Genomic DNA, 55,308 nt, shown 5'->3' on the forward strand with positions numbered 1-55,308 from the left:
AGCCTTCCGTTGTTGAAACGAGCCGTGGCTCCAGCTTTGCAAACCATTCGGCGCTTCGCTTGCCCGGGACGACATCGAGTTTTGCGTCTACCGCCGAATCGCACGTCTTGTCAGCGATCCGCGCGAAATTCCTCCGGGCCGTCGAGCAAGTCACGCTTGCGGGCGGCCTGATCGAACTGGCTGGCGGAATGATCTGCCATTGCGTTGATGGCCGTGCCGGCCAGGTTCTGCGCACGTCGCCGTTGATCGTCGTGCCTCGATCGAACATCCCGATCCACGGCTCGCCGACGACAGATCTCATCGGAGATACGTTCCTGGAGGCATCCGTTGCCTCGATAAGATCGCCGCGTCATCCTGCACGATCCTTCCAGCAGGATCGGTACGGGCTAAGTCCCCCGTGTGCCGCCTGCTTGCTGTGGCGATTGCCCTGGCGCCGAAGGTCTGGACGCCGGGAATTTGGGTTTCCGCGGAGGGGCCGCGATCAATCCATCCCGTATCGCTTGCTTGCGGGCAAGCTTGCGGGCTCGCCGCACGGCCTCGGATTTCTCTCGAGCCCTTTTTTCTGACGGCTTTTCGAACGATCTGCGGCGCTTCATCTCTCTAAAGACGCCCTCGCGCTGCAACCTCTTCTTTAGAACTCGAAGCGCCTGGTCGATGTTGTTGTCCCTGACAAGAACTTGCAACGGATCACCTCTCTCGCGCTACAACGCACATTGAATGAACACTACAATGGCCCGCTCCATCAGTGACAGAGCGGGCCGCACTACCATTCCAGTACATCCGTGGAACGGCAGCCGACCAACAACATCGCGGAAGCTTCAGCCGCGGTGCTGCAAGCACGCGTCCTCGCTTTCATCCGACGATGTCTTTGGAAAAAGGTCCCGTGGAACCGATCTACAAGGCTCAAGGCCAGTCGATCTACGAAACCTATGCACTTATCTCGGCTATGCAAGACGCAGTCGCTGATCATGAGAATTATATCCGACGGCTCAGCCACGCCGAGATCATGGCTGAACGGCGATGGCGGCTTGACCGTGAACGCGGAGCCGGTTCCCTAAAATCTTCACCGTTGCCGAGTAGCAAATTCGCTCCAACAGGCGCAGAGTACGTCGCTGCCGGATGACTATTGAGCGCCGGCACCTGAGAGCCTGGGCAGCTCCCGCCACCAAAGGGAGCCGAAGATGGCAACCCGCTACTATTTCGATATCCGCAACGGCGAGCAACTCTATGCCGACAAACAGGGCATCGAGCTACGCGACGAGGAAACTGCCGCGCACGAAGCGATGCAGTCATTGCTCAGCATAGCCAAGGAGAACCCGCCTTTGGACAAACACAGTCTATTGGCGTTTGAGGTCCGGACGGACGAAGGGCCGCTATTTCAGGTCAGTCTCAGTCTCGGCATCACAAGGTGCTAGCCGCTGCGCTACGCAGCCAGACTCAAGAATCCAGCCGGCAACTGCGCCAAGCGATGGCCACCTCAAGCACGGGCCCATCGCCGTCCCGGACCTCGATGGCAATCTGATGGAAATTGTGACCGCGAAAGGAATCCCGAATGACGTCGGCCAAGGCGCGCGCAGCCTCCTCCTGAACCGCACCGAAGCTGGACATCTCCATGCCCTCTTCGTCGATCGCCAGGCCGCCGCCATCACGAAGATCGAAATAATAGCGCGTCATCGGCATGGTAATTTGCCCCGGCTCTCGATTGTTCCTGCGAAGACCGAGGAATGTGGCCGGTGAGGACAGAGGCGCGCGAGCCGTCCGGGTGAGTCATGACCGCAAAAGCGAGAGAGTTCCTTGATTTCTGGATTGAAACAGCGTCCACGCTGCCGAGCGATATGGAACGCCGGGTGCCTCGCAGGACGTTGCCGAGTTGGCGCACCGGTGCGTCGAGATGGCGGGACAGCAAGGCCTGACGGAACAGGATCTGCGTGAGGCGGCCGGCGATATCACTGACTACATCAGGATCAGACTGAAGGCGGCGAACAGGAAGGAGGCCGATCGTCCCAAATAGTTCGGGCAACGACCAAGCTTCGCGACCTGAACGTAGCGGCCGAAGCCGCGAAACAACAGGTCCGCTTCAGCAACGTATCAGCGACGGACTCGAAGACGTGCGTGATTGCGCAGCTTAGCGCACGATGCGCTTGACCCGCTTGGTTCTCTTGGCAGCCACAGATGCCGCGCCTGCGGGTGCAGCGCCAGCCTGCGCGGCCGCCTCGGCGTCACGCGCTTCACGGAGAGCCCGCAGGCGCACCATGTTCTTGCGCACGGCGATCGCATCGCGCTCGACCTCAGCGATTGCCTGCGCACCGGCCTCGGCGGCAAGCCGCTGGCGCTGGGCCTTGGCCAGGCGCTCGGCAGAAAGTTCTTCCGGCTTCTTGGCCATGAGCGAATGAGCCCTTTGAAAAGCAGCGTGACCCGCTCAACCCATCAGAGGATCGAGCGGGCCGCGGCTGTCATCCCAGTACATCCGTGGAATGACAGATCGATTCAAGCCAGCCGAAGATCTTCGGCGCTGGTCTTGCCACGCATTTTGTCGATCTTGAGTTCGAACGACAGCTTCTGGCCCTCGGCGAGACCGCCAAGTCCGGCCCGCTCGACAGCGCTGATGTGAACGAACACGTCATTCGTGCCGTCATCGGGCTGAATGAAACCGAAGCCCTTCTGGCCGTTGAACCACTTCACAGTACCTGTAGGCATTTGTCTTCTCCAAAGCGGACGCACGTGAATTCGCGCTTGGTTCCGCATCATCCTTCAACCGACGATGTTCTTTGGAAAAGGGCCGCTTTGACCATTCAACAAGGCACAACGGCAAATCGAACGCCGCAAGCATACACACTTAATCCGCTAGGGCAAGTTCGGAAGCGCCCAAGCTGCGCAACGCGCACGCCGCGCTGGAGCGCATCAGCAAATGGCTGCTCGAGCGCCTCGGCGCCGAACGAGGCACTGGCCGGCGCAACGCCCTATCTGCGGCTGTTCGCCGCAACGGCCGGTGGCTGCATGCTCGCCGGCGAGGCGCTGGCCGCCAAGGCGAACGGCGAAGCCGAGCCGCAGCGCTATGTCGCGCTGGCGCGCTTCTTCGCCGAGAACATCGCCGTACAGGCGCCGTCGCTGGAAAAGACCGTGACCGAAAGCGCCGAGGCGGTGACCGGCGCGGACGCGGTACTGGCGGGGTACGACGCCCTCCCTGGCCATAGGCCGCGCCGCATTCACAGCCGTCGTCCTGGCGAAGGCCGCGACGACACCGAATGTGTTGCACGGTCAGTTCGTCATACATCCGCGTTCTCGCGACACGATCTGTCCGAGCTTTGCGCTTCGTTCCGCCCTCTCCTCAAGCAGAGGGCGCAGGGAAAGCGGAGGTGCCCGACTCCGCCGTCATCGACGATTCCCGACCGGGAGCGGACATCCATGGCTCCGCTGAAAGACCCGATCACGAAGCCCGTAAAAACCCGTGTTGTTGACACTGGAAAACACAGCTACAGGTTCCATGAATTGCAGGTTGAGCGGCTTGGTTTGCGTGGGACGATTTACCTTGTGGATGATGACCCTGAGTTCAGCGGCGCTGCCCAGCGTCTGCTGGAGCTGGCAGGCTATCATGTCCAATCCTTTCCGTCAGCAGAGCGGCTGCTGGCGCAGCAGCTCCACCAGAATAGGGTTGACTGCATACTGCTTGATGTTCGCCTGCCGGCAATCACTGGCCCCGACTTGCAGCAGCAGCTGATTGCGCAGAACGTCGAGCTCCCGATCATCTTTCTTTCCGGGTACGAAGACATACCGATCACGGTTCGTACCATCAAATCTGGCGCCGAGGATTTTCTGAGGAAGCCGGTCACGGCCGAAATTCTGCTTTCCACGATCGAACGTGCAATTGATAAGCACAAGACCTCCCAGCAGCGTCGAGAAGAAAAAGCGATTCACCGCACCAACGCGGCCAAGCTCACTCCGCGAGAGCGCGATGTGTTCGAACGGGTCGTTGAGGGCAAATTAAACAAGCAGATCGCAAATGAATTTGGTTCGACCGTGCGCACCATCAAGGCGCACCGTCAACGAGTGATGGAGAAAATGCAGGCCCGATCGCTTGCCGAACTCGTCTTGATGGCCGAGCAACTCAAGCCGAGCTGATTTCGATCTCATTCCGGCAGACGGCCATCCTCTTGAGGGACGAAGATGATTACAAGGCAAATCACGTCGCCTCACGAAGACGAATTTCCTCTGGTGATTCCTCTCATGCCCGCAACGCGCGAACATCGCCGCGCGGCCATGTGGGTGGTGGCCGCGCTGTTTGTCCTCGCCGCCTGTATCGCGCCGTTTGCGAGCGTACAGATCGGCAGGGTCGACGCATTTGTTCCAGTCCTGCAGACAGTGCTAAGCGCCGCCGATCTGCTGACCGCTACGCTGCTGTTCGGACAGTATTCTGTGCAACCTCGGCGCGGACTATTGGCCGTCGCCGGTGCATATCTCTTCAGCGGCGCGTTTGCCTTCTTGCAGACACTGAGCTTTCCCGGTGGTTATGGCCCAAACGGAATACTCGGCGATGGCTTCGATACACCGGCGTGGTTTTTTGTTTTCTGGCACACCACGTTTCCACTGAGCATCCTGGCATACACGCTTCTCAAGGATAAGACGGAGCGAGGCGCCGCCGCCCGGTCGACGAGAGCGAGCATCATAGCGACAATATGCGCCGTCCTCACCACCGTTGCTGCACTGACGTGGACCGTGACAGCGTGGGTGAACCACTTGCCGAGCTTCTACAGCGGGAGCGTTACCCTGCAAACGCGGTTCGGGAGCCAGATCAACATTGCGCTCTGGCTCGTGGGCGCGGCAACGTTGGCGGTCTTGTTCAGCCGCCGACGCACAATTCTGGACATGTGGCTGATGGTGACGCTTGTCGCCTGGATGCCGAACTTTCTCGTAGCGGCGGTCGCCAGCTCCGTTCGCTTCTCTGTCGGCTGGTACGCCGCGCGCGGCTTCGCGCTGGTAGCGAGCTGCATGCTGCTATGCGTCCTGCTAACGGAGCTGATGGTGCTGTACTCCCGTCTGGCCAGCGCGCTAATTCTCCAGCGGCGAGAACGGGCCAATCAGCTTATGAGCATCGACGCTGCGACGGCCGCAATCGCGCACGAAATCAGATCTCCCCTCGGCTCGATCACCTTGAACACGAGCATTGCGCTTAATCAGCTCGCCGCCGAGCCGCCCGACCTTGAGGAGATCGACGTTGTCCTGAAGGACATCGAGCGCGCCAGCCTGAGCGTTGACTCGACGATCACGAGCATCCGCAGTCTGTTCAAGAGCGCCTCCAATCGCTCCAGGATGCAGATCGAGGATGTGGTGTGCCAGGTCTTGCGTTTGATGCAACATGATCTGCAAACTAACCAGATATCCGTCTCGACCAGCTTTTCCGATCACCCTCACGCAGTCACGGGCAATCGGGCTCAATTGCAGCAAGTGGTGTTGAATATCGTGAAGAATGGCGTTGAGGCCATGGCGTCGATACCAGTTGATCAACGAAAGCTAACCGTTTCGACCCGTATCGACCAACGCTGGATCGTTCTGAACGTCCGGGATGCCGGAGTTGGCATACCTCAGCACACCAACGTCTTTGATGCGTTCTTCACGACCAAAGCCGATGGGATGGGATTGGGTCTCGCAATTTGTCGCACGATCATCGATCGGCATGGGGGAATGCTGGCGCTTGTTGCGACAGGCAGCCAAGGCACGGAATTTGAGGTCAGGCTGCCGATCGCGTAGCCTAGCGCGAACGGGGCATTTTAATACCGAGAGCCCGCTCGGCCGCAGACATGACCGTGGACTGCGGGCTCGTTTGGCAGAAATCCTTCACGGTCTTTGCAGCTTGCGCGAACTGATACAGGTCGACCACGGTGTTGTGCACGCTCGCGTTGTAATACCCGCTGAGCCACATGGTGACACCGGCAAAATCCTGGAAGTCGAGCCTGGCCAGCTCGCGGCAGGTCATCCTGCTCATGTCGACGACCAGCTTTTCTTCCGCCTTGCCGGACGCATTCGACAACAACAAAACCGTGATTGTGATCAGCAGCTTTCTCATATCACCCCCAATATTTGTTCGGCTCCGCATCCGGTCCGACGTCTGCTCGGCTGCCGTGCTCCCGAAATCCATTATCGTTGGACCGGCTCCTTGATCTAAATCAAGCGAGCGACGGCGCAGGTGCTCCAGACTGGTCGCGACCTTAGGGAGGACCGGCATGAACAGGAAAAGACTGCGCGCATTGCTTCGCGCTTCGGGGGTGGCTGCATCGATCGCCATAGCTGCAACGCCGATCGGTCACGCGCGTGCCGATGACTCCACGACGTTGCTGAAGGCGATGGCGGACTATACGGCCGCCCAGAAATCGATCACCGCGACGTACGATAGCGACATCGAGATCATCACGCCGGAACTACAGAAGATCCAGTTTTCCAGCTCCGGTCAGTTGAAAATGACCCGGCCCGACAAATTGAGGGTCAGACGAACCGGTGGCTATACCGATGTCGACCTGGTCTATGACGGCAAGACCGTCTCGCTGTACGGCAATAACGCCAAGGCCTATGTGCAGGCCGACGCACCCGGCACGGTCGAGCAACTTGTGGAGGCGATTCAGGCGAAAACGGGAGCAGCGATGCCCGGCACGGATCTGCTGCTCTCGAATTCCTTCGACGTACTTACGTCCGACGTCATTGAAGGGCATCATATCGGACAGGGCGTGATCGACGGCGTCGAGTGCGAGCATCTGGCGTTCCGCGGACATGACACGGACTGGCAGATCTGGATCCAGACCGGTCCGCAACCGATCCCCCGCAAATATGTCATCACCAGCAAGACCGTGGCTGGCGCGCCGCAATATACGTTGCGGATCAAGGACTGGAAGACCGATGCAATCGCTGCCGCGGACATCTTCTCGTTCAAGCCGCCGGAAGGCGCGACGAAGGTCGGACTCGATTCCGACGTCATGATCGAATTTGACGAAGTACCTGCGGGCACAATTGCTGGAGCCAAGAAATGACCAACCCACTTCGCAAGACGCTTCTGCTTCTCTTAACCGCCGTCACATTCTCGGGCACGCTGCTCTGGAATGGCAAGGGCCATATCGAGCAAGGGCTGGTTTCCACCGCGGAAGCACGGGTCGGACGACCGTTGACGCCGATGAGCTATGCCGGGGTCGCGCGCCGGACCACGCGGCGCGCCGTCTACGGCACCGCAGCCGCTGGAGCAGTAGCAGCCGGCACCTATGTTGCCACGCCGGGGTGCGTGCAGGTGACCAACGCCTATGGTCAGGTCGTGACCAAATGCTGATGCAGCCGCGCGCGCGAGCCCAAAACATCACCCCACTCCGAGCAAAGTGGGCCGATCCCGCGCGGTACTGGTAGCAAGTCCCGCGAGACCGGTTTGCGCTGCGATCCGAAAGAAGTCATTCACGAGAACCTGTGGGAAGATAGCATGTCCATAAAATTGTTTCTGGCTTCCGCGGCGGTCGCGATTTCAGCCGTGACACCCTGTCAGGCCCAGGTCGAGTTGAAGACCTACGCGAACGCTGACGGCTATGTTGATGTTCAGGCGCTTACATGCGCCCAGCTTGCCAACACCTTCCAGGAGGATGCCGATTATCTGACGGTTTGGTACAGCGGTTGGTATAATGGCCTCGCTAAGAAGCACTTGATGAAGGTCGATCGCGCGAAGGATCTGGAGCACCAGATCATCGTTTATTGCAAGGCGAACCAGGACAAGAAGGTCATTCAGGCCATTGACGTTGTCTTCAACGAGTATCGTGCCAAGAACGGCATCAAGATGAAAAAGTGAGAATGCCGGACGGGTGCCGATACAGGTCCAGACGTTAGCTTCCGACGGAAGCTCGCCTCCGGAGGTTATTGAACATCCGGCGCTGCTGGCCTGCGTCGTGGACGGCCCATCTCACACCGGTCCAGGAGAAGGCCCTCGCGCCGATGAGCGTCGTCTTTGCCTTTCGCGCGCCACCGGCAAGCTGCCGCGCGCAAGCAGCATTCAACCGCCCCGACTTTTCGCCTTGCGTGGAACTCGCCTGGCGCGCGTCCGAACACTTGCTTTTGCCGCTGCCGGCTCCGTCGGGCGCGTGATCGGAAACGTCTCCCGCATATGTGCTGCCAGCATTGCACAGTAGTCAGTCGCGAAACGAGGCAACGGACGCCGCTTGTCCCATGAGATGGTCAGGGGCTCCTGCAACACGCGGCGTCTGTGCGTGAGACCGACAATCCTTAATCCGTAGCGCCAGCACTGAAGCTGGGAGGGAACGATCGCGACGCCGTGCCCCGCCTCGGCGAGTGCCAGCAAGGTGTGCGGACTGCGACTCTCGAACATGATCTTCGGTTTCAGTCCCGCCATACGGCTTGCCGCATCGAAAGCACGGCGAAATCCGAACCCGCTGTCCAGCAGCAGCAACGGAAGTTCGGCAAGGTCAGCGATCTCGATTGTGCGACGGGGACCAAGCGGCATCGACGGATGGCAAGCAGCCAGTAACTGCACAGATCCAAGCGGAAGGCTGCCGAAGTGCTGCTCGTCCAGCTTGACGGCGTGCAACAAATTCTGGCCGAGATGAACTTCCCCGCGTTCGAGCATCGCCAATATCTCGCTGCCCGTCCCCTCCCTGATCCTGATCTCGACCCTGGGATATCGCTCCGCGTACCGGTGCAGAAATTCCGACAGCACGCTTTCGATGTGTTGCGGCGAGCCGGCGATCCTTAGGACCCCGGTATCTCCTTGACGAAGCAGCTGAGCCTGCTCCTTCAAGGAATTGACGCTGTTGAGCAGCAGACGGCAGCCCGCAATCAACTGCTCGCCTTCGCCGGTCAATAGAAGCCGGCGCCCGACGCGATCGAAGAGCTGCAAGCCGAGCTCCCGTTCGAGACCGATGATTTGCCTGGATAGAGCGGGTTGGGCGACACGCAACCGCAAAGCGGCCTTTGAGACCGTGCCGAGCTCGGCCACCGTCAAGAACGTGAGGGCCTGTTGAAGAGTCATACCCGCTTATACCATTCAAGCATAAGGTTCGAAAAAATATATGTATTGGACGTATTTCGAAGCCTCGTGGAGAGTCCTGCCAGGCTGCGGCTTGTGGCACCGCCACGGCATCGGAGGAAGCTCCCATGAGTTCTGGAGGCAAGATGGCTCTGGTCATGTTGAGTTGTACCGCTATCGGCGCTCTTGGCGCCGAAGCACTGCATGGCGAAGCCAGGCCGCCCGCCTATCTGATCGGGCAAATCGAGGTCACCGATCCCGATGGTTATGCCAGGGAATATCTCCCGAAGGCGAAGGAGATCATCAAGGCGCATGGCGGCAAGCTGATCGCGGCTGCCGGCGCGGCGGCAACCGGTTCGCAGGTCGTTGCCGTTGATGGAAATCCACCCAAGCGCGTCGTCATCTATATGTATCCGACCATGGAGGCGCTTTGGGCCTGGCGACACGATCCAGCCTACGTGCAGGTTCGGGCGGTCGGCGAGAAATACGCCAGGTACCACACATTTGCGGTCGAAGGCTCTGCCGCCAATTAGCCCTCATCCCGCCGTCGGTCGCGGCGACGTGCAACGTGTGCCACTAGTTTCGAAACACGAGGCAGCGCCCGCCGACTGCCTCCAATCGGGCGCACAGCTGGTTAGCTCGCTCGCGGGTCGTCTCGGCGACCGGGAGCAGATACCAGGTGGCCGAGCCTGGCCCGGCCATGCGCGATCTCAGAACGAGCGGTGCGCGATCGCCGAGCACGGATGCAAATCGTTTCTGAAGTTGCTGGTAGTCGGCGAGCACGCGCGATTGCGACGGGCCACCGGCCAATTGAAGTCCCCAGGGCCCCCACGCAGCTTGCTGCGCGATTGTCACGGACTCTCTTGGGCCCGCGGGAAGCGCCCGAACGAGCATGCCGCGCACGATGTCACCGCAGGCCATGGCCGCGTCGATGTGGACCCGATCCTCAAGCGAACCCTGCGCCCATTCCTCGGCGGACTTGCCGGTAATGATCCTGACATAGGCGCGCGTTTCGCCCGGCAGGCTTCCACGTCCCGCCAGCCAATCCTGAACGCGCCGTGGACCACCATTATAGGCGGCCGCCGCAAGGCCGAGATTGCCGAACTGCGCGCGCAGCTCGCGGAGCCAACGCGCGGATTCCTGCAAGGCAGGCAATGGCTCGAACGGGTCGACCAGACCGCGCCACCGTGCGGTACCGGGCATGAACTGGGCGATCCCCTGGGCACCGGCCGAACTGACCGAATTGGGATCGAAATTGCTTTCCTGCCAGATCAGCCGGACGAAGAAATCCGGCGGCAAGCCGTTCTCCAATGCAGCCTCTTCCAACGCCTTGCAGTATTGCTGCGGCCCATCGGGCCTTGGACGCAAAGGTATCGGCGCCGGCGACGGAACGGATGACGATTGCTGATCGGACGCCGACCGATCGGCCCCGGCGTTGGCATCCGGACGAGACGTTTCCGTTTGCGATGTTTCTGCCTGCGCCGGCTCTGCGCGCTGCGCGGCGGGCGTTACCGCTGGATTGCCGAGAGGCTGGGCGCTCGCGACGGGGACAAACAGCAGCAGGCAAGCCGAGCCGATAACCGCTCGTGGAATCGATCGATGAACCCGCCGCGGCCCGAAAATCGACTGCATAAAGCGATCATCAAATTGGATGCATTCGTCGGAATCATATCATCGGCGCCGCCCGGGCGGGCAGAAAATTTGCTGGCTAGCGGTCGGACAGGCTTCCAACGATCGATGCGCGGCGGGACAGTTCGATCCAGTTGCCATCGGGATCGAGGATCATGGAGATCCGTGCGACCTCGCCGAGCGTCACCGGCGCAAGGCCTTCCCGCACGCCCTTGGCGCGCAGCTCGTCATGCACGGCATCGATGTCGGCGACCTGCAGTGTGATGTAGCGCCAGCCGCGCGCCGGCCGGATCGGATCGACCGTGGCGGCAGCGTCTTCCTTGAGCAGCATCAGGCTGTCGCCGAGGCGAAACGCCGGACCGCCCGACCATGATTGCTCGGCGAAGCCGAGGATGTCGCCGTAGAACCTGCGATGCGCGGCGAGGTCGCGCACCGCCAGCATGACGGCGATCTGGGTGATGCCGTCATGTCCGGGCGCGACCAGGCAAACGCTGTTGCCATCGGGGTCGGCCATGCGTTGCGGTGCGTCGACGCCAGCGCGCGCAATGATCAGCTCGCGATAGCCGCTCGGCGCCGCGTCCGGCAGCCGCTCGACATGATGGTTGAGCTTGATGACCGAACCCTGCGCGTCGTGCCGGTACTGCTTCTGCCCGCGGCGGATCGGCTGCACATGATCGAAGCGCAGCCTGGCATCGTGCTGCCAGAACCGCAGCATCGGCTCGAGGTCGTTGGAGGAAAGGCCGACGTCGATCACGTTCTTTGCCAGTTGCATCTGCTCCCGCCTTCGGATGAAGTGCACCACGATGGATTAGCTATGCGAGGATCAAGTCACCAACGCAAGCACCGCGATCACTGTCGCAGGTCGGCCGGCTCGCCGCCGCGCCCGCCTGAAACAGTCAATCCAGTGAGGACCGATATGCAAGCAGGCCTCGTTCAGACCTTTCGCGCTTTTGCGTACAATAACGCCTGGGCCAATCATCGCCTGCTCACGGCCTGCGCCGGTCTCAGCCAGGCGGAGTTCGCCGCGGCGCGGACCGGGTTCTTCCCGAGCCTGCAGGCGACACTGAACCACATTCATGTCATCGACCTGTTTTATATCGACGCGCTCGAGGGCGGCTGGCTCGGGCCGAAGGCGTGGGCCAATGAAGTGCCCTATCCGTCGGTGGCGCAGCTGAAAGACGCCCAGCGCGCGATCGATCAGCGGCTGATCGTGCACTGCGATGTGCTGACGGCTGAGCGGCTCGATGATGTGGTGAAGATCAATCGCGACACGAGCGTGCAGACTGAGCGGCGCGACCGCCTCTTGATGCATCTGTTTCAGCACCAGATCCATCATCGCGGCCAGGCCCATGCGATGCTCTCGGAGACCACAGTCAAGCCGCCGCAGCTCGACGAATTCTTCGCCGCCGGTGAAGCGCCGCTCCGCGCGGCCGAGTTCAGGGATCTCGGCTGGAGCGAGGCCACCGTGTGGGGCGGCTGAAGGCGAGGTTCCGCCCGCCATCGGCGATGTGGTTCCTGATCCGGAACGAGGTCTTGAAACCCGGCGCCTTCACGCTCACCTCTGGTGAAACGTGGGGAACTCTATCAATGCCTTTCGCCAATCACCGGGGCCAGCGTATCCATTACACCGTCGAGGGATCCGGGCCGCTGATCGTGCTGCAGCACGGTCTCTTGCTCGACGCCGCGAGCTGGAAACAATGCGGCGTGGTCGACGCGCTTGCCGATCGCTTTCGTGTCGTCTGCGTCGATTCGCTCGGACATGGCCTCAGCGACAAGCCGGCCGATCCGGCGCTTTATAACCAGGCGCAGCGCGCCGGCGACATCGTTGCCGTGATCGACGATCTCGGCGACGAGCGCGCCCATGTGGTGGGACACTCGATGGGCGGCTGGGTCGCGGTCGGCGTCGCCCGATTTTTCCCGGCACGGCTGGCGTCGCTGGCGATCGGTGGCTGGGACTTTCTCACCGGACTGCCGCGCGGCAATGCCGGCCCGCTGACCTATGGCGCCTTCATCACCTTTGCCCGCCGCACCGTGCCGGAACTCGCCGAATGGGTGACGCCGGATATCGAAGGCGGCGTGCGCGCCTGCTTCAATGCGCTCGGCCAGGTCGATGGCGCAAAGGACGCGGTGCTGTCCTCGCGCGTGCCGGTGCTGCTGTGGAACGGACAGGACGACGGACCGCATGCGCCGATGCAGCGCTTCGCCGCGGAGAACGGCCTCGATGCGATGTCGGTGCCCGGCGATCACCTCGGCGCGCTGTTTCAGCACGGCGCCGCGATCGGCCGGGGCATCGGTTCGTTCGTCGGGCGAGGTTAGACCGGCATCCCTGCGAGCAGCTTGTCGAGCGTGATCGGATAGTCGCGCACGCGAACGCCGGTCGCGTTGTAGACCGCATTGGCGACTGCGGCGGCGACGCCGCAAATGCCGAGTTCGGCGACGCCCTTGGCCTTCATCGGCGACGAGATCGGGTCGGTCTCGTCGAGGAAGATCATCTCCTGATGCGGGATGTCGGCATGGACCGGCACCTCATAGGCAGCAAGGTCGTGATTGATGAACAGGCCGTGCCGCTTGTCGACGACCAGATCCTCCATCAGCGCCGCGCCGACACCCATGGTCATCGCGCCGATCACCTGGCTGCGCGCCGCCTTGGGGTTGAGGATGCGGCCGGCCGCGCAGACCGCAAGCATCCGCCGCACCCGGATTTCAGCGGTGTCGGCGTCGACGCCGACCTCGACGAAATGCGCGCCGAAGGTCGACTGCTGGTAGGTTTTCGCGAGATCGCCATACTCGATGGCATCCTCCGCCACGAGGTCGCCGCCGCCGGCGGCCTGCGCCAGCGGCACGCTGCGATTACCGGAGCGGACCACGCCGTCGGCAAACACCGCCTCCGCGGAATTGAAGCCGAGCTTCTGCGCAATGGTCTCGCGCAGCTTGGTGCAGGCGGCATAGACGCCGGCGGTGGAATTGTTGCCGCCCCACTGCCCGCCCGAGCCGCAGGACACCGGAAAGTCGGAATCGCCGAGCCGCACCGCGACCTTGTCCAGCGGCACGCCCATCATCTCGGCGGCGGTCTGCGCGATGATGGTGTAGGAGCCGGTGCCGATGTCCGTCATGTCGGTCTCGACGGTCACGATGCCCTGCTGGTCGAGACGAACGCGTGCCGCCGATTTGGCCACGAGATTGTTGCGGAAGGCCGCGGCGACGCCCATTCCGACCAGCCAGCGTCCGTCGCGGACCGCGCCGGGTTTCGGGTTGCGCTTGTCCCAGCCGAACCGCGCCGCGCCATCGCTCAAGCACTGCACCAATTGCCGTTGCGAGAAGTGCCGCTCCGGATGCTCGGGGTCGACCTGGGTGTCGTTGCTGATGCGCAGCACGACCGGGTCGATGCCGAGCTTGTCGGCGAACTCGTCGATCGCGATCTCGAGCGCCATCATGCCGGAGGCTTCTCCGGGCGCGCGCATCGCATTGCCCTCCGGCAGATCGAGCGCCGCAAGCCGCGTCGCCGTCATCCGGCTGGCGCCGGCATAAAGCAGCCGCGTCTGACTCACCGCCATCTCGGGCTCGCCGTCCTTGACGTTGCCGGACCAGCTTTCGTGGCCGATCGCGGTGATCTTGCCGTCGCGCTCGGCGCCGATGCGGATGCGCTGGATCGTCGCCGGACGGTGCGTCGTGTTGTTGAACATCAGCGGACGTTGCAGCGCGACCTTGACCGGCCGGCCGGCCGCGCGGGCGCCGAGCGCGGCGAGCAGCACCTCGGCGCGCAGGAACAGCTTGCCGCCGAAGCCGCCGCCGATATAGGGCGACACCAGGCGGACATTCTCCTTGGGGATACCAAGCGTCTTCGCCATGTCCTCAGCGCCCCAGGCGATCATCTGGTTGGAGGTCCAGACCGTGAGCTTGTCGCCGTCCCAGGCCGCGATCGAAGCATGCGGCTCCATCATCGCGTGGCCTTGATCAGGCGTCGTGTAGGTGGCATCGAGCTGCACGGGTGCACCAGCGAGGGCGGAGGCGAAATCGCCGACGGCGGTATCGGCCGGGCCGCCGAATGACGGGTGCGGCGTGATGCCCTTGTCCCGCTCCGCGGCGAGATCGAACTTGCCGTCGCCCTTGACGTAGTCGATCCGGACCAACTGCGCCGCGGCCCGCGCCTGCTCGAAGGTCCCGGCGACGACGATGGCGACGGCCTGGTGATAATGCGCGATCTCGGGCCCGCCGAGCAGCGGTGCCGCATTGCGCTCGCCCTTGCCGAGCTTGCCGGCATTGCCCGATGTGACGATGGCGAGCACACCCGGTGCAGCCTTCGCCGCCTCGAGATCGATCGAACCGATCCGCCCCTTGCCGATCGCCGAACCGACCACGTAGCCATAGGCCTGGTTGGCCGCGACGTCGTGCCGCTCATAGGCGTAAGGCGCGGTGCCGGTGGTCTTGAGCGGCCCCTCGATCCGGCTGGTCGGGTGGCCGATCACCTTGAGTTGGTCGATCGGATTGAAGGTGGCGGGATGTTCAAAACGCATGATGTCAGGCCCTCATCTTAAGCCTTGGATCTCAAGCCCTGGCCTCGCGCAGCACCGCCGCCAGCGTTCGCTCGGCGAGCGGCAGCTTGTACGCATTGTCCTTGGTCGGCTTCGCATCGGCGAACAGGCGCGCGGTGACGGCCTTGGCGCCGTCGGGCAATTTCGCCTCCGCCGCCTCGACGCGCCACGGCTTGTGCGCCACGCCGCCGAGCGCAACGCGGCCGGTGCCGTCGCGCTGCACGATCGCGGCAACCGAGACCAGTGCGAAGGCATAAGAGGCGCGGTCGCGCACCTTGCGATAGGCCTGCGCGCCGCCGACCGGTTTCGGCAGCACCACCGCGGTGATCAGTTCGCCCGGCTCCAGGCTGGTTTCGATCTCCGGGCTGTCGCCGGGCAGACGATGCAGCTCGGCGATCGGAATGCTGCGCGTGGTGCCGTCGGGCCGCACGGTCTCGACGACGGCGTCGAGCGCGCGCATCGCCACGGCCATGTCGCTCGGATGGGTCGCGATGCAGGCGTCGCTCACACCGACCACCGCATGCTGGCGGCTGAAGCCGCCGATCGCGGCGCAGCCGCTGCCGGGCTTGCGCTTGTTGCAGGGCAGATTGGTGTCGTAAAAATAGGGACAGCGCGTCCGCTGCAGCAGATTGCCCGCGGTCGTCGCCTTGTTGCGCAACTGGCCGGAAGCGCCGGCGAGCAGCGCGCGCGACAGCACGCCATAGTCGCGCCGCACGCGGATATCGGCGGCGAGATCGGTGTTGCGCACCAGCGCGCCGATCCGCAAGCCGCCGTCCGCAGTCTCCTCGATGCGGTCGAGCGCCAGGTCGTTGACGTCGATCAGGTGCGCCGGCGTCTCGATCTCGAGCTTCATCAGGTCGAGCAGATTGGTGCCGCCGGCGATGAATTTGGCGTTCGCGGTGCCGGCGGCGGCTGCGGCCGCCGCGCCCGGCGAGGCGGCGCGCTCATAGCTGAATGATCTCATGCGCTCCTCCCGGCGACCTCGCTGATCGCCTCGGCGATGTTGGAATAGGCGCCGCAGCGGCAGATGTTGCCGCTCATGCGCTCACGGAGCTCGGCATTGGTCAGTCGCAGCGGCGCATTCAGATCCGCCGTGACATGGCTCGGGATGCCGGCCTTGACCTCGGCAAGCACGGCGACAGCCGAGCAGATCTGGCCCGGCGTGCAATAGCCGCATTGATAGCCGTCATGCTCGATGAATGCCGCCTGCAGCGGATGCAGCCCGTCCGGCGTGCCGAGCCCCTCGATCGTCGTGATCTCGTCGCCCTGATGCATCACGGCGAGCGTCAGGCAGGAATTGATCCGCCGGCCGTCGACGATCACCGTGCAGGCGCCGCATTGGCCGTGGTCGCAGCCCTTCTTGGTGCCGGTCAGATGCAGGTGCTCGCGCAGGGCATCGAGCAGCGTGGTCCTGGTGTCGAGCTCGAGTTGGTGGGTTTCGCCGTTCACGTCAAAGGATACTCTCGTCATCACGGGCGCTCCGGTCGGGGCAGATTGGGCGGCCGCAGGCGGGGGCGTCGCAATCGACGACGCCGCAAGCGAGGCGGCTCCAACAATCAACAGATGGCGCCGCGATAGTTCCAAACGTCCGGAGATCTGCATGCCGCCGCTCTCCTCAAGTCAGCCGGACACGGAACCACGACAACGACGTGTCGGGGTCTGCTCGGCCTGTCAGCAAAGGGGGAATGCCGCGAACAGCGGAATGTTTCTCGCGGGGAAGTTAAACTCGTCGCGAGCGTCACGGGCGCGGCAGGCAGGCAGCATCGCCGTGCGCGTCCGGCCTACGACCAACGTCCCCTGCCCGGTATCGCAAGCTCCGGTTATCTGCATTGCGCCGTTCTCATGCTCGCCCACGGGGAAAAGCGGCCCGGAACACGCTGGAGCTCTTGGGGCTTGCACCGGATCATGTAGGATGGCGGCACGACCTCCGCCGGCGACGTTGCCGGCCGACCCTGGGACCGCTCGATGACCGCGCATGTCATAGTGACCGACGAAGCCGCCACGCGCGTGATCCGGCTGCGCAGGCCCGAGAAGAAGAACGCGATTACCCAGGAGATGTTTCGCGCGATCAGCGACGCGATCGACAAGGCGCAGAACAATCCGAAGATCCGCTGCCTGATCATCACCGGCGGCTCCGGCGTGTTTACCGCGGGCAACGACATCGAGGACCTGCTCGCGCAGGGCACCTCGACCGGCGAGACCCCGCCGGCCTCCGACCTCGTCAAGTTCCTGTATTCGCTTGCCCACAATGTGAAGCCGATCATCGCCGCCGTCGACGGCGTCGCGATGGGCATCGGCACCACCATGCTGTTTCACTGTGACTATGTGCTCGCCAGCAAGACCGCACTGTTCTCGACGCCGTTCTCCAATTTCGGCCTGGTGCCGGAAGGCGCCTCGAGCCTGTTGATGCCGCGCATGATGGGCCACCAGCGTGCCTTCGCGATGCTGGTGATGGGCCGCACCATGTCGGCCGACGACGCCCGCGTCGCCGGCTTCGTCAATACCGTGGTGGCGCCGGGACATGCCGAGGTGGAGGCGCACAAGGTGGCGCGCGAGATCTGCGCGCTGCCGGCCGAGGCGGTGGCGATCTCGCGGCGCCTGATCCGGTTGCCGCCGGAGGACGTCACCCGCCGCATCGAGCAGGAGAACCATCTGTTCAGCGAACGGATGCGCTCCGAGGAAGCAGTCGAGGCGTTCAAGGCATTCATGGCTCGCCCGAAGGATTGAAACGAAGCGTCGCAAAATTGTAGTGGCGCGGCGCCATGATCCCGTGCTCCATGGACAGGTCATGAGACAGCCCCGCCTTTCCCCTCTCGCCGCGCTCTGCGCGTTCGGACTGGCCGCAGCAAGCCCCTGCCCGGCACAGGCCGCGGAGCCGGTGAGCCTGCGCATTCTCGCGATCAACGATTTCCACGGCTATCTGCGGCCGCCACCGGGCGGCATCCGCATCACCGACCCCGCTCACGCGACCAGGAAGATCATGGAGCCCGCCGGCGGCGCCGAGCGGATGGCCACCATCGTCAAGCAGCTGCGCGAGGGCCACAAGAACAACATCTTCGTTGCGGCCGGCGACCTGATCGGCGCAAGCCCGTTCTTGTCGGCGATGTTTCACGACGAGCCGACCATCGAGTCGCTCTCGCTGATGGGGCTTGCGATCTCCTCGGTCGGCAATCACGAATTCGACGAGGGCAAGGACGAGCTGCTGCGGATGCAGAATGGCGGCTGCCATCCGATCGACAAATGCCAGGGGCCACACCCGTTCACAGGAGCCAAATTCCGCTATCTCGCCGCCTCCACGATCGACAAGGCGACCGGCAAGACGGTGTTTCCGCCCTACGAGATCAAGCAATTCGACGGCATTGCAGTGGCCTTCATCGGGCTGACGCTGAAGAACACCCCGAACCTGGTGTCGCCGGCCGGCGTCGCGAGCCTCGACTTTCGCGACGAGGCCGAGACCGTCAATGCGCTGGTCCCCGAGCTGAAGGCGAAGGGCGTCGAGGCGATCGTGGTGCTGATCCACGAAGGCGGCTTTCCGACCGGCGACTATAATGAATGTCCAGGGATCTCCGGGCCGATCGTCGACATCGTCAAGAAGTTCGATCGCGCGGTCGACGTCGTGGTCTCCGGCCACACCCACCAGGCCTATGTCTGCGAGATCGACGGACGGCTCGTCACCTCAGGCGACAAATACGGCACCCTGGTCACCGCGATCGATCTTCAGCTCGATCCGAACAGCCATGACGTGATCAGCGCCAGCGCCGCCAACACCATCGTGCGGATCGCCGGCACGGCCAAGGATCCCGAGCAGAGCGCGCTGCTGGAATCCTACGACCGGCTGGCCGCGCCGATCGCGAGCCGCGCGGCAGGCTCGGTCACCGAAACGCTGTCGCGTACGCCTGCCGAAACTGGCGAGAGCCCGCTCGGCGACATCGTCGCCGATGCACAGCTGCTTGCAACCAGCGCCGAGCCGAATGGCGGCGCGGTGATCGCCTTCACCAATCCCGGCGGCGTGCGCACCGACATCGTCAAGCGCGAGGACGGCGCGGTGACCTATGCCGATATCTTCGCAAGCCAGCCGTTCCGCAACCAGCTCGTGACGATGACGCTGACCGGCAAGCAGCTCAAGGACGCGCTGGAGCAGCAATGGGCCGATCCGAAGCGGCCGCGCGCCCTCCAGGTCTCGAAGGGGTTCTCCTATGCGTGGGATGCGAGCAAGCCCGATGGCGCGCGCATCATCGCCGCACGGATGTCGCTGGACGGCAAGCCGATCGACCCGGCCGCGAGCTACCGCGTCACCGTGAACAATTATCTCGCCGAGGGCGGCGACGGCTTCACCGTGTTCAAGCAAGGAACCGCGCAGCAGTTCGGCATCTACGACGTCGATGCGCTCTATGCCTACTTCAAGGCCAACAGCCCGGTAGGCCCGACGGCAGGCAAGCGGATCGAGCGGATCAATTGAGCGAGGTCCAGGGGTGACGTACGCAGCCCCTCACCTCATTGCGAACGGAGCGAACCAATCCATTGTCTCCGAGCATGCGGCATGGATTGCTTCGCTCCGCTCGCGGTGACGCGGAAAACGCCCAGGCTTTGGAAGGACGGGAACAGGGATGATGTCGGCCCTTTCCGGAACGCCGCTAACGGCCTAGATTAGGGCCTACTCTTGCATGATCTTGGTCGGAAAACCGCTGCGCACTTTTCCGGATCATGCGTCCTCGCACGCGCATCGATTGCGCCGGGAATTTGCATGACACTGCTTCTGACGCATTCCGCCTGTCTCGACCACCTGACCCCTCCCGGACATCCCGAACGCCCCGACCGGCTGCGGGCGGTCGCCGAGGTGCTCGGCGAGGATCGTTTCAAGGCGCTGGTGCGCGATTCCGCGCCGGAAGGCGACCTCGACACCGTGCTGCTCTGTCACGGCGAGCACTATGTCAGCGAACTCCGCCACATCGCGCCGACCTCGGGCATGATCTATATCGACGGCGACACCTCGATGTCGCCAGGCACCTGGGAAGCGGTGATGCGCGGCGTCGGCGGCGCGGTGGCCGCCACCGATGCGGTGATGGAGGGCAAGCATCAAAACGCGTTCGTCGCGGTGCGCCCGCCCGGGCACCACGCCGAGAAATCGACGCCGATGGGCTTCTGCTTCTTCGACAATGCCGCGATCGCCGCCCGCCACGCGCAGCGCAAATACGGCATCAAGCGCGCCGCGATCATCGATTTCGACGTCCATCACGGCAACGGTACGCAGGATATCTTCTGGGCCGACCCGACCGTGATGTATTGCTCGACGCACCAGATGCCGCTGTTCCCCGGCACTGGGGCCGCCGGCGAGCGTGGCGAGCACGACACTGTCGTCAACGCGCCGCTGGCGCCCGGCGACGGCGGCGCCAAGTTCCGCTCCGCTTTCGAGAATCTGATCCTGCCGCAGCTGGAGAAGTTCTCCCCCGAACTCGTCGTCATCTCGGCGGGCTTCGACGCGCATCACCGCGATCCCTTGGCCTCGATCAACCTGACGGGCGAGGATTTCGGCTGGGTCACGCGCAAGCTGATGGATCTCGCCGACAAGAGCGCCGGCGGCCGCGTCGTCTCCGTCCTGGAAGGCGGCTACGACCTGCAGGGCCTGAAAGAGTCGGTGGCATCTCACGTCACCGCATTGATGGACGGGTAAATCCCCGCCACAATACGTCCGCAAAAATTCGATTGATTCTGCGCCGGGGCGAGCATGGCCTGCGACAGGTCATGTTTGGACGACAAGATCAGGTTGCGATCTGATCCACGCAATCGGGAACGCAAGAATGGCCGAGAATACCCAAGCCGACGTGAAGAAGCTCTCCTTTGAACGCGCGATCGAGGAACTCGAATCGATCGTCAAGCGGCTCGAGGACGGCAAGGTCCCGCTTGAGGAATCGGTCGCGATCTACGAGCGCGGCGAGGCGCTGAAGCGGCGCTGCGAGGAATTGCTGCGCCAGGCCGAAGCCCGCGTCGACAAGATCACCACCGACGCCTCGGGCCAGCCGACCGGCACCGAACCACTCGACGTGCAGTAGCGCCACCGACCACCTCGATCGTGCGGCGCGATGTCCGCCACGGCGGGCAATTGTTGCTGTGCATTTCCAGCCACCCGTAAACCCCCGGGGCTACCCGCGGGGGTCGGGTACGGCTGCGAATCAGGCCGAGCCGCCCCGGCCGGCTGCCGTCAAATTAGGCGAATTGGAACCCGGCTCCCACCCAGGCATTGAAAAGATTAGGTTTTTTAGCGCGCCGCATAGGAACCCTGCGCCCCCTATCGGGTTGGCTTTGGCTGCGGCTTTGGTGTAATGCTTCCAGTTCTATGGGCATTTGAGAGTGGCGGGCAGCCCGACTTTTCGGGCGGCATGCATCTCAAATGGTTCGACAAAACTGAACCGGGACGGGTGAAGCGCGACCAAGGTGATGCATATCACGTGGTCCAATCCGGAGTGAATCTAGGCTTACAACCAGGCACCGGCCTGCCGGGGCGGCACCGAGTGTCTGGCATTCGCTGCGCGGTGTGCGCGCCATCCCATCTCGCGTCGGGCGGTTCGTTCCGACAGGCAAAAATTGGAAATTCGCTGTGACCACATTTAGTAAGACGCCGCTTCTTGACACTATTCACACGCCGGATGACCTGCGCAAGCTGAAGGTCGAGCAGGTGCAGCAGGTTGCCGACGAGTTGCGCCAGGAAACCATCGACGCGGTGTCGGTGACCGGCGGCCATTTCGGCGCCGGCCTCGGCGTGGTCGAACTGACCACCGCCATCCACTACATCTTCGACACCCCGCGCGACCGCCTGATCTGGGACGTCGGCCACCAGGCCTACCCGCACAAGATCCTGACCGGACGCCGCGACCGCATCCGCACGCTACGCACCGGCGGCGGCCTCTCCGGCTTCACCAAGCGCACCGAAAGCGACTACGATCCGTTCGGCGCCGCGCACTCCTCGACCTCGATCTCGGCCGGCCTCGGCATGGCCGTGGCGCGCGATCTCTCCGGCGGCAAGAACAACGTTATCGCCGTGATCGGTGACGGCGCGATGTCGGCGGGCATGGCCTATGAGGCGATGAACAACGCCGGCGCGATGAACTCGCGCCTGATCGTGATCCTCAACGACAATGACATGTCGATCGCGCCGCCGGTCGGCGCGATGAGCGCCTATCTGTCGCGTCTCTACTCCGGCAAGACCTACCGCTCGCTGCGCGAGGCCGCCAAGCAGATCAACAAGCGGCTGCCGAAGATCCTCGCCAACCGCGCCAACCGCGTCGAGGAATATTCCCGCGGCTTCATGATGGACGGCGGCACGCTGTTCGAGGAGCTCGGCTTCTACTATGTCGGCCCGATCGACGGTCACAATCTCGATCATCTGCTGCCGGTGCTGAAGAACGTCCGCGACATGGAGACCGGCCCGATCCTGGTTCACGTCGTGACCCAGAAGGGCAAGGGCTACGGCCCGGCCGAAGCCTCCGCCGACAAGTACCACGCCGTGGTCAAGTTCGACGTCGCGACCGGCACCCAGGCCAAGGCCAAGCCGAATGCGCCAGCCTACCAGAACGTGTTCGGCCAGAGCCTCGTCAAGGAAGCCGAGAAGGACGACAAGATCGTCGCCATCACCGCGGCGATGCCGTCGGGCACCGGAGTCGATATTTTCAACAAGGCGTTCCCGGACCGCACCTTCGACGTCGGCATTGCCGAACAGCACGCGGTGACCTTCGCCGCCGGCCTCGCCACCGAAGGCTACAAGCCGTTCTGCGCGATCTACTCGACCTTCCTGCAGCGCGGCTATGACCAGGTGGTCCATGACGTCGCGATCCAGAGCCTTCCGGTCCGCTTCGCGATCGACCGTGCCGGCCTGGTCGGCGCCGACGGCGCGACGCACGCGGGTTCGTTCGACAATGCGTATCTCGGCTGTCTGCCGAACATGGTGATCATGGCCGCCGCCGACGAGGCGGAACTGGTCCACATGGTGGCGACGCAGGTTGCGATCAACGATCGTCCAAGCGCGCTGCGCTATCCGCGCGGCGAAGGCCGCGGCATCGAGATGCCGGAAGTCGGCGTTGCCCTGGAAGTCGGCAAGGGCCGCATCATCCGCGAGGGCAAGAAGGTCGCGCTGCTGTCGTTCGGCACCCGTCTCGCCGAGTGCGAGAAGGCGGCCGACGAGCTCGCGGCGCACGGCCTCTCCGCCACGATCGCCGACGCGCGCTTCATGAAGCCGCTCGACGAAGAAATGATCATGAAGCTCGCCCGCGACCATGAGATCCTGATCACGATCGAGGAAGGCTCGATCGGCGGCTTCGGCTCGCATGTCATGCAGTTCCTGTCGGACAACGCCATGCTCGACAGCGGCATGCTCAAGTTCCGCTCGATGATCCTGCCCGACGTGTTCCTCGACCACGACACGCCGGCGGCGATGTATGCCCGCGCCGGTCTCGACGCCAAGAGCATCGTTGCCAAGGTGTTCGAAACCCTCGGCAAGGACTACAAGGCCGAGACCGTCAAGCTCGCCTGATCGCTGCGGGCGGCGCTCACTGGAGCATTTTCGGTTCTGATTGAATCAATCAGAACCGAAGCTCCAGGTTCTCGCTCGAAAACGCACCAGCCCCGGCAAGTCCATGAAGATCTATCTGGCAGGTCCTGACGTGTTCCTGCCGGATGCCGTGGAGATCGGCCGCCGCAAGGCGGAGGTTTGCGCCTATCACGGGCTGACCGGGCTGTATCCGCTCGATAACAGCATCGATCCCACCGCCGCCGGCGCCTCGCTCACCATCTTCAAGAGCAACGAGGCGATGATGGAGTCTGCCGACGCCATCATCGCCAACTTGACGCCGTTTCGCGGCCCCAGTGCCGACGCAGGCACGGTTTACGAACTCGGCTACATGGCGGGACGCGACAAACTGTGTCTCGCCTATTCCAACGATCCCACGTCCTACGCCAATCGCGTGGCGCGGCTCAGTCAGGTCGTGCCGGCATCCGACGGACGCCTGATCGATGCGGAGGGGCTGACGGTGGAAGAGTTTGGATTACCGGATAATCTGATGATGATGCACGCGCTCGACCTGCACGGCAGCCCGCTGGTGACCCCGCGCGAGCCGTCGGCCGACCTCTGGCACGACCTCACCTCCTTCGAGGCGTGCGTGCGGCTCGCTGCCGCGCAGCGCCGGCAGGCGGCGAAGTGACCAGAGCGGGCGACAACGACAACGACGCATCCGCCGGCAAGCGCATCGACGTGCTGCTGGTGGAACGCGGCCTGTTCGAAAGCCGGGCGCGGGCGCGCGCCGCCATCGACGCCGGCCTCGTCACCGCCGACGGCAAGCAGATCGCGAAGGCGTCCGAGATCGTCGCACCGGGCGCGGCACTCTCGGCGGAGCCGGCGCATCCCTATGTCTCGCGCGGCGGCGTCAAGCTCGCCGGCGCGCTCGAGCACTATCCGATCGACGTCGAGGGCCATGTCTGCCTCGATGTCGGCGCCTCGACCGGCGGCTTCACCGAAGTGCTGCTCGCCAACGGCGCTAGCCTCGTGTTCGCCGTCGATGTCGGCCACGGCCAGCTGCATCCCTCGCTGCAGGGGCATCCGAAGATCGTCTCCATGGAGGCAACCGACATCAGGAGTTTCGAGGGCAAGCGCCTGCCGGCGCGGCCCGACATCGTGGTGATCGACGTCAGCTTCATCTCGCTGAAGCTCGTGCTGCCGGTCGCGCTGTCGCTGGCGGCAGCCCCGATGCATCTTTTGGCACTGATCAAGCCGCAATTCGAGGCGGCGCGCAAACACTCCAAGCGCGGCGTCATCCGCAATGCGATGGTGCACCAGGAGATCTGCGACGACATCGCCGCCTTTGCCGCCTCGCAGGGCTGCACCGACATTCAGGTGTTCCCGTCCTCGATCTCGGGCGGCGACGGCAATATCGAATTCTTCCTCGGCGCGCGCCGTGGCTGAGCTTCTTACCATCGACCATGTCGGTCACCGCGGCGACGGCGTCGCGATCGAGGGATCGCAATCGATCTTTGTGCCCTATGCGCTGGCCGGCGAAATGGTCGAGGTCGACGACGTCCCGGGCAACCATCCCGACCGGCGGCGGCTGCTGCGGGTCGTGCAGGAAAGCCCCGAGCGCATCGTACCGTTCTGTCCGCATTTCGGGGTCTGCGGCGGCTGCGCGATCCAGCACTGGAACGATGCGCCCTACCACGCCTGGAAGCGCAACATCGTGGTCGAGACGCTGGCGCAGGCGAAGATTGCGGCGGAAGTCGCTGCGCTGATCGATGCCCATGGCGCGGGCCGTCGCCGCATCACGTTGCACGGCCGCATGGGCAGCCATGAGGTCCTCAAGGTCGGCTACGCCGCGGCAGGTTCGCACGACATCATCCCGGTCGATCGCTGCCCGATCCTCGATCCTGCGCTCGACGGCGCGCTCGAGGCGGCCTGGGCCACAGCCGAGCCGCTGATCGCGACCGGCAAGCCGCTGGACATCCAGGTGACCGCAACCGTCAACGGCCTCGACATCGACGTGCGCGGCTCCGGCGCGCTGCCAACCAGCCTGATCACCACTTTGTCGCGCGTCGCGGAGAAGCACCGGCTGGCGCGGCTGACACGCCACGGCGAGCTGGTGCTGCAGCGTGCCTCTCCCGAGATTGCGATCGGAAAGGCGAAGGTCGTGCTGCCGCCCGGCTCGTTCCTGCAGGCGACCGTCCAGGGCGAGGAGGCACTGGCCGCGCTGGTTCGCGCGCATTGCGGACGCGCCAAGCATATCGCCGACCTGTTTTGCGGCGTCGGTCCGTTCGCGCTGCGCCTCGCGGAGAAGGCGCGGATCGCGGCCTTCGACAGCGACACGGGTGCGATCACCGCGCTACAGAAGGCCGCGCAATCGACGCCGGGGCTGAAGCCGCTCAAGGCCGAGGCCCGCGACCTGTTCCGCCGTCCCCTGATGCCGCAGGAATTGCGCGACTATGACGCCGTCGTGTTCGATCCGCCGCGGCAGGGCGCGCAGGCGCAGGTCACCCAGCTGGCGACGAGCAAGGTGCCGGTGATCGTCGCGGTGTCCTGCAACGCCGCAACGTTTGCGCGCGACGCGAAGATCCTGATCGACGGCGGCTACAGGATCGCGGACGTCACGCCGGTCGATCAGTTCCGCCACACCCCCCATGTCGAGCTGGTGGCGCGGTTCGCGCGCTGACAGGACGCAGCGACTATCGCTGAGCGCGGGCAGTCTCGCTATAATCTGCGCTCCATGTCCGACGATCCGCTGCTCGCACGCATCATTCCCGTTCTCGCCGCCGTACCGGGCGTCGCCGCCATCGTGCTCGGCGGCTCGCGGGCGCGCGGCACGGCGCATGACACCTCCGACACCGATATCGGCCTCTATCATCGGGATGGCGCCGCGCCGGATATCGATCGGTTGCGCGAAGCTGTAACGGGTCTGGTCGACGATCCCGCTGTTGCGCATGTCACGCCGGTCGGCGAATGGGGACCGTGGATCGTCGGCGGTGCCTGGCTCACGATCGACGGCCGCAAGGTCGACCTGCTCTACCGCAGCATCGATCGGGTCTCCGCTGTCATCGATGCTTGCCGGAACGGCGAGATCAGCATGCACTATCAGCCCGGCCATCCGCACGACTTCTGCTCGGCGATCTGGATGGGCGAGGTCGCGCTGTGCCGTGCGCTGCACGATCCCGACGGCCTCGTCGCGGCGCTGAAGGCGAGGACCGTGCCCTACCCGCCGGCCTTGCGCGATGCGTTGGTGCGGCGCTTTCAATGGGAAGCCCAGTTCAGCATCGAGAATGCCGAGCTCGCCTTGCCGCGCGGCGACAGCACGCATATCGCCGGCTGCGCCTATCGCGCGCTGGCCTGCATCGCGCAGGTGCTGTTTGCGCTGAACGGGGCGTATCTGATCAACGAAAGGGGCGCGCTGGCACAGGCCGCGAATTTTCCGGTGACGGTTCGCGAACTGTCTGGACGTGTCGCGCAAATATGGCAAGAGATCGGCGCGGCCGAGCACGCCGCCGCGTTGCAGATGCTGCGCGCGATAGAGAGTGAGCTCCAGAAGATCTGTAGGGCGAGTTAGAACCGCAGGATGGGTAGAGCGCAGCGAAACCCATCATTCGCGCCGCGGATATGAATTGATGGGTTTCGCTGCGCTCTACCCATCCTGCGAGATTTCCATGATCGCTACCGGCCCCAGCGGTCCTGCCAGATCTTCTCGCCGATCAGGCAATTGACCCGCGGCTCCTTGTCGGCGGTCCGCATGATCGGGCGCTCGGGGGTGCGGCCGGCGACTTCGAGCAGCAGCTTGGTGCGGATCGCCTCCTTGAACTTCTCACGATCCTTGATCGTCACCACGAAGGAGCCCGGTCCGCCGATCACGCAGTCCTCGTAGTAATAGTCGAGATTCTCGATATCCATCGTCGAGTAGGACGGTTCCTTCACCATGATCGGCAGCCCGTTGATGACGATGCCCTTGTCAAGCGCCGCGTCGCGCGCGGGCGTGATCGGCGTGCCGTTGTTGTTGGGCCCGTCGCCGGAAATATCGATCACGCGGCGCAGGCCGCGATGCGGATTCTCCTCGAACATCGGGATCGCGAAATAGATCGCGCCGGAGATCGACGTGCGCGAGGCGCGGCGCACCGGCGTCTTCATAATTTCGGCGGCGACCGCATCGGCGGATTCAGGGCCGTCGATCACCCGCCAGGGGATGATGATCTTCTGATCGTTGGAGGCGGCCCATTCGAAATAGGTGATCGAGATCTTGCCGTTCGGACCGGCCTTCAGCGCCTGCAGGAAATCCTTGGAGACGATCGCCTGCGCATAGCCCTCGCGCTGGATCGCAAGCTCGTCCATATCCATCGAATAGGAAACGTCGACCGCGATGATCAACTCGATGTCGACGCTCGGTGTGGATTCCTTTTCAGCCAGGCGATGGCCGGGCTGGGTTCCCGGGCCGGGCGCGGCAACACCGGCCACATCGCCGCTGGCCAACATGCCCGCGACAAGCACCGCTCCGATCGAGACATACCAGCGCATTGCGGCCCTCCCGTCGTATGAGTGTCATGGTGACACGCAATTCAGGCGGCGAAAAGCGCAGATATCAGCTGTCCTTCACATTCAGGTTAGACGCCCACACTCAAGTCAGACTTCGCTTGTCTCGAATGCGGCGACGCGCGCCGTGCCGTTGCCGCAATGACGCCGTGCAAATCGAACGGTTCCAAGGCGCGCCTGAAGACGGTATTCTTACGGGGCAATCGCGAGGGAGTGCGATGCCGGATACCGTCGTCAAGCCGAAAACCAGGACCAAGACCAAGGTCGAGCGGCCGCGCCTGCACAAGGTGATCCTGGTCAACGACGACTACACGCCGCGCGAATTCGTCGTCACCGTGCTGAAGGGTGAATTCCGCATGACCGACGACCAGGCCTACAAGGTGATGCTGACGGCGCACCAGCGCGGCGTCTGCGTCGTCGCTGTGTTCACGAGGGACGTCGCCGAGACCAAGGCGACGCGCGCCACCGACGCCGGCCGCGCCAAGGGCTATCCGCTGCTGTTCACCACCGAGCCCGAGGAATAGCGCGCCAGCGCCAGATTGCCACAGGCCTTGCCGCCAATTTTAGCGATCGCGGCGACCGGTGCTTTAGGGATCACATGGCATGAACGCGGCATGTCCGTCGCGCTGCGCCAACAACTGTCCCTGCGGAAGACTCGCCCGGAGACCTCGTTCGGGCCATTTCGCCCGTTGCCCGCCCTGCCTTGGCTCGTCATGGCGGCGGCGCTGCGGATCGTCGGCTACGGCAATCTCGGCCTGATCGTGCCCGCGCTGGCGCTGGCCAACGCTTGCGTGCTGCTCGCCTTCTTCGCGACGGCACGGGACTCGATCCAGGCTTCCGGAGGTCGATCATCGCTTGGCGAATTGACGCTGGCCGAGCAGATCAGACTGTCGCTGTCGATCCTGTGGCGGATCGTGCTCGTGATGATCGTGGCGTCACTCGGCGCCGCCGCGATCGGCTTCTCGTCGTTTGCACCGTATCTCTTGTCGGGCCTCGACGGCATGGCCTTCGATCAGGTCACCCATCTCGGCCGGTTCTGGAGTGCGGCGATCGCGGCGCTGGTGCTGCTGATCATCGTCAATGCGGAAGGCAATGGCGGCCGCGTTGCGCTGGTTGCCGCCGTCAAGGACCTTGGCCGGCACGCGCTCTGGCTTGGCGCGGCGGTGCTCGTGCTGGGCACGATCAACGTTGCGCTGGGCTACGGGCAGGCGCTTGTGCGCACCGCGATCTGGCACTTCTGGCAAATCTCGATGGTGGACCAGCCGCTCAAGAACCTGATCTACGTCGTCTTCATCTTCGGCTTCGCCATGCTGCGGCTGTGGATCACATTGTCGATCCTGACCTTCGGCCTGAAGCAGTCTTACGCCCGCGGCGGCTAGCTCGCGGCAGCGACCGGCGCCTCGTCGTACAGGCCGTAGACCCGTTCGGCCTTGGCAAATCCCGCGATCGGAAACTCGCCGAGATCGCTCCAGCCGCCGTCGCTGATGCCGGCGAAGCGCTCCGAGGCCACCACGGTGCGGCCGAGACGGCCGGCGATCTTCTCCAGCCGCGCGGCAAGATTGACCGCCGGACCGATACAGGTGAAGTCGAGCCGGTTGCCGCCGCCGATATTGCCGTAGAGCACGCGCCCGAGATGCAGGGCGACGCCGAAACGGAAGCGTTCGACGGCATCGCCATTGGCGAATTGCAGCGCCTCGACGCCGGCGCGGGACGCGCGCGCGGCCTCCAGCACACGTGAGCAGACCTGCACCTCGTCGCCGAGATATTCGTCGACCGGGAACACCGCGAGCAGGCCGTCGCCCATGAATTTGAGCACTTCGCCGCCATGGTCGCGGATCGCAGTGACCTGGCAATCGAAGTAGAGGTTGAGGATCTCCACGACAGTCTCGGCGGGCAGGCGGTCCGACAGCGCGGTGAAGCCGCGCAGGTCCGACAGCCAGATCGCGGCATCCATCGTATCGGCATGGCCGCGCCGGATCTGGCCGCCCATGATGCGCTCGCCGGCACGGTTGCCGACATAGGTGTCGAGCAACAGCGACGCGGTGCGGCGCAGCGTCACGATCTCGATGTAGCGTGCCAGCGGCACGGTGATCGAGCGGATCGCATCGAGCTGCTCCTCGGTGAAGCCGCCCGGCTGCCTGGTGGTCCAGCTCGAGGCATTGACGAAGCCGTCGGTGTAAACCAGCGGCATCGCGATGTAGTCGGTGACGCCCTCGGCCTGCAGGTCCACGACAATGGGAAAGCGTTTGCTCGCGGGGTCGTCGAGGCGCGCGCGTACTTCAACGCCCTGCCTGAACACGATCGACAGCGGGCTGACGGCAAAGTCCGGGGAATCCAGGATGTTGTGATCGACGGTGCCGGTTTCGACTTCGCTACCCGGCTTCCAGAAGAAATGGCGGCCATAGATCTCCGGATGCAGCGTGCGCACGAAGACGCCGATGCGCCACAGCGGCAATCCGGCCCGCACCAGCCGCTCGCAGCATTCCGCCATCATCTGCGGCGGGGTCGGCGCCGACCGCGCGCCGCCGATCATCCACTCGATGATGTCCCGAAGCTCCGACGCGTTCATGGCATTCCCCCAGGGCGGTCTGGCGACCGCCACTATATAAGGGATCAGCGCCCGGTCTGCCCGCGGTCGCGCAGAAAATGATCGGCCAGCACGCAGGCCATCATGGCCTCGCCGACCGGGACCGCCCGGATGCCGACGCAGGGGTCGTGGCGGCCCTTCGTCAGGATGTCGGTATCCGCGCCCTTGCGGTCCACGGTGCGGCGCGTGGTCAGGATCGAGGAGGTCGGCTTGACCGCAAAGCGCACCACCACCGGCTGCCCGGTCGAGATGCCGCCGAGGACGCCGCCGGCATGGTTGGACAGGAAACGCGTTCCGTTGTTGCCGGTCCGCATCTCGTCGGCATTCTCCTCGCCCGACAATTCGGCGGCGCCGAAGCCGGCGCCGATCTCGACGCCCTTGACCGCGTTGATGCTCATCATCGCCGCCGCCAGGTCGCTGTCGAGTTTGGCGTAGATCGGCGCGCCGAGCCCGGCCGGCACGCCCTCGGCGACGACCTCGATGACGGCGCCGATCGAGGAGCCGCTCTTCCTGATGCCGTCGAGATAGCTCTCGAAGAACGCCGCCTTGTCCTTGTCGGGACAGAAGAACGGGTTGTTCGCAATCTCGTCCCAGTCCCACTTCTCGCGGTCGATCTTGTGCGGCCCCATCTGCACCAGCGCGCCGCGCACCTTCACCTCGGGCAGCACCTTGCGCGCGATCGCACCGGCCGCGACGCGGGTCGCGGTCTCGCGCGCGGAGGAGCGTCCGCCGCCGCGATAATCGCGCAGGCCGTATTTCGCTTCATAGGTGAAGTCGGCATGGCCGGGCCGGAACTTGTCCTTGATCTCGGAATAATCCTTCGAACGCTGATCGGTGTTCTCGATCAGCAGCGCGATCGGCGTGCCGGTCGTCACCTGCGCGCCGCTCTCCGGATGCGCCATCACGCCGGACAGGATCTTCACCGCATCCGGCTCCTGGCGCTGAGTGGTGAAGCGCGATTGGCCGGGGCGGCGGCGGTCGAGGTCGTGCTGGATCTCCTCCACGGTCAGGGGGATCAGCGGCGGGCAGCCGTCGACGACGCAGCCGATCGCGACCCCATGGCTCTCGCCGAAGGTCGTGACGCGGAACATATGGCCGAAAGTATTGAAGGACATGGCGTGTCGTAACGCGCGGAGGCAGCGGGGTCAAACAGCCAGGCTGTCATTCCGGGGCGCCTGAAGGGCGAACCCGGAATCTCGAGATTCCGGGTTCGATGCTCCGCATCGCCCCGGAATGACGGGATGCTTAGCTATATTGGCGCAGCCCCTGCTCACCGAACACGTAGACCGCCCCCTGCTCGATATAAAGTTCGGCGGCCGAGGCCGGCGTCTCAAGGCCGAGCGCCACCATCAGCGCCCGCGCCGTACCGCCATGGGCAACCGCGACCGTGTCTGCCGTCACCGAGCGATACCAGTCGGTCATTCGCACCTGGACGTCGACATAGCTCTCGCCTCCGGCCGGCGACACCGTCCACTTCTCGGCCAGGCGGCGGGCATACAGTGCGGGGTCCGCAGCCTGCGCCTGCGCCAGGGTCGAGCCCTCCCACGTCCCGTAGCCGATCTCGCGCAGCCGCGCGTCGAGGGTGTAGTCGCCGGGCGGCAGGCCGAGCTCGGCGCGCACCAGCTCCATGGTCGCCCGCGCCCGGATCAGCGGGCTTGCGACGAACGGCACCGTCGTCTTGTCGCGGCCGTCGCGCGCCAGGAGATCGGCGAGGATGCGCCCGGCATGCGCCGCCTGGGCGCGGCCGCGCTCATTGAGGGCGATGTCCTGCACGCCCTGGAGCCGGCCTTCGGCGTTCCACGAGGTCTCGCCGTGGCGGATGTAATAAATCGTCGGTACCGGCATTCCCGTAACGGCTGGTCCCTGCTGTGCGAGAGGTCGGCCGCCTCAAGGCTTCCACGCTTCGAATTTTTTCGGATCGGAGGTACACCAGCACTTCGGCTGGCGACAAGCCCAAATCGGCCGCAGCTTGGGCGGTATGCGCGCAGATCGGCGCAGACGGAATAGCCACGCCGCCAGGGTGTTATGTTGGACAAGGCGGCTATCGCCGAGACCATCGAAGACTGGGATGCATGACCGCGTTTCGTCAAAGTGTCGAAGCCATGATACCGGCGCTGCGTCGCTATGCGCGCGCGCTGGCGCGTGACACGGATATCGCCGACGATCTGGTGCAGGATACGCTGGTGCGGGCGCTGCGCTCGGAGCGTCTGTTTCTCGGCGGCGACGTCAGGAGCTGGCTCTACACGATCCTGACCAATCTGAACAAGAACCGCCGGCGCTCGCTGGCGCGGCGGCCGGCGTTCGTGCCGCTGCTCGACAACAATGCCGACGCCAGCGGCACCGAGGCCGAGGGACGCGACATCGAGCGCGCGCTGTCGACGCTGGTCGAGGAGCAACGCTCGGTGCTGCTGCTGGTGATGCTGGAGGGCATGAGCTACCGGCAGGTCGCCGACATCCAGGGCGTGCCGATCGGCACGGTGATGTCCCGCCTCGCCCGCGCCCGCGCCCATGTCCGGGCCTCGATCGAGGGCCAGCGCCCGGCGCTCCGGCGGGTGAAATGATAATGTGCGCGATGGCCGGCGTTATGCATGAACGATTTTCGAACAAGATTTGGCAGAGACCACTGATATGACCGACCCGAACATTCCCGTCACCGAAGACGAGCTGCACGCTTACGTCGACAATGAGCTGCCGGCCGAACGCCGCGGCGATGTCGAGGCGTGGCTTGCCGCACATCCCGACGACGCGGCGCGGGTGCAGTCATGGCGTGCGATGGCCGAGACACTGCATGCGCGCTACGACACCGTGCTGGACGAGGCGGTGCCGAAACGGCTCGAGCTCGAGCGGCTGGTGCGCCAGCCGCGCCGCTGGGTCTATGGCGCGGTAGCAGCGACGGTCATGGCCTTCGTCGCCGGTGGCGGCGCCGGCTGGATCGCGCGCGGCGCCTCGGCGACGCCGTCGGCCTTCCAGAGCTTCACGGTCGATGCACTCGATGCGCATCGGCTCTACGTGGTCGAGGTCCGGCATCCCGTCGAGGTGCCGGGCAGCGAGCGCGACCACCTGCAACAATGGCTGACCAAGCGCTGCGGCTGGGACGTCCGCGCGCCGGAGCTGACCGGGCTGAAGCTGGTCGGCGGCCGCCTGCTGCCCGGACCGAGCGGCCCGGCGTCGTTCCTGATGTATGAGAGCACGTCGGGTGAGCGGTTCACGGTCTACACCGCCAAGGTGAAGACCGAGGCGACCCAGATGCGCTATGCCGTGCAGGGCAGCGATGGCGCGCTGTTCTGGGCGGATCGGGGGGTCGCCTATGTCGTCAGCGGCGGCACCGATCGCACGCGCCTGACCCAGGTCGCGCAGGCCGTCTACGATCAGATGGAGAAGAGCGGCGGCTGATCTCCGGTAAATTTACGGAAGATCAGGCCGTCAAAATTGCGTCATTTCGAGTAAGTGAATCCAGCCTCACTCAGTGTCCCAATTCCGACATCGAAAACTTCGATTCGCGTCATCGACGCGTCTCATTATCGCACCGGATGCTCACGCGAAGATGATCCGCGCCCGATCCGCCGATCGGCGCACGCGGCCTCGATTGGGGTTTTGTGTACCGCGCTGGTCCCCCTCTCGAGGCCGCACTCCTTTCCGCCGTCCCATCCGCACGCCGCAGATGGGACTTCCGGCGGCCGGTCATCTTTTGACGCGCCCGCAATGCCCGCGTCTACCCCGATAGAGTCCGGGGTAGTTGCAGTTTCGCGTCTTCGCGTCTTTTGGGGCACGCTCTCGGCGGTCAGCCGAGATCGCTACGCGGATTGTAGGGTTTTTGATCCCCCCACGTCTGCATCAATGCCTCAAGCTCGGCATCGTTCCCGTCGGGAAGGATGATGCGGGTCGTGACGTAGAGATCGCCGACGGCGCCCGCCTTCGACAGCCCCTTGCCCTTGAGGCGGAAGGTGCGGCCGCTCGAGGTGTTCTTCGGGATCGAGAGTTCGACCGCGCTGCCGAGCGTCGGCACGCGGACCTTGCCGCCCAGCACCGCCTCGTAGAGGGTGATGGGCAGGTCGATCCTGAGGTCGTTGCCGTCGACCTTGAAGAACGGGTGCGGCGCGACCGAGATCGTGATCAGGAGATCGCCGGGCGGATGGCCTTGCGCGGTCTCGCCCTGCCCCTTCAGCCGGATCTGCTGACCCGCAGCAACCCCGGGCGGAATCTTGACATTGAGCTCGCGGCCGGTCGGCAGGCGGACGCGCTTATCGCCGCCCCTGACCGATTCCTCCAGCGACACCGTCATGGCGACCGACAGATCGAGGTCGACACCGACCCCGCCGCCGTCAAACTCGAACGGACTGGCCCGGCCCGCGCGGCCGCCACCGCCGCGAGCCGCATTGCCGAACATGCTGTTGAGGATGTCCTCGAAGCTGCCGCCGCCCATGCCGCCGCCGGCCCCGGAGCGGAAACTGTACTCGAAGCCGCCCGGACCGGCACGACCGCCGGCGCCGCCGCCAGGGAAGCCCTGGAAGCGCGGCTTGCCTTCGGCATCGATCTCGCCGCGGTCGAACTGCTTGCGCTTGTCCTCGTCGCCGACGATCTCGTTTGCCGTATTGATCTCCGCAAAGCGGGCCGCCGCCTTCGGGTCGTTCTTGTTGTTATCAGGGTGATGCTTCTTGGCGAGCTTGCGATAGGCGCTCTTGATCGTCGCAGCGCTGGCGTTCCGCTGCACCCCCAAGACCTCATAGGGGTCGCGCATCCGTCACGTCTCCTTCACGGGAAAAATCAGTCCTGGCCGGGAACCCGTCCGGGCCCACTTCGCCTTCATGTGGGGGCTCAGTGGCATTTTTGCAACTTAGCCCGGCTTCGCCGGAATTCTCAGGATTTTCTCCAGGGCTTCAGGCTATGGATTTCCCACCGCCCTTGTCCAGCCTTGCATGCGGCACCCTGCAGCCAGCTCTCGGTGGCTCCATTGACGTAGCTGGCAAGGAAATCCCGGCACGTCTTGCCGTCCTCGCCCGAATAGGCCTGGGCCAGCGGCGTCACCGAGCCGCGCGCGCCGGTTTCAGGATTTTCCCAGGGCTGGCTGGAATCCTTGTCGCCCTTGGTCAGCACGTCGGAGGCGGCATTGCGGGCGAAGGCGAGATCGGTGTCGGTCGGCATCACCGCATTGACCTGGGTCGGGCTGATCGAGCCCGTCACATCCTTGTCGTCCAGCTTGGCGAAGGCGTCGCTGCGCGACAGGCTGCAGCCGCTTGCGCCGACGCCGATCAGGATCAATGTCACCACCGCGCCTGCGGGGTGGATCGCCGATAGGCCAACGCGCCCCCATGCCCTATATAGGGCTAGTAACGCGCTTTCAGACGCGGGCGGATGCAAATCGGGACTCCTGACATGACCGACACGACCTCCATCAAACACCCGACACCGTTAACATCGGGTGATTTCACCGCGGCGGAGGAGCCGTTCGCCCTGTTCGCCGAATGGTTTGCGGAGGCGGTCAAGTCCGAGCCGAACGATCCGAACGCGATGGCGCTTGCGACCGTCGATCCCGACGGTTTGCCCGACGTGCGGATGGTGCTGATGAAGGGCTTCGATGCCGACGGCTTCGTGTTCTACAGCCACATCGCGAGCGCCAAGGGCCGCGAATTGGCCGCAAATCCTAAAGCCGCTTTACTCTTCCACTGGAAATCACTGCGCCGCCAGGTGCGCATCCGCGGGCCGGTCACGCCGGTGACCGATGCCGAGGCCGACGCCTATTTCGCCACCAGGCCGAAGCAGGCCCAGATCGGCGCCTGGGCCAGCAAGCAGTCGCAGCCGCTGGAGAGCCGCTTCGCCTTCGAGCAGGCGATCGCCAAGACCGGTGCGAAATACGTCATCGGCGAGGTGCCGCGGCCGCCGGGCTGGAGCGGCTGGCGGATCACGCCGCAGCGCTTCGAGTTCTGGCACGACCGCCCGTACCGCCTGCACGATCGCATCGAATTCCGCCGCGACGGCGCCGGCAGCGCCTGGTCGAAGGTGCGGCTCTATCCCTGAAAGCTGCGATCGTCATGGCCCGGAGAAAGCGCGGAGCGCATCTTCGTGTAAGATGACCCGGCCAGCGACGTCTGATCCCAAGTCATCCCAAGTCGTTCGAAGGCGTGAATGCCCGGCACGCCGCCGCGCATGACGAAAACGAAAGAAACCGTCGATGCCCCACCCATCCAATGCACCGCGGCGCACGCTGCTCCTGACCGGCGCAAGCCGCGGCATCGGCCATGCCACCGCGATCCGGTTCTCGTCCGCCGGCTGGCGCGTCATCACCCTGTCGCGGCATGCGTTTCCCGAGGTCTGCCCGTGGGGCGCCGGGCCGGAAGACCACATCGAGGTCGACCTCGGCAGCCATGACGACACCGTGCGCGCGATCTCCGAGATCCGCAGACGGCTCGAGAACGATGAACTGCACGCGCTGGTCAACAACGCCGCGATCTCGCCGAAGGCTGCGGGCGGCGGCCGGCTCGGCACCATGGACACCGACATCGAGACCTGGACCCACGTTTTCCACGTCAACTTCTTCGCACCGATCATGATCGCGCGCGGGCTGATCGAGGAGTTGAAACACGCCAAGGGCGCGGTGGTGAACGTCACCTCGATCGCCGGCTCGCGCGTGCATCCGTTTGCCGGCGCGGCCTATGCGACGTCGAAGGCCGCGCTCGCGGCGCTGACGCGCGAGATGGCATCGGACTTCGGTCGCGTCGGCGTCCGCGTCAACGCCATAGCGCCGGGCGAGATCGATACCTCGATCCTGTCGCCGGGCACCGAGAAGATCGTCGACCAGCAGATACCGATGCACCGCCTCGGCACGCCGGACGAGGTCGCCAAGATCATCTACGTTCTCTGCACGGAGACCAGCTCTTACGTGAACGGTGCGGAAATCCACATCAACGGTGGTCAGCACGTCTGAGCTTGGGAAGAGCCGTATTTCGGGGAGGGAAGTTTTGAGGCGATCCCGGCCGCCGCCGCGGCCGTCATTGGGATTGCTTCACTTGCAGGCGTAACAAACGCAAACGAGGCTTCTGCCTCCGAGGCTTCGGCCTCTAGTCTGCGTAAAACCGACGCGACTTCTTCTTCTCGGGCTGCCGCAGCGCGACGTCGTTCAGCGCGCTGGAGCATTCGTCTTCGTCCTCGCCATCCAGCAACGCAGCGCCACAGTAACGGCAAAGTCTCGGCGAGATCGCCTGCACCTTGCCTGCTGCGCGGTCCTGTTGATAGCGCGCAAAGTCGATGACGTTACGCCGTGGCGTTATGATCTTCTCAACCATTGCTGTCCTCCGGCTTCGAGGCGGGCGTTATCGCAGACAAGTTTCGCCCAAACGTTCAGCGCAACGCTCAAATTTTAGCAGAGGAAATAAGGCAGGAAGCGCGTCCCAAAACGCGACGCGTGGAACCGGCTTACAGCCACTTCTTCCACTTGAAGATCCAGTACGGCACGACAGCCGCGATCAGCATCAGCACCAGCGCGAACGGATAGCCGTGCGTCCATTCGAGTTCCGGCATCATCTTGAAATTCATGCCGTAGATCGAGGCGATCAGCGTCGGCGGCATCAAGACCACCGCCATCACCGAGAACAGCTTGATGATGTTGTTCTGTTCCAGATTGACCACGCCGAGCATGGCGTCGAGCACGAAGGTGATCTTGTTGGAGAGATAGGAGGCGTGGTCGGTCAGTGAGGCCACGTCACGCTGCATGGTCTTGAGCTGCTCGCGCATGTCCTTGGACCATTTCACGCCCTCGACCACCGCGGAGAGGAAGGTGACGAGGCGGCCGATCGAGACCAGGCTTTCGCGAACCTTCGAGGTCAGGTCGCCCTTGCGGCCGATTGCGATCAGGATCTGCGAATATTGCTTGGCGTGGCCGTGGCGCTCGCTCTCCGGCTCGAAGATGTCGTGGGACACCTGGTCGATATCGGCCCCGCAGCGCTCCAGAATGTCGGCGCAACGGTCGATCACCGCGTCCAGCAGTTCCATCAGCACCTGCTCCCCGGTGATGCCGGGGGAACAGGCGCGCGCCAGCTTGTTCTCGACCAGCGCGAACGGTTTCGGCAGGTCGTAGCGCACCGTCACCAGCCGATGACCGGTGAGGATGAAGGTGACCGCCGTGGTGCGCGGCATGTCGGTGTCGGACTGGCACATCAGCGTCGCGGTCATGTAGCGCGCGCTGTTCTCGATATAGAGCCGGCTGGAGATCTCGATCTCCTGCATGTCTTCCCGGGTCGGCACCGCGATCCCCGCGAGCTTCTCGACCGCCCGGTCCTCCTCCACGGTCGGATTCACCAGATCGACCCAGACCGCACCCTCGGGCAGCGCGCCGAGGTCGGTCGCCGTGGCCTTCTTGAGCGAGAACTCGGACGGAACGAACACCGACAGCATCACGAACTCCACGAAACAGGGCTGGCAGGACCCGCCGACTTAGCGCGATTCTGGGGGGCGCATCATGACCGGGGTATTAACCGGGCATCCATACTTGTGGCGGCCAGGCGGCAGCGACGTGACGCCGACTCGTCGACCGTTGCCTGTTTGCACAAAAACCAACCTGGCGCCAGAACAGTTGCGGCAAAAAAGCCACAGACAGCGTCCCGCGATGCGGGAAAGGCATCTAAAGTCTGGGAATAATGGCACGTTTCGGCAATAATGCCGCTAATGGAATCGTGGCGTTTGGGGCGTAATAGTGGCGCTTTCGGGCGCGGATTTTCGATTGGAATGTAATCATGTCGTCGCTCAAAGTTACCTTCGGGATTCTGGCCGCGGGCCTGATGTTGTCGGGCTGCATGCAGGCCACAACCTATGAGGCAACCAACACCGCGAACTTCAAGCCGCGTGACAAGGAACTCCTGGCCAAGACCACCTACGTCAAGACGCCGGTCGCTGAACCGTTCCGCCGCGCCATCGTCGAGTACCACCGCAAGGAAGCCCCCGGCTCGATCGTGGTCGATTCCGACAACCATTACCTCTATTACGTGCTGAACGACGGCAAGGCGATCCGCTATGGCATCACCGTCGGCGAGGAAGCCATGGCCTGGTCCGGCATCGCCAAGGTCGGCAGCATGACCGAATGGCCGGCTTGGCACCCGACCCCCGGCGAAATCTCGCGCCTCGGCGTCCCGACTTTCGTGGCCCCGGGCCCGGACAATCCGATGGGCTCGCGCGCGATGTATCTCTATTCGGGCGGCAAGGACACGCTGTTCCGCATCCACGGCACCAACCAGCCGGAATATATCGGCGCGTCGATCTCCTCGGGCTGCATCCGCATGACCAACGAGGACGTCATCGACCTCTACAACCGCGTCAAGCTCGGCACCATCGTCGTGGTGCTGGAGCCGAAGCACGGCGACTCGCCCTACAAGCCGCAGATGGCGCTGCAGGGCGGCGGCGGCACGACCTACTGATCCAATCGCAACCGCGATCAAAAGCGCCGGCTTTGCCGGCGCTTTTTTGTTGGCTGCGGCCTGGTCTCGGCGCTGCGGTCGGGTGCGGCCGCATCATCTGATTTTGTGGCGTCCGGCTTGCTGGTGTCAGACTTGCCGTGGTCAGCTTTGGATGTATCCGCCTTCGGCGCGTCGGATTTGGCGGCGACCTCGCGCGGCGGCGCCTCTTCGGGGCGCTCGGCCGGCAACAGCGGCGCGACCTGCGGCAGCGGGTCGTCCACGTTCCACTGGCAGATCCGGTAATTGTTGCGACGCTCGATCAGGTCGAGATGGACGTGGTCCTCGTGGTACCAGTCCGAGCCCGGCCCGAGCACCGTGGAGAAACGGGCGCAGACCGAATGCAGCACGGTCTCGCGCAAGGTCCGCGGCACGCTGCGGTCGGTCAGCGAGATCGACTTGCCGTCGGCGAGACCGAAGGCGCGCACGTCGAGCGCGTTGGCGCGGCCATGCTCGGAGAGCTGCGCGCCGGCGACGCGATTGCGGCCGCGGCATTCGAACGAGTCGAAATTGTCGAGATTGCTGATCCCGCCCCCGAGGCTCTGCGCGAGCGGCGCGATATCGGTGCGGATCCAGTCGGCGACCGCAGCGGCCATCTTGCAGCGAAGGATCGCCGCGGGCTTGACCGCGACCTTGCGCTTGTCCGGCAACACGATGGCCTCGAGCCGCACCAGATCCTCGCCGCCGCAGCCTCCGGCGCCGTGGATATCCGGAATGCTCGGCGCGATCGCGATCTCCTCGGTCAGCGCCTGCCGGCAGGCCGAAAGCTGCGGCGCAGCGGGCTCGGCCGGCTTCGCTGCCTCAACCGGCTTGGCCGACTCGCTGGGCCCGGCCGCCTCAGCGGGCACCGCAGGCTGCGTTTTGGCTGCGGCGGGAGGCTCCGCCGGCGCCTGAGCCGGGCGCGGCTTCGGCAGCGGCACCGCTGCGCGGCGGGCTGCCTTGTGCGGCCTTTGCGGCCGGGTGCCGAACAGATCGTCCCACGGAAAGCTGGGCGCGCGGCGGGCGGCCTCGGCGGGGCCTGCTTGCATGCCAAGGCAAAGCAGCACAGCGGCGGTAACCATTGCCGCGCCCCCGCGACGAAACGCGCCAACAGGCCATTTTCGGCTTGCTTTCTCCGCGCTAAAGTTCATGTCAGTTCCATGATTTTACTGCCGGCCGTCCAAGATGCCGGCGGATCATGCGTGAGGATCGAGGAGGGATTTGCGTATGCTTGGTTTGATGCAAGATTGGCCCTTGCTGTGTCACAAGATTATTGAGCACGCCGCCAAATATCACGGTACCCAGGAAGTCGTGACGCGGTCGGTCGAAGGCCCGATTCATCGCACCACCTACGCCCAGATCCATGCCCGCGCCCTGAAGGTCTCGCAGAGCCTGGAACGCGACGGCATCAAGCTCGGTGACCGCGTCGCCACCATCGCCTGGAACACCTGGCGCCACCTCGAGGTCTGGTACGGCATCATGGGGATCGGCGCGATCTGCCATACCGTCAATCCGCGCCTGTTTCCGGAACAGATCGCCTGGATCGTCAACCACGCCCAGGACCGCATCGTCATCACCGACCTCACCTTCGTTCCGGTGCTGGAGAAGATCGCAGGCCAGCTGCCGAGCGTCGAGCGCTACGTGGTGCTGACCGACAAGGCGCACATGCCGCAGACCACGCTGAAGAACGCGGTCGCCTATGAGGATTGGATCGCGGCATCCGACGGCAAGTTCGAGTGGAAGACCTTCGACGAGAACACCGCGGCGGCGATGTGCTACACCTCCGGCACGACGGGCGATCCCAAGGGTGTACTTTATTCGCACCGCTCCAACGTGTTGCACGCGCTGATGGCCAACTCGAAGGACGCGCTCGGCACCTCCGCGTCGGACACAATGCTTCCGGTGGTCCCCTTGTTCCATGCCAACAGCTGGGGCATCGCCTTCTCAGCACCGTCGATGGGCACCAAGCTCGTGATGCCGGGCCCGAAGCTCGACGGTGCCTCGGTGTACGAGCTGCTGTCGACCGAGAAGGTCACGCACACCGCCGGCGTGCCGACGGTCTGGCTGATGCTGCTGCAATACATGGCCGCCAACAACGTCAAGCTGCCGGATCTGCAAATGGTGATCTGCGGCGGATCGGCGATGCCGCGCTCGATGATCCAGGCCTTCCTCGACATGGGCAGTCAGGTGCGCCACGCTTGGGGCATGACCGAGATGAGCCCGCTCGGCACGCTGGCGACGCTGAAGCCGCCGTTCACCGAGCGCACCGGCGAGGAGCGGCTCGACATCCTGCAGACCCAAGGCTATCCGCCGTTCGGCGTCGAGATGAAGATCACCGACGATGCCGGCAAGGAGCTGCCGTGGGACGGCAAGACCTTCGGCCGTCTCAAGGTCTCCGGCCCCGCGATCGCCAAGGCCTATTTCCGGGTCGACAGCGACATCCTCGACGATGCCGGCTATTTCGACACCGGCGACGTCTCGACGATGGACGAGCACGGCTACATGCGGATCACCGACCGCTCCAAGGACGTGATCAAGTCCGGCGGCGAATGGATCTCCTCGATCGATCTCGAGAACCTCGCGGTCGGCCATCCGGCCGTCGCGGAAGCCGCCGTGATCGGCGTCCATCACCCCAAATGGGATGAGCGGCCGCTGCTGATCGTGCAACTCAAACAGGGCCAGAGCGCCACGCGCGAGGACATCCTGAAGTTCATGGACGGCAAGATCGCCAAATGGTGGATGCCCGACGACGTCGCCTTCGTCGACGGCATTCCCCACACCGCGACCGGCAAGATCCTGAAGACGGCGCTGCGCGACCAGTTCAAGGACTACACCTTCCCGACCGCCGCGGCGTAGGCAGGCTCGCATCCTCCCTTATCCTCCCTTGGAGGGGGGATCGGTTCGCATGAAGCGCAGCGGAATGCGGACCGAGGTGGGGTGACAGTCCCTCCGTTGAGACAGGTGCCCGTGCTGAGGATCACGCCACCGCGCCGCTCATTTCATTCGCGTCGCCCCTCCCCTCCAGGGGAGGGTGAACAGCACCGCCCAAATCCCTTGAATTCGCCGCAGGTCCGTGGTCTCACACGACTGATCGCGGCGGCCGAGGTCGCCTGAGGACATCTCAACCGGCAGATTTTTCGACGATGGCGCGCAGGTTTTCCGCTCCCTACCAGCAGGAGCCCGTGTCCGGTCTCGCCACCTGGTCGCGCAACCTCGCCATCTTCTCGGTCGTCGCGGTGGTGGTCTCGATCCTGATCGTCCGCTTCGGGTTCCTGGAGGTCAAGCCGGCGCTGGCGACCTTCTTCGGCGCGCTAGGCCTGGCCGGCCTGTCGATCCTGCTTGGGCTGGCCGCCTTTGCTGCGATCTGGCAGAACGGCACCCGCGGCATGGGCCGGATCCTGCTCGCGCTCGTGATCGACGCGGCGATCCTCGCCTACCCGGCCTACCTCATCTATCAGTACCGCAAGCTGCCGCGGATCTACGACGTCACCACCGACGCGATCGACCCGCCGAAATTCGAGGCGCTGGCGCGGCTGCGCACCGGGGAAGGCACCAATCCTGCCGCCTATGCCGGCCTCTATTCGGCCGAGCGGCAGCGCGCGGCCTATCCCGATATCGAAACCGTCGAGCTCGAAACCCCGGTCGACCGCGCCTATGAGCTGACGCTGCGGCTGGTGAACCGCCGCAAATGGCTCGTCATCGACGCGCGCGCGCCGCAGCCGCCGCGCCGCATCGGCCGCATCGAGGCGGTGGCGCGGACGCCGATCATGGGTTTCCGCGAGGACGTCTCGATCCGGGTCACGCCTGACGACGAGGACTCCCGCGTCGATATCCGCTCGGCGTCGCGCTATTTCGATACCGATCTCGGCAGCAACGCCGCCCGCGTCAAGAAGCTGATCGAGGACCTCAACAGCGCGGCCGAGAACGACAATGCCAAGCCGGCGAAGAAGGCGGCTCCTGTCGCGCCAAAGGCACCGCCGGCGAAGACGGTGAAGAAGTGACGCGGTAGCGTCGTTCCGGTTCATCGCGCACGATGAACCCGAAATCTCGAGATTCCGGGTCTGGTGCTTCGCACCATCCCGGAATGACGAACTAGGCCAATCGGTACGTCCCGCCGATCACCGGATCGCCGTCGGTCGCCACGACGCCGCGCGCGACCAGATCCTCCAGATGCGCCAGCACCGAATAGCCGGCGGCATTGGCGAGGCGCGGATCGAGCCCGATATAGATCGCCCGCACCATGGTCGGAATGTCGGCCTCGCCCTTGCCGAGACGATGCAGGATCGACGCCTCGCGCGCCCGGCGATGCCGCGCCAGGAAACGGACGTAGCGCGGGCCCTCCGGAATCTCCGGGCCGTGGCCGGAGAAATACAGCTGCTCGGGCCGCTGCTCCAGCCGCTCCAGCGAGGCCATGTAATCGATCATCGAGCCGTCCGGCGGCGCCACGATCGAGGTCGACCAGCCCATCACATGATCGCCGACGAAATTGATGCTGCGCTCGGCCCAGGCAAACGCCAGATGGTTGGCAGTGTGGCCGGGGGTGGCGACCGCCTCCAGCGCAAAGCCCGCCCCCTCGATGACGTCGCCGTGCTTGACCTGCACATCGGGCCGGAAATCGCGGTCGGCGCCGGATTCCGGATTGTGCTTCTCGCTCTCGAAGCGCGGGCGCGAGGCGCGGTGCGGTCCCTCGGCATAGACAGGCGCGCCGGTCGCGGCCTTGATCCGCGGCGTGTTCGGCGAATGATCGCGATGGGTATGGGTGACCAGGATATGCGTCACGGTCTCGCCCTTGACCGCATCGAGCAGCGCCCTGGCATGCGCCTCGTCGTCGGGACCGGGATCGATGATAGCGACCTTGCCCTCGCCGACGATGTAGCTGACCGTGCCGGTGAAGGTGAACGGGCTCGGATTGTTGCAGAGGACACGGCGAACGCCGGGGCGGACCCGTTCGACCACGCCGGGCTTCAGCGGAAAATCGCGGTTGAACGGGATGTCGTCGTTGTCGGCCATCTGGAATTTCACTCCGACGTCATTCCGGGGCAGCCCGACAGGGCTGAACCTCAGGGGCGCAATTGCGCCTCGGGGAATCTCGAGCTTCCGGGTCGATGCTGACGCATCGCCCCGGAATGACTGTGAAAGGATTTACGAGAACGCCTGGATGCCGGTGATCGCGCGGCCGAGGATCAGCGCATGGACGTCGTGCGTGCCCTCATAGGTGTTCACCGTCTCGAGGTTCGCGGCGTGACGCATCACGTGATACTCGATCTGGATGCCGTTGCCGCCGTGCATGTCGCGCGCCATGCGGGCGATGTCGAGCGACTTGCCGCAATTGTTGCGCTTGACGATGGAGATCATCTCGGGGGCCATCTTGCCCTCGTCCATCAGGCGGCCGACGCGCAACGAGGCCTGCAGGCCGAGCGCGATCTCGGTCTCCATGTCGGCGAGCTTCTTCTGCACCAGCTGGGTGGCGGCGAGCGGGCGGCCAAACTGCTTGCGGTCGAGCGTGTATTGCCGCGCGCGATGCATGCAGTCCTCGGCGGCGCCGAGCGCGCCCCAGGAGATGCCGTAGCGGGCGCGATTGAGGCAGCCGAACGGACCCTTGAGGCCGGAGACGTTGGGCAGCAGCGCGCTTTCCGGCACCACCACATTGTCGAGCACGATCTCGCCGGTGATCGAGGCGCGCAGCGACAGCTTGCCGCCGACCTTGGGCGCCGACAGGCCCTTCATGCCCTTCTCGAGGATGAAGCCGCGGATCTGGTTGTCGTGCGCCGCCGACTTGGCCCACACCACGAACACGTCGGCGATCGGCGCGTTCGAGATCCACATCTTGGCGCCGTTGAGCTTGTAGCCGTCAGCGACCTTCTCCGCGCGGGTCTTCATGCCGCCGGGATCGGAACCGGCATCCGGCTCGGTCAGGCCGAAGCAGCCGACCCATTCCCCGGTCGCAAGCTTGGGCAGATATTTCTTGCGCTGGTTTTCGTCGCCATAGGCGTAGATCGGATACATCACCAGCGACGACTGCACCGAGTTCATCGAGCGATAGCCGCTATCGACACGTTCGATCTCACGCGCCACGAGGCCATAGGCCACGTAGCTCGCATTGGCGCAGCCATACTCCTCGGGCAGCGTCACGCCGATCAGGCCGAGCTCGCCCATTTCGTTGAAGATCTCGCGATCGGTTTTCTCTTCCAGATAGGCCTTGGTGACCCGCGGCAGCAGCTTGTCCTGCGCATAGGCCCGCGCAGTGTCGCGGATCAGGCGCTCGTCTTCGGTGAGCTGCTCGTCGAGCAGGAACGGATCATCCCACTGGAAGCTGGCGGCAGCCGGCTTGTCCTTGGCCTGGGGGCGCACGCTCATGAAACATCCTTTCGCATCGTCTATCGGAAATTGGCGGATAAATTAAAGCGCTATGCTGCGAAGCGCAATTGGTGATCCTCTCACCGTCATTCCGGGGCGCGAACTAGCGCGAACCCGGAATGACTAATGTCAGGTCTCCAGCTTCTCGTTCGACACGATCTCGATGCCGAAACCTGACAATCCCTTGTAGTCATGCACCGACGAGGTCAGGTGCCGGATCGAGGTGACGCCGAGATCACGCAGGATCTGTGCGCCGACGCCGACCTCGCGCCATTGCCTGTGGCGATCGGCCTCCGCCGTCTTCTGCTCGCCAACCGGCTCGACCGGAACACCGGCGGCACCATCGCGCAGATATACCAGCACGCCGCGGCCGGCGTCCTTGAAGTGCCGCAGCACGGCTTCCATTCGCGCCGGCCCGGTGAACAGGTCTTTCACGATGTTCGGCTTGTGCAGCCGCGTCAGCACGTCCCGGCCGTCGCCGATGCCGTTATAGACGAAGGCGGCATGCATGATCTCGTCGAACGGCGAGCGATAGGCATAGCCCTGCAGCGGGCCGATCGGGCTTTCGGTGGTGAAGGTCGCGACCCGCTCGATCAGCTTCTCGCGCGCCTGGCGATAGGCGATCATGTCCGCGATCGTGACATGCTTGAGCTTGTGGGCGGCGGCGAATTTCGCGACCTGCTCGCCCTTCATCACGGTTCCGTCGTCGTTCATCAGCTCGCTGATGACGCCGACCGGCGGCAGCCCGGAGAGCCGGCACAGATCGACCGCGGCCTCGGTGTGGCCGGAGCGCAGCAGCACGCCGCCGTCGCGCGCGATCAGCGGGAAGATGTGACCAGGGCGCGCGAAATCATTGGCGCCGGCATTGGGATTGGCGAGCGCGCGGCAGCAGGAGGCGCGCTCCTCGGCCGAGATGCCGGTGCCGCCATCGGGCTTGTAGTCGATCGAGACCGTGAAGGCGGTGGTGTGGTTGGACTCGTTGTGCGCCACCATCGGGTCGAGCCGCAGCCGGCGGGCGTCCTCGGTGGTGATCGGCGCGCAGACGATGCCGGAGGTGTGGCGGATGATGAAGGCCATCTTTTCCGCCGTGCAGAACGACGCCGCAACGATCAGATCGCCCTCGCCTTCCCGGTCGTCATCGTCGGTGACGACAACGAGTTCACCCTTCGCAAAGGCTTGCAGCACTTCCTGGATCGTATCGGCCATTGTCCTGACATCTCGCTATATGCAGGCAGTGGATTAGCCGGGTTCCGATGTCAGCGCCAGTATCATTATGCAACCCGCCATGCGTCCGGCAGGGATACCAGGGCGCTTCACCTCTCCCAAAGGGAGAGGTCGGATTGCATCGCCAGATGCCATCCGGGTGAGGGATTGCGCTCCCTCGTGGGACCTAAGCCCCTCACCCGCGCTCTCAGCGCGACCTCTCCCCGATGGGGAGAGGTCGAGAAGGCTCGCCTACGGCAGCACCTCGCGCCGGTCGCTGAGCTGGGCGTCCAGCTCGGCGCGCTTGTCGTCGAGCAGACCGGCGTCGGCCGCCTCGATCACGGAGTAAAGCTCGCCGGCGTCGCTGAGCCGGGTCACCGTCACGTAGTCGGCGCCGGCGCCGTAGAGGTCGTCGACGCCGGTCAAGAGGTCCGCGGTGGCAACGATCCGCGCGGTCGGATTGAGGGCGCGGACGTGGCGCACCAGCTTCTCATTGTCGGCGCCGACCAATAGGAAATCCGGCACGCTCAGGATGATGATCTCGGCGTTGCCGATGCCGGCATGAACCAGGGTGTCGACATTGCTGATGTCGCCATAGATCACATGCATGCCACGGTCGGACAGCGTGCGGAATACCAGCGGGTTGAAATCGATGACGCTGATCTGCTCGAGCAGCGACTGGTTCTGCCGCTCGATCTGGCTGATCAGCGCGCTCGCCGCGCGGAAAAAGCCGAGGATGACGATGCGCCGGATCTCGCCATGTCCGCCCTCGTGCCCGGCCTCGCCGCGGCCCTGGCCTTCCTGGTCGAGGTCGCGCAGCCCGATCCGCTTCAACGGACCGATCAGGCCGCGCACGATCTGGTCGCTGCGCCCCATCGCGAAGGTCGAGAGCACCGCCAGCACGACGAAGGCGAACGAGGCCGCACTCGCGGTTTCGGTTCCGATGTGGTTGGCGGCAACGCCGGTCTGGATCACCACCAGCGAGAACTCGGAGATCTGCGCCAGGTTGATCGCCGGCAGCAGACTCGCACGCAGGCCCTGCTTCATCAGATAGAGCGGCGTGAACGTCGTGATCAGGCGGCTCGCCACCGTGAAGGCCGCGATGACGAGCGCAAGCCAGATCACCGAGAGGCCCGGAATCGGGATCGTCATGCCGAGCGCGACAAAGAACAGCGTGATGAAGAAATCCCGCAGCGTCGTGACCTTGGCGGTGACGTCGAGCGCATAGGGGAAGGTCGAGATCGAGACGCCGGCGACCAGCGAGCCCATCTCGCGCGACAGATGCAGCCGCTCGGCGATCTCGCCGATCAGAAAGCACCAGGCGAGCGCGCCGAGCAGCACGAGCTCGGGCCGCCGCGCGATCTGGTGGAACAGCCGCGGCAGCACGTAGCGGCTCAGCACCAGCGCGGTCGCGACCAGCACCGCGACGCGGGCGATCGACAGCAGCACGACGCTGATCTGCAGATTGTCGAGGCTCGGCTGCACCGCCAGGAACAGGATCGCGAAGATGTCCTGCAGAACCAGCACACCGAGCGTGATGCGGCCCGGCAGCGTATCCAGTTCGCGCTTCTCGTAGAGCACCTTGACGATGATCACGGTCGAGGACAGCGCGCAGGCGACGCAGAGATAGATCGCGTCGAACTTGCCGCCGCCGATCGCAAGCCCGATAGCGGCAAAGAACGCCACGCCGATCAGGCAGCCGCCGATCAGCTCGCCTGCACCGGCGAACAGGATGACCTTGCCGGCACGGATGATCTTCTTGAGGTCGATTTCCAGCCCGATCATGAACAGCATGAAGATCAGGCCGAGCTCGGAGATGACGCTGATCGATTCCTGGGACTTGACCCAGCCGATGCCGAATGGACCAATGAAAAAGCCGGCGATAAGGTAGGCCAGTATCAGCGGTTGCCGGGAGAAATGGGCCAGCAGCCCAATCCCCCAGGCAAACAGAATACAGAGCGTGATATCGGGAATCAGTTCATGCATGCGTCAAAGACTTCCTGTTGCCGCAACCTAGAGGGCCGGGCGTGAGGATCAACCGAGCAATGTGTCACATCCGCGCAGGCGGCATTTTTCTCGCAGTTTTGCTCTGCCTGCTCACCGTGCGCATGTCAGAGGCGCTAGCACAATCCTCGGCAGGTATTGAACAAAATTTCGCGAACTCGTTGACGGCGGTGCCATCGGAGGGCCTCACCGCCTCCGGTGCATTCTACGTGCCGGTGTATTCCAGCGTGTCGATGAGCCAGGGCAAGCTCAGGGCCGATTTTTCGGTGACGCTCAGCGTGCACAACGCTTCCGAGACGAAGCCGCTGGTGCTGAAGCGGATCGCCTATTTCGACACATCAGGCAAGATGGTGGAGAGCTACCTCAAATCGCCGGTCGCGCTAAAACCGTTTGCGACCGTCGAGGTCGCGATCGCCACGACCGATACCCGCGGCGGCACCGGCGCGAATTTCGTGGTCGATTGGGCGGCCGCCGGCGAGATCGCGGAACCGGCGGTCGAGGCCCTGATGGTCGGCAGTGTCGGCGCAGGGCACTACGCCTTCATCAGCCAGGGCCGGCCGATCCGGCCGGTCGGCAAGAACTAACCTCATGGAAAGCCGCTTGCCGCGGCCTTCTCAACGATAACAACACGGAGCGAAACATCCATGTCCACCTCAGCCCGGTTCGACTTTGCACCGCTGCTCCCGGCCGGCCGGCCTGCCCCGGCCGCACGCTGGACCGGGCTCGCCAAGTACAGCTTCGTCGGCGGCAACAACGATCCCGACCAGGTCCCGGTCGACGGGCTGCTGGAGGCGGTCAACGCCGTGTTGAAGCGCGAGGGCAGGAATCTCGCGACCTACAACCTCGCGCACGGGCCGCAGGGCTATCTGCCGCTGCGCCAGTTCCTGACCGAGAAGCTGAAGCGCGACGCCGGGATTGCCTGCACGCCCGACGAGATCATGATCGTCTCCGGCTCGCTGCAGGCGCTCGATCTGGTCAATCACACCCTGCTCGCCAAGGGCGATACCGTGCTGATCGAGCAGGAAACCTATCAGGGCTCACTGAACCGGCTGACACGGCTTGGCGTCAATGCGGTCGGAATTCCCCTCGATCGCGAAGGCATCAGGATCGATGCGCTGGCTGCAGCACTCGCCGATCACAAGCGGCGCGGCATCACGCCGAAATACATCTACACCATCCCGACGGTGCAGAACCCGACCGGCTCGATCCTTCCCGAGAGCCGCCGCGCCGAGATGCTGAAGCTCTCAAGGGAATACGGCGTGCCGATCTTCGAGGATGATTGCTATGCCGATTTGATCTGGAGCGGCGAACGGCCGCCGGCGATCTATGCGATGAGCAAGCATGGCGGCGTGATCCATATCGGCTCGTTCTCGAAGTCGATCGCGCCGGCGCTGCGCGTCGGCTTCATCGTTGCGCCCTGGGAGATCATGTCGCGAATGCTGCCGCTGAAGACCGACGCCGGTTCCGGCGCACTGGAGCAGATGGTGCTCGCGGAATATTGCGCGCCGCATTTTTCGACCCATGTGCCGCGCCTGACCAAGGGCCTGCGCGCCAAGCTCGATACGCTGATGGAGGCGCTGAACGAGCAGTTCGGCACCGCGGCCGAATTCGAGGCACCCAAGGGCGGCATCTTCCTCTGGGTCAAGCTGCCCGACAATGTCGACACATTGAAGCTTTATCAGGCGGCCCTTGCCGCCGGCGTCTCGATCAATCCGGGACCGGAATGGTCGACCAGCAAGGCCCATTCCGGCAGCCGGCTCCGCCTCTGCTTCGCCAGCCCCTCGCACGAGCAGATCCGCGAGGGCGTTGCCGTGCTGGCCGAGGTGTGCCGCAAGGAGTTCGGGGTGCCGGCGCGCAGCAGCAATGTGGAGAAGTGCGGCTAACGACTTCGAATAGGTGGTCCAAGCGGCAAGATGGATTGCTTCGTCGCTACGCTCCTCGCAATGACGGCTAGTTGCGTCGTCGTTGAAGCGAAGCAATCCATGTTTCCACCTGCCCTCACCTCACCGAAAATGGCGCCTGATAGGGCCGGCCGAACGGCACGCCGTTGACCACGGTCTGCACCGGCTTCAGCAGCAGATTGCCGTCGCGCTTGTTGTTGCGGGTGTCGACGAAGGAGACCGGACCCTCGACGAGGTCCATGATCGCGACATCGCCGGGCGCGCCACGCTGCAGCGTGCCGATCTTCGGGGTCCGGTTGATGATCCGCGCCGGCACCGAGGTCGCCATCGCCACCACCTGATCCAGCGACGAGCCCATCGCGAGGAACTTGCTCATCACGTTCGGCAGGAACGGGATGCCGGGCGAGTTGCCCGAGAAGACATGGATGTCGGAGGAGATCGTATCGGGCGCGCAGCCGGCGGGAATCGCGATCTCGGCCACCGTGAAATCGAAGCTGCCGCCGCCATGGCCGACGTCGAACAGCACACCGCGCTGCTTGGCCGCGAGCGCCGCCGGCAACAGCTTGCCCTCCTGGACGATATTGGTGAAAGCGCCCGACACGTTCGGCGCACCGGAATAGGCATGGGTCAGGATATCGCCCGGCCGCAGCAGATTGAGGATGTCGGACATCAGCTCCCTGGTCTCGACGCCGCCGATATGCACCATCATCCGCGCCGGCCAGCCGCACATCTCGCAGGCCCGAATGCCGCGCTTCAGCGGCTCGAGACCATGCTTGAAGATGACGTTTTCCGACATCCGCACCTTGACCCCGATCAGGAAGTCGGGGTTCTCGGCCAGCGCCATCGCACAGGCTTCGACTTGGGCGTTGTCGATGTTGTAGAGCTCGGCCACCGGGAATGCCGACAGGCCGTTGTTGGCGATGTGGACGAAGGCGTAGATCCGCGCCCGCGATTGCGCCACGATGAAGCGCCGCAGCGCCGCGAGGTTGTTGACGCCGGCGTCGCCCGCCGAGACCACCGTCGTGGTGCCCTGGAATTGCACCAGCTCGTCGGCGGGAATGCCGATCGCCGATCCGTACGGGTAGACGTGGCAGTGCAGATCGACCAGGCCCGGCATCACGAGCTTGCCCGAGGCGTCAATGGTCCTGGTGGCGCGAGTAGCCGGGATCTCGTCTTCGATCGCCTCGATGATGCCCCAGCGGATGCCGATGTCGCGCTTGCCGCGCAGCGACTGGCTGGGATCGATGACATCGCCGTTCTTGATCACGAGGTCGAACTTGTCGTCCGGCCCCATCGCCGCAGCGGCCGGCCCGGCGAGGGCTGCGGCAGCGGCCGATCCCGTCACTTTCAAAAAATCCCGGCGTGAAAATTCGCTCACGGCAACGTCCCCCCGAACATTGATTTTTATGGCGCGATGATGCGTCGGACGCAGCGGTTAGGCAAGGCCGGGAAAGCCGCCCGTGCGCTCGCTCATCGGTTGTGCCTACCAACACGCGACGGCAGCAGCGTTCGAGGCAGTTGCTGAACAAGCGTTCAGAAAACTCCTCTGGTTCCTCAGGAACGTTTCAATCTCCGTACGGTTTTCTCTTCGCTTGTTTGAGGAGGATGAGATGAAAAAGATTGGCTTTGTTCTCGCGGCGGTTGGTGCGCTTGCGGTGGCCGTTCCGTCGATCGCGAGCGCCGAGACGGTCGTGATCAGACATGGCGGTCATCATCACTGGGACCGCGGCTGGGGCGCACGCGCCGAAATGCGCCATGACCGTGGCTGGCATCGCGGTTGGCATCATGGCTGGCATCACGGCCATGACCGGACGGTGATCATCAAGCGTCATCACTACTAAAGACCGACACAACGGAAAATGGCTCCTCACGGAGCCATTTTTTCTTATCTGCTTCCTCAGGGCCAGCGGCCTCAATCCCACGCCGGCGCAAACCCCGGATTGACGCAGCGCATGTCCTTGCGCAGCGCCGCAATCGCCTTGCGGTCCTCGTCGTCGAGCTTGACCTTCAGTGCGTCGAGGTTGGCCTTTTGGCTTTCGGCGCGCGAGGCTTTCGGAATGGCCGCCACGCCATCCTGATCGAGCAGCCATTTCAGCGCCACCTGTGCAGCGGTCGCATCATGCTTGCTGCCGATTTTCGCCAGCGTCTCGTCGGTGGCGAAGCGGCCCTGGGCGAGCGGACAATAGGCCACCAGCGGGATCGATTTCGCGGCGAGATATTTGCGCACCGGCGTCTGGTCCAGCATCGCGTGATATTCGATCTGATTGCAGGCGATCGGCGCCTTGATGTCCTCGACCACGGTCTTGAGCAGCGCGGTGGTGAAATTGGCGACGCCGATCGCGCGGGTGCGGCCTTCCTCCTTCAGCTTCATCAGCGTCTCGAAGACGGCAGGCAGCTTCATGCTCCGCGACGGCCAGTGCACCAGATAGAGATCGACGTGATCGAGCCGCAGCTTCTTCAGGCTGGCGTCGAACGCTGTCCGGATCGCATCCGGCGCCAGGTTCTCGTGCCAGACCTTGGTGGTCACGTGCAGGTCCTTGCGCGCGACATTCGAGGCCGCGATCGCCGCCCCGATCGCCTCTTCATTGCCGTACATCTCGGCGGTGTCGATATGCCGATAGCCGAGCCCGAGCGCGCTCTCGACCGCCGCGCGGCAGGTATCGCCCTGCATGCGGAAGGTGCCGAGCCCGAGCTGCGGCAGGCTGATGCCCTGTGTCTGCAGATTTTCCATGGATAGCTCCTGACGCGTGGGACGCCGATGCCATCGACGACGTCACGCCAGCAAATCGTTTCCTGGGAATGAAATTGGCAGGACTGCCGACACGCAGTCTGCCCGCAAACCGGCCCTTCGGGCAAGACGCCGGCAATCAAGATGTCGCGACGGGATCAGAGAGGGCGCTAGTGTCCCGAATCCGAAGTTCGCATCATTTGCCGCACCTTCGGAGCGAACTTCGGATTCGATAAGGACACTAGCAAACTTATGATTCTAGTGTGCTTTATGAATGCGAAGTTCGTGAAAATGGCTGCCGCGAAATCGCACGAACTTCGCATTCAGCACACTAGATGTGCTGCGCCATGATCTGACCAGGCCGCGCGTCCGGCCGCGGCTCGATATCGACCGACCAGAGATCGTGGTTGTCGACGTCCTTCAGCGTCACCGTCATCACGCCGGTCTTGCCGTCGATGTCGACGCGGCCGAAGAATTGCAGCCCGAAGCACGGCGCGAGATTGTCGCCCTGCTCGGCCGAGCAGCCCTTCTGGTACATCGCCGTCGGGCCAAACGTGTTGTCGAGCTCGCCCGGCGACCAGGTGCCGGCGTGCAGCGGGCCGGAGACGAACTCCCAGAACGGCTCGAACTCCTGGAACACCGCGCGGTTCGGATCATAGTGATGCGCGGCGGTGTAGTGCATGTCGGCAGTGAGCCACACCGTGTTGCGGACGCCGGCGCGCTTCATGAAGGACAGCAGATCGGCGATCTCGTGCTCGCGCCGCGCGGGCGGCCCGTCGCCGAGCGCAACCGCATCCAGGCTGACGAGACCGATCGGCAAGTCCGCCGCGATCACCTTCCAGACAGCATCCGACGCCACCAGTTCCCGCTTCAGCCAGGCAAGCTGGCTCTGGCCGAGGATGCAG

General features: G+C 64.3%; 58 protein-coding genes (1 of these 58 cut by a window edge). 30 read left to right on the plus strand and 28 right to left on the minus strand.

What is annotated here, in order from left to right; translation table 11 throughout:
* Both AKL29_RS44045 and rpsU read right to left on the minus strand, forming a co-directional pair.
* Positions 1–268: hypothetical protein (locus AKL29_RS44045; protein WP_210168339.1), on the minus strand; the 268-nt coding region annotated here is incomplete at its 3' end.
* 118 nt (positions 269–386) lie between these two features.
* On the minus strand, positions 387–683 hold the full coding sequence (rpsU, locus tag AKL29_RS41435; RefSeq protein WP_082190822.1) for a 30S ribosomal protein S21: 297 nt from the start codon (positions 681–683) through the stop codon (positions 387–389).
* A 498-nt stretch (positions 684–1,181) separates the two neighbouring features.
* Here rpsU and AKL29_RS38820 point away from each other — a divergent pair, with 498 nt between their 5' ends.
* A complete protein-coding gene (locus tag AKL29_RS38820; protein ID WP_050387816.1) occupies positions 1,182–1,415 on the plus strand; it encodes a DUF6894 family protein in 234 nt (77 codons plus the stop codon).
* Between the two features lie 22 nt (positions 1,416–1,437).
* Here the strand turns inward: AKL29_RS38820 and AKL29_RS38825 are convergent, their stop codons facing one another.
* From AKL29_RS38825 to AKL29_RS38835, 3 genes are all read right to left on the minus strand, one after another.
* Entirely contained in the window at positions 1,438–1,680 is a 243-nt protein-coding gene (locus AKL29_RS38825; protein WP_028334475.1) for a DUF6894 family protein, read from the minus strand.
* Between the two features lie 445 nt (positions 1,681–2,125).
* Positions 2,126–2,383, minus strand: coding sequence for a hypothetical protein (locus AKL29_RS38830; RefSeq protein ID WP_028334476.1), 258 nt, complete (start codon positions 2,381–2,383; stop codon positions 2,126–2,128).
* Between the two features lie 104 nt (positions 2,384–2,487).
* Positions 2,488–2,697 carry a cold-shock protein gene (locus AKL29_RS38835; protein ID WP_016844538.1) on the minus strand — a complete coding sequence of 70 codons (210 nt, stop codon included), beginning with the start codon at positions 2,695–2,697 and terminating at the stop codon, positions 2,488–2,490.
* Between the two features lie 24 nt (positions 2,698–2,721).
* On the opposite strand from AKL29_RS38835, the gene AKL29_RS46510 reads away from it, so the two are divergent.
* Together AKL29_RS46510 and AKL29_RS38845 are read left to right on the plus strand one after the other, a co-directional pair.
* Entirely contained in the window at positions 2,722–4,119 is a 1,398-nt protein-coding gene (locus tag AKL29_RS46510) for a response regulator (RefSeq protein WP_160321826.1), read from the plus strand.
* A 105-nt stretch (positions 4,120–4,224) separates the two neighbouring features.
* A complete protein-coding gene (locus tag AKL29_RS38845; RefSeq protein WP_160321827.1) occupies positions 4,225–5,745 on the plus strand; it encodes an MASE4 domain-containing protein in 1,521 nt (506 codons plus the stop codon).
* Between the two features lies 1 nt (position 5,746).
* Here the strand turns inward: AKL29_RS38845 and AKL29_RS38850 are convergent, their stop codons facing one another.
* Complete coding sequence (locus tag AKL29_RS38850) at positions 5,747–6,280, minus strand: HdeA/HdeB family chaperone (protein ID WP_082190839.1); 534 nt, start codon at positions 6,278–6,280, stop codon at positions 5,747–5,749.
* On the opposite strand from AKL29_RS38850, the gene AKL29_RS38855 reads away from it, so the two are divergent.
* The 3 genes from AKL29_RS38855 to AKL29_RS38865 all read left to right on the plus strand — a co-directional run bounded on the left by AKL29_RS38855 (position 6,261) and on the right by AKL29_RS38865 (position 7,810).
* Positions 6,261–7,016: a DUF2092 domain-containing protein gene (locus tag AKL29_RS38855; protein ID WP_244482664.1), complete on the plus strand. Its 756-nt coding sequence runs from the start codon at positions 6,261–6,263 to the stop codon at positions 7,014–7,016. The genes AKL29_RS38850 and AKL29_RS38855 overlap by 20 nt on opposite strands.
* A complete protein-coding gene (locus AKL29_RS38860; protein WP_050387820.1) occupies positions 7,013–7,306 on the plus strand; it encodes a hypothetical protein in 294 nt (97 codons plus the stop codon). Before AKL29_RS38855 ends, AKL29_RS38860 begins: the two co-directional genes overlap by 4 nt.
* 144 nt (positions 7,307–7,450) lie before the next feature.
* Entirely contained in the window at positions 7,451–7,810 is a 360-nt protein-coding gene (locus AKL29_RS38865; RefSeq protein ID WP_038377519.1) for an HdeA/HdeB family chaperone, read from the plus strand.
* 201 nt (positions 7,811–8,011) lie between these two features.
* Here AKL29_RS38865 and AKL29_RS38870 read toward each other — a convergent pair whose 3' ends face one another.
* Positions 8,012–9,004: a LysR family transcriptional regulator gene (locus tag AKL29_RS38870; protein WP_028334482.1), complete on the minus strand. Its 993-nt coding sequence runs from the start codon at positions 9,002–9,004 to the stop codon at positions 8,012–8,014.
* Between the two features lie 143 nt (positions 9,005–9,147).
* Between AKL29_RS38870 and AKL29_RS38875 the strand changes: the two genes are divergently transcribed.
* On the plus strand, positions 9,148–9,534 hold the full coding sequence (locus AKL29_RS38875) for a DUF1330 domain-containing protein (protein WP_028334483.1): 387 nt from the start codon (positions 9,148–9,150) through the stop codon (positions 9,532–9,534).
* Positions 9,535–9,577: 43 nt separating this feature from the next.
* On the opposite strand, the gene AKL29_RS38880 is transcribed toward AKL29_RS38875, so the two are convergent.
* Positions 9,578–10,633, minus strand: a complete 1,056-nt coding sequence (locus tag AKL29_RS38880) for a lytic transglycosylase domain-containing protein (RefSeq protein ID WP_082190825.1) — start codon at positions 10,631–10,633, stop codon at positions 9,578–9,580.
* Positions 10,634–10,709: 76 nt separating this feature from the next.
* A complete protein-coding gene (locus tag AKL29_RS38885) occupies positions 10,710–11,402 on the minus strand; it encodes a VOC family protein (protein ID WP_050387822.1) in 693 nt (230 codons plus the stop codon).
* A 144-nt stretch (positions 11,403–11,546) separates the two neighbouring features.
* On the opposite strand from AKL29_RS38885, the gene AKL29_RS38890 reads away from it, so the two are divergent.
* Both AKL29_RS38890 and AKL29_RS38895 read left to right on the plus strand, forming a co-directional pair.
* Positions 11,547–12,110: a DinB family protein gene (locus AKL29_RS38890; protein WP_028334485.1), complete on the plus strand. Its 564-nt coding sequence runs from the start codon at positions 11,547–11,549 to the stop codon at positions 12,108–12,110.
* A gap of 107 nt (positions 12,111–12,217) precedes the next feature.
* On the plus strand, positions 12,218–12,946 hold the full coding sequence (locus AKL29_RS38895) for an alpha/beta fold hydrolase (protein WP_050387823.1): 729 nt from the start codon (positions 12,218–12,220) through the stop codon (positions 12,944–12,946).
* Here the strand turns inward: AKL29_RS38895 and paoC are convergent.
* From paoC to paoA, 3 genes are read right to left on the minus strand one after another with little or no spacing between them, the layout of a single operon-like run.
* Positions 12,943–15,144, minus strand: a complete 2,202-nt coding sequence (gene paoC, locus AKL29_RS38900; protein WP_050387824.1) for an aldehyde oxidoreductase molybdenum-binding subunit PaoC — start codon at positions 15,142–15,144, stop codon at positions 12,943–12,945. The two genes, AKL29_RS38895 and paoC, sit on opposite strands and share 4 nt — an antisense overlap.
* 31 nt (positions 15,145–15,175) lie before the next feature.
* A complete protein-coding gene (locus AKL29_RS38905) occupies positions 15,176–16,126 on the minus strand; it encodes an FAD binding domain-containing protein (RefSeq protein WP_050387825.1) in 951 nt (316 codons plus the stop codon).
* Positions 16,123–16,764 carry an aldehyde dehydrogenase iron-sulfur subunit PaoA gene (gene paoA, locus AKL29_RS38910; protein ID WP_028334489.1) on the minus strand — a complete coding sequence of 214 codons (642 nt, stop codon included), beginning with the start codon at positions 16,762–16,764 and terminating at the stop codon, positions 16,123–16,125. Before paoA ends, AKL29_RS38905 begins: the two co-directional genes overlap by 4 nt.
* A 363-nt stretch (positions 16,765–17,127) precedes the next feature.
* On the opposite strand from paoA, the gene AKL29_RS38915 reads away from it, so the two are divergent.
* The 9 genes from AKL29_RS38915 to AKL29_RS38955 all read left to right on the plus strand — a co-directional run bounded on the left by AKL29_RS38915 (position 17,128) and on the right by AKL29_RS38955 (position 27,233).
* The gene (locus tag AKL29_RS38915) at positions 17,128–17,889 is read left to right on the plus strand and encodes a crotonase/enoyl-CoA hydratase family protein (protein WP_050387826.1); all 762 of its coding nucleotides are present in this window, start codon (positions 17,128–17,130) and stop codon (positions 17,887–17,889) included.
* Positions 17,890–17,950: 61 nt separating this feature from the next.
* A complete protein-coding gene (locus AKL29_RS38920; RefSeq protein ID WP_050387958.1) occupies positions 17,951–19,621 on the plus strand; it encodes a bifunctional metallophosphatase/5'-nucleotidase in 1,671 nt (556 codons plus the stop codon).
* A 285-nt stretch (positions 19,622–19,906) separates the two neighbouring features.
* Positions 19,907–20,833 carry a histone deacetylase family protein gene (locus AKL29_RS38925; RefSeq protein ID WP_028334493.1) on the plus strand — a complete coding sequence of 309 codons (927 nt, stop codon included), beginning with the start codon at positions 19,907–19,909 and terminating at the stop codon, positions 20,831–20,833.
* Positions 20,834–20,960: 127 nt separating this feature from the next.
* Positions 20,961–21,212 carry an exodeoxyribonuclease VII small subunit gene (locus AKL29_RS38930; protein WP_028334494.1) on the plus strand — a complete coding sequence of 84 codons (252 nt, stop codon included), beginning with the start codon at positions 20,961–20,963 and terminating at the stop codon, positions 21,210–21,212.
* Positions 21,213–21,757: 545 nt separating this feature from the next.
* Positions 21,758–23,686: a 1-deoxy-D-xylulose-5-phosphate synthase gene (gene dxs, locus AKL29_RS38935; RefSeq protein ID WP_050387827.1), complete on the plus strand. Its 1,929-nt coding sequence runs from the start codon at positions 21,758–21,760 to the stop codon at positions 23,684–23,686.
* 103 nt (positions 23,687–23,789) lie between these two features.
* Entirely contained in the window at positions 23,790–24,353 is a 564-nt protein-coding gene (locus tag AKL29_RS38940; RefSeq protein WP_028334496.1) for a nucleoside 2-deoxyribosyltransferase, read from the plus strand.
* Entirely contained in the window at positions 24,350–25,111 is a 762-nt protein-coding gene (locus AKL29_RS38945; RefSeq protein ID WP_050387959.1) for a TlyA family RNA methyltransferase, read from the plus strand. The genes AKL29_RS38940 and AKL29_RS38945 overlap by 4 nt, the downstream gene beginning before the upstream one ends.
* Positions 25,104–26,345, plus strand: a complete 1,242-nt coding sequence (locus tag AKL29_RS38950; protein ID WP_050387828.1) for a class I SAM-dependent RNA methyltransferase — start codon at positions 25,104–25,106, stop codon at positions 26,343–26,345. The genes AKL29_RS38945 and AKL29_RS38950 overlap by 8 nt, the downstream gene beginning before the upstream one ends.
* A gap of 54 nt (positions 26,346–26,399) precedes the next feature.
* Complete coding sequence (locus tag AKL29_RS38955; RefSeq protein WP_050387829.1) at positions 26,400–27,233, plus strand: nucleotidyltransferase domain-containing protein; 834 nt, start codon at positions 26,400–26,402, stop codon at positions 27,231–27,233.
* 104 nt (positions 27,234–27,337) lie between these two features.
* Here the strand turns inward: AKL29_RS38955 and AKL29_RS38960 are convergent, their stop codons facing one another.
* Positions 27,338–28,189: a DUF1194 domain-containing protein gene (locus tag AKL29_RS38960; protein ID WP_050387830.1), complete on the minus strand. Its 852-nt coding sequence runs from the start codon at positions 28,187–28,189 to the stop codon at positions 27,338–27,340.
* A gap of 233 nt (positions 28,190–28,422) precedes the next feature.
* On the opposite strand from AKL29_RS38960, the gene clpS reads away from it, so the two are divergent.
* Positions 28,423–28,728: an ATP-dependent Clp protease adapter ClpS gene (clpS, locus tag AKL29_RS38965; RefSeq protein WP_021076758.1), complete on the plus strand. Its 306-nt coding sequence runs from the start codon at positions 28,423–28,425 to the stop codon at positions 28,726–28,728.
* 90 nt (positions 28,729–28,818) lie between these two features.
* Positions 28,819–29,583 carry a hypothetical protein gene (locus AKL29_RS38970; RefSeq protein WP_244482665.1) on the plus strand — a complete coding sequence of 255 codons (765 nt, stop codon included), beginning with the start codon at positions 28,819–28,821 and terminating at the stop codon, positions 29,581–29,583.
* Here the strand turns inward: AKL29_RS38970 and AKL29_RS38975 are convergent.
* The 3 genes from AKL29_RS38975 to AKL29_RS38985 all read right to left on the minus strand — a co-directional run bounded on the left by AKL29_RS38975 (position 29,580) and on the right by AKL29_RS38985 (position 32,636).
* Entirely contained in the window at positions 29,580–30,773 is a 1,194-nt protein-coding gene (locus AKL29_RS38975) for an adenylate/guanylate cyclase domain-containing protein (RefSeq protein ID WP_050387832.1), read from the minus strand. The genes AKL29_RS38970 and AKL29_RS38975 overlap by 4 nt on opposite strands.
* 44 nt (positions 30,774–30,817) lie before the next feature.
* On the minus strand, positions 30,818–31,906 hold the full coding sequence (gene aroC, locus AKL29_RS38980) for a chorismate synthase (protein WP_050387833.1): 1,089 nt from the start codon (positions 31,904–31,906) through the stop codon (positions 30,818–30,820).
* A gap of 130 nt (positions 31,907–32,036) precedes the next feature.
* Complete coding sequence (locus AKL29_RS38985) at positions 32,037–32,636, minus strand: histidine phosphatase family protein (protein ID WP_050387834.1); 600 nt, start codon at positions 32,634–32,636, stop codon at positions 32,037–32,039.
* A gap of 227 nt (positions 32,637–32,863) precedes the next feature.
* Here AKL29_RS38985 and AKL29_RS38990 point away from each other — a divergent pair, with 227 nt between their 5' ends.
* Positions 32,864–33,352, plus strand: coding sequence for a sigma-70 family RNA polymerase sigma factor (locus tag AKL29_RS38990; protein ID WP_028334505.1), 489 nt, complete (start codon positions 32,864–32,866; stop codon positions 33,350–33,352).
* A gap of 67 nt (positions 33,353–33,419) precedes the next feature.
* Entirely contained in the window at positions 33,420–34,184 is a 765-nt protein-coding gene (locus AKL29_RS38995; protein WP_028334506.1) for an anti-sigma factor family protein, read from the plus strand.
* Between the two features lie 388 nt (positions 34,185–34,572).
* On the opposite strand, the gene AKL29_RS39000 is transcribed toward AKL29_RS38995, so the two are convergent.
* Both AKL29_RS39000 and AKL29_RS39005 read right to left on the minus strand, forming a co-directional pair.
* On the minus strand, positions 34,573–35,529 hold the full coding sequence (locus tag AKL29_RS39000) for a DnaJ C-terminal domain-containing protein (RefSeq protein ID WP_050387835.1): 957 nt from the start codon (positions 35,527–35,529) through the stop codon (positions 34,573–34,575).
* Between the two features lie 119 nt (positions 35,530–35,648).
* The gene (locus AKL29_RS39005) at positions 35,649–36,056 is read right to left on the minus strand and encodes an RT0821/Lpp0805 family surface protein (RefSeq protein WP_028334508.1); all 408 of its coding nucleotides are present in this window, start codon (positions 36,054–36,056) and stop codon (positions 35,649–35,651) included.
* A gap of 108 nt (positions 36,057–36,164) precedes the next feature.
* Here AKL29_RS39005 and pdxH point away from each other — a divergent pair, with 108 nt between their 5' ends.
* Together pdxH and AKL29_RS39015 are read left to right on the plus strand one after the other, a co-directional pair.
* On the plus strand, positions 36,165–36,806 hold the full coding sequence (pdxH, locus tag AKL29_RS39010) for a pyridoxamine 5'-phosphate oxidase (protein ID WP_018270355.1): 642 nt from the start codon (positions 36,165–36,167) through the stop codon (positions 36,804–36,806).
* A gap of 154 nt (positions 36,807–36,960) precedes the next feature.
* Positions 36,961–37,713 carry an SDR family NAD(P)-dependent oxidoreductase gene (locus tag AKL29_RS39015; protein WP_018270354.1) on the plus strand — a complete coding sequence of 251 codons (753 nt, stop codon included), beginning with the start codon at positions 36,961–36,963 and terminating at the stop codon, positions 37,711–37,713.
* 133 nt (positions 37,714–37,846) lie between these two features.
* Here AKL29_RS39015 and AKL29_RS39020 read toward each other — a convergent pair whose 3' ends face one another.
* Positions 37,847–38,071 carry a hypothetical protein gene (locus AKL29_RS39020; protein WP_028334509.1) on the minus strand — a complete coding sequence of 75 codons (225 nt, stop codon included), beginning with the start codon at positions 38,069–38,071 and terminating at the stop codon, positions 37,847–37,849.
* A 130-nt stretch (positions 38,072–38,201) separates the two neighbouring features.
* A complete protein-coding gene (locus tag AKL29_RS39025) occupies positions 38,202–39,179 on the minus strand; it encodes a magnesium transporter CorA family protein (protein ID WP_028334510.1) in 978 nt (325 codons plus the stop codon).
* Between the two features lie 338 nt (positions 39,180–39,517).
* Between AKL29_RS39025 and AKL29_RS39030 the strand changes: the two genes are divergently transcribed.
* Entirely contained in the window at positions 39,518–40,195 is a 678-nt protein-coding gene (locus tag AKL29_RS39030) for a L,D-transpeptidase (protein ID WP_018270352.1), read from the plus strand.
* A gap of 17 nt (positions 40,196–40,212) precedes the next feature.
* Here the strand turns inward: AKL29_RS39030 and AKL29_RS39035 are convergent, their stop codons facing one another.
* Positions 40,213–41,361, minus strand: coding sequence for an extensin family protein (locus AKL29_RS39035; RefSeq protein ID WP_050387836.1), 1,149 nt, complete (start codon positions 41,359–41,361; stop codon positions 40,213–40,215).
* Between the two features lie 76 nt (positions 41,362–41,437).
* On the opposite strand from AKL29_RS39035, the gene AKL29_RS39040 reads away from it, so the two are divergent.
* Positions 41,438–43,066 carry a fatty-acid--CoA ligase gene (locus tag AKL29_RS39040; protein WP_050387837.1) on the plus strand — a complete coding sequence of 543 codons (1,629 nt, stop codon included), beginning with the start codon at positions 41,438–41,440 and terminating at the stop codon, positions 43,064–43,066.
* A gap of 287 nt (positions 43,067–43,353) precedes the next feature.
* The gene (locus AKL29_RS39045; RefSeq protein WP_028334513.1) at positions 43,354–44,211 is read left to right on the plus strand and encodes a DUF1499 domain-containing protein; all 858 of its coding nucleotides are present in this window, start codon (positions 43,354–43,356) and stop codon (positions 44,209–44,211) included.
* A gap of 91 nt (positions 44,212–44,302) precedes the next feature.
* Here AKL29_RS39045 and AKL29_RS39050 read toward each other — a convergent pair whose 3' ends face one another.
* The 4 genes from AKL29_RS39050 to AKL29_RS39065 all read right to left on the minus strand — a co-directional run bounded on the left by AKL29_RS39050 (position 44,303) and on the right by AKL29_RS39065 (position 49,756).
* Complete coding sequence (locus AKL29_RS39050; RefSeq protein ID WP_050387838.1) at positions 44,303–45,220, minus strand: MBL fold metallo-hydrolase; 918 nt, start codon at positions 45,218–45,220, stop codon at positions 44,303–44,305.
* 132 nt (positions 45,221–45,352) lie between these two features.
* Entirely contained in the window at positions 45,353–46,567 is a 1,215-nt protein-coding gene (locus AKL29_RS39055) for an acyl-CoA dehydrogenase (protein ID WP_050387839.1), read from the minus strand.
* 129 nt (positions 46,568–46,696) lie between these two features.
* Entirely contained in the window at positions 46,697–47,773 is a 1,077-nt protein-coding gene (gene ribB / locus AKL29_RS39060) for a 3,4-dihydroxy-2-butanone-4-phosphate synthase (protein ID WP_028334516.1), read from the minus strand.
* Between the two features lie 249 nt (positions 47,774–48,022).
* Positions 48,023–49,756, minus strand: a complete 1,734-nt coding sequence (locus AKL29_RS39065) for a cation:proton antiporter (protein ID WP_050387840.1) — start codon at positions 49,754–49,756, stop codon at positions 48,023–48,025.
* Between the two features lie 59 nt (positions 49,757–49,815).
* Between AKL29_RS39065 and AKL29_RS39070 the strand changes: the two genes are divergently transcribed.
* Both AKL29_RS39070 and AKL29_RS39075 read left to right on the plus strand, forming a co-directional pair.
* On the plus strand, positions 49,816–50,358 hold the full coding sequence (locus AKL29_RS39070) for a DUF3124 domain-containing protein (protein ID WP_050387841.1): 543 nt from the start codon (positions 49,816–49,818) through the stop codon (positions 50,356–50,358).
* A gap of 60 nt (positions 50,359–50,418) precedes the next feature.
* A complete protein-coding gene (locus AKL29_RS39075; protein ID WP_050387842.1) occupies positions 50,419–51,657 on the plus strand; it encodes an aminotransferase-like domain-containing protein in 1,239 nt (412 codons plus the stop codon).
* Positions 51,658–51,772: 115 nt separating this feature from the next.
* Here AKL29_RS39075 and AKL29_RS39080 read toward each other — a convergent pair whose 3' ends face one another.
* Positions 51,773–53,053: an amidohydrolase family protein gene (locus tag AKL29_RS39080; RefSeq protein WP_050387843.1), complete on the minus strand. Its 1,281-nt coding sequence runs from the start codon at positions 53,051–53,053 to the stop codon at positions 51,773–51,775.
* Between the two features lie 232 nt (positions 53,054–53,285).
* On the opposite strand from AKL29_RS39080, the gene AKL29_RS39085 reads away from it, so the two are divergent.
* On the plus strand, positions 53,286–53,516 hold the full coding sequence (locus AKL29_RS39085; RefSeq protein WP_050387960.1) for a hypothetical protein: 231 nt from the start codon (positions 53,286–53,288) through the stop codon (positions 53,514–53,516).
* A gap of 71 nt (positions 53,517–53,587) precedes the next feature.
* Here the strand turns inward: AKL29_RS39085 and AKL29_RS39090 are convergent, their stop codons facing one another.
* A complete protein-coding gene (locus tag AKL29_RS39090; RefSeq protein WP_050387844.1) occupies positions 53,588–54,406 on the minus strand; it encodes an aldo/keto reductase in 819 nt (272 codons plus the stop codon).
* A gap of 328 nt (positions 54,407–54,734) precedes the next feature.
* A protein-coding gene (locus AKL29_RS39095; RefSeq protein ID WP_050387845.1) for an alkaline phosphatase D family protein crosses the window boundary here: on the minus strand, positions 54,735–55,308 show its 3' portion. Its footprint extends 1,007 nt past the window's final position; only the last 574 of its 1,581 coding nucleotides appear in the window; its start codon lies off the right edge, out of view; the stop codon is at positions 54,735–54,737.

This window comes from Bradyrhizobium pachyrhizi (assembly GCF_001189245.1).
Lineage (GTDB): Bacteria > Pseudomonadota > Alphaproteobacteria > Rhizobiales > Xanthobacteraceae > Bradyrhizobium > Bradyrhizobium pachyrhizi.

What these genes read in the sequence shown, in the direction of transcription:
- AKL29_RS38885 (WP_050387822.1), bottom strand. Translation starts at nt 11,402, where the DNA reads ATGCAACTGGCAAAGAACGTGATCGACGTCGGCCTTTCCTCCAACGAC.
- clpS (WP_021076758.1), top strand. Translation starts at nt 28,423, where the DNA reads ATGCCGGATACCGTCGTCAAGCCGAAAACCAGGACCAAGACCAAGGTC.
- AKL29_RS38920 (WP_050387958.1), top strand. Translation starts at nt 17,951, where the DNA reads ATGAGACAGCCCCGCCTTTCCCCTCTCGCCGCGCTCTGCGCGTTCGGA.
- AKL29_RS39015 (WP_018270354.1), top strand. Translation starts at nt 36,961, where the DNA reads ATGCCCCACCCATCCAATGCACCGCGGCGCACGCTGCTCCTGACCGGC.
- AKL29_RS38970 (WP_244482665.1), top strand. Translation starts at nt 28,819, where the DNA reads ATGTCCGTCGCGCTGCGCCAACAACTGTCCCTGCGGAAGACTCGCCCG.
- AKL29_RS39075 (WP_050387842.1), top strand. Translation starts at nt 50,419, where the DNA reads ATGTCCACCTCAGCCCGGTTCGACTTTGCACCGCTGCTCCCGGCCGGC.
- AKL29_RS38865 (WP_038377519.1), top strand. Translation starts at nt 7,451, where the DNA reads ATGTCCATAAAATTGTTTCTGGCTTCCGCGGCGGTCGCGATTTCAGCC.
- AKL29_RS38835 (WP_016844538.1), bottom strand. Translation starts at nt 2,697, where the DNA reads ATGCCTACAGGTACTGTGAAGTGGTTCAACGGCCAGAAGGGCTTCGGT.
- AKL29_RS39065 (WP_050387840.1), bottom strand. Translation starts at nt 49,756, where the DNA reads ATGCATGAACTGATTCCCGATATCACGCTCTGTATTCTGTTTGCCTGG.
- AKL29_RS38975 (WP_050387832.1), bottom strand. Translation starts at nt 30,773, where the DNA reads ATGAACGCGTCGGAGCTTCGGGACATCATCGAGTGGATGATCGGCGGC.
- AKL29_RS39035 (WP_050387836.1), bottom strand. Translation starts at nt 41,361, where the DNA reads ATGAACTTTAGCGCGGAGAAAGCAAGCCGAAAATGGCCTGTTGGCGCG.
- AKL29_RS38940 (WP_028334496.1), top strand. Translation starts at nt 23,790, where the DNA reads ATGAAGATCTATCTGGCAGGTCCTGACGTGTTCCTGCCGGATGCCGTG.
- AKL29_RS39045 (WP_028334513.1), top strand. Translation starts at nt 43,354, where the DNA reads ATGGCGCGCAGGTTTTCCGCTCCCTACCAGCAGGAGCCCGTGTCCGGT.
- AKL29_RS38890 (WP_028334485.1), top strand. Translation starts at nt 11,547, where the DNA reads ATGCAAGCAGGCCTCGTTCAGACCTTTCGCGCTTTTGCGTACAATAAC.
- AKL29_RS38830 (WP_028334476.1), bottom strand. Translation starts at nt 2,383, where the DNA reads ATGGCCAAGAAGCCGGAAGAACTTTCTGCCGAGCGCCTGGCCAAGGCC.
- AKL29_RS38930 (WP_028334494.1), top strand. Translation starts at nt 20,961, where the DNA reads ATGGCCGAGAATACCCAAGCCGACGTGAAGAAGCTCTCCTTTGAACGC.
- AKL29_RS39030 (WP_018270352.1), top strand. Translation starts at nt 39,518, where the DNA reads ATGTCGTCGCTCAAAGTTACCTTCGGGATTCTGGCCGCGGGCCTGATG.
- AKL29_RS38915 (WP_050387826.1), top strand. Translation starts at nt 17,128, where the DNA reads ATGACCGCGCATGTCATAGTGACCGACGAAGCCGCCACGCGCGTGATC.
- AKL29_RS38820 (WP_050387816.1), top strand. Translation starts at nt 1,182, where the DNA reads ATGGCAACCCGCTACTATTTCGATATCCGCAACGGCGAGCAACTCTAT.
- AKL29_RS39040 (WP_050387837.1), top strand. Translation starts at nt 41,438, where the DNA reads ATGCTTGGTTTGATGCAAGATTGGCCCTTGCTGTGTCACAAGATTATT.
- AKL29_RS39070 (WP_050387841.1), top strand. Translation starts at nt 49,816, where the DNA reads ATGTGTCACATCCGCGCAGGCGGCATTTTTCTCGCAGTTTTGCTCTGC.
- paoC (WP_050387824.1), bottom strand. Translation starts at nt 15,144, where the DNA reads ATGCGTTTTGAACATCCCGCCACCTTCAATCCGATCGACCAACTCAAG.
- AKL29_RS38905 (WP_050387825.1), bottom strand. Translation starts at nt 16,126, where the DNA reads ATGAGATCATTCAGCTATGAGCGCGCCGCCTCGCCGGGCGCGGCGGCC.
- AKL29_RS39090 (WP_050387844.1), bottom strand. Translation starts at nt 54,406, where the DNA reads ATGGAAAATCTGCAGACACAGGGCATCAGCCTGCCGCAGCTCGGGCTC.
- AKL29_RS38995 (WP_028334506.1), top strand. Translation starts at nt 33,420, where the DNA reads ATGACCGACCCGAACATTCCCGTCACCGAAGACGAGCTGCACGCTTAC.
- AKL29_RS39025 (WP_028334510.1), bottom strand. Translation starts at nt 39,179, where the DNA reads ATGCTGTCGGTGTTCGTTCCGTCCGAGTTCTCGCTCAAGAAGGCCACG.
- AKL29_RS38955 (WP_050387829.1), top strand. Translation starts at nt 26,400, where the DNA reads ATGTCCGACGATCCGCTGCTCGCACGCATCATTCCCGTTCTCGCCGCC.
- AKL29_RS38875 (WP_028334483.1), top strand. Translation starts at nt 9,148, where the DNA reads ATGGCTCTGGTCATGTTGAGTTGTACCGCTATCGGCGCTCTTGGCGCC.
- AKL29_RS38870 (WP_028334482.1), bottom strand. Translation starts at nt 9,004, where the DNA reads ATGACTCTTCAACAGGCCCTCACGTTCTTGACGGTGGCCGAGCTCGGC.
- AKL29_RS39000 (WP_050387835.1), bottom strand. Translation starts at nt 35,529, where the DNA reads ATGCGCGACCCCTATGAGGTCTTGGGGGTGCAGCGGAACGCCAGCGCT.
- AKL29_RS38845 (WP_160321827.1), top strand. Translation starts at nt 4,225, where the DNA reads ATGCCCGCAACGCGCGAACATCGCCGCGCGGCCATGTGGGTGGTGGCC.
- AKL29_RS39050 (WP_050387838.1), bottom strand. Translation starts at nt 45,220, where the DNA reads ATGGCCGACAACGACGACATCCCGTTCAACCGCGATTTTCCGCTGAAG.
- aroC (WP_050387833.1), bottom strand. Translation starts at nt 31,906, where the DNA reads ATGTCCTTCAATACTTTCGGCCATATGTTCCGCGTCACGACCTTCGGC.
- AKL29_RS38860 (WP_050387820.1), top strand. Translation starts at nt 7,013, where the DNA reads ATGACCAACCCACTTCGCAAGACGCTTCTGCTTCTCTTAACCGCCGTC.
- ribB (WP_028334516.1), bottom strand. Translation starts at nt 47,773, where the DNA reads ATGGCCGATACGATCCAGGAAGTGCTGCAAGCCTTTGCGAAGGGTGAA.
- pdxH (WP_018270355.1), top strand. Translation starts at nt 36,165, where the DNA reads ATGACCGACACGACCTCCATCAAACACCCGACACCGTTAACATCGGGT.
- AKL29_RS38990 (WP_028334505.1), top strand. Translation starts at nt 32,864, where the DNA reads ATGACCGCGTTTCGTCAAAGTGTCGAAGCCATGATACCGGCGCTGCGT.
- AKL29_RS38850 (WP_082190839.1), bottom strand. Translation starts at nt 6,280, where the DNA reads ATGGCGATCGATGCAGCCACCCCCGAAGCGCGAAGCAATGCGCGCAGT.
- AKL29_RS38825 (WP_028334475.1), bottom strand. Translation starts at nt 1,680, where the DNA reads ATGCCGATGACGCGCTATTATTTCGATCTTCGTGATGGCGGCGGCCTG.
- paoA (WP_028334489.1), bottom strand. Translation starts at nt 16,764, where the DNA reads ATGCAGATCTCCGGACGTTTGGAACTATCGCGGCGCCATCTGTTGATT.
- AKL29_RS38960 (WP_050387830.1), bottom strand. Translation starts at nt 28,189, where the DNA reads ATGCGCTGGTATGTCTCGATCGGAGCGGTGCTTGTCGCGGGCATGTTG.
- AKL29_RS38985 (WP_050387834.1), bottom strand. Translation starts at nt 32,636, where the DNA reads ATGCCGGTACCGACGATTTATTACATCCGCCACGGCGAGACCTCGTGG.
- AKL29_RS38880 (WP_082190825.1), bottom strand. Translation starts at nt 10,633, where the DNA reads ATGCAGTCGATTTTCGGGCCGCGGCGGGTTCATCGATCGATTCCACGA.
- AKL29_RS38925 (WP_028334493.1), top strand. Translation starts at nt 19,907, where the DNA reads ATGACACTGCTTCTGACGCATTCCGCCTGTCTCGACCACCTGACCCCT.
- AKL29_RS39055 (WP_050387839.1), bottom strand. Translation starts at nt 46,567, where the DNA reads ATGAGCGTGCGCCCCCAGGCCAAGGACAAGCCGGCTGCCGCCAGCTTC.
- AKL29_RS39020 (WP_028334509.1), bottom strand. Translation starts at nt 38,071, where the DNA reads ATGGTTGAGAAGATCATAACGCCACGGCGTAACGTCATCGACTTTGCG.
- AKL29_RS39085 (WP_050387960.1), top strand. Translation starts at nt 53,286, where the DNA reads ATGAAAAAGATTGGCTTTGTTCTCGCGGCGGTTGGTGCGCTTGCGGTG.
- AKL29_RS38895 (WP_050387823.1), top strand. Translation starts at nt 12,218, where the DNA reads ATGCCTTTCGCCAATCACCGGGGCCAGCGTATCCATTACACCGTCGAG.